Origin of the sequence: Vreelandella gomseomensis (assembly GCF_031451645.1) — a bacterium.
Taxonomy (GTDB): Bacteria; Pseudomonadota; Gammaproteobacteria; order Pseudomonadales; family Halomonadaceae; genus Vreelandella; species Vreelandella gomseomensis.
Genome location: NZ_JARWAI010000015.1, coordinates 1 through 54556, shown reverse-complemented (window position 1 = coordinate 54556; position 54556 = coordinate 1). Strand labels below are relative to the sequence as shown.

General features: G+C 60.8%; 60 protein-coding genes and 2 pseudogenes (1 of these 62 cut by a window edge). 26 read left to right on the top strand and 36 right to left on the bottom strand.

The genetic code is table 11. The features are described 5' to 3' along the window. Both QC815_RS16640 and tal read right to left on the bottom strand, forming a co-directional pair. On the bottom strand, positions 1-419 hold the 5' portion of the coding sequence (locus QC815_RS16640; RefSeq protein WP_310541109.1) for a fructosamine kinase family protein. 424 nt of this gene lie to the left of the window's left edge; the window shows 419 of its 843 coding nt (coding positions 1-419); its start codon is at positions 417-419; the stop codon falls past the left edge of the window. Between the two features lie 62 nt (positions 420-481). Next, complete coding sequence (tal, locus tag QC815_RS16635) at positions 482-1435, bottom strand: transaldolase (RefSeq protein WP_310541107.1); 954 nt, start codon at positions 1433-1435, stop codon at positions 482-484. A gap of 371 nt (positions 1436-1806) precedes the next feature. Between tal and QC815_RS16630 the strand changes: the two genes are divergently transcribed. Continuing rightward, a complete protein-coding gene (locus QC815_RS16630; protein WP_230446310.1) occupies positions 1807-2118 on the top strand; it encodes a YqfO family protein in 312 nt (103 codons plus the stop codon). Here the strand turns inward: QC815_RS16630 and QC815_RS16625 are convergent. Further along, positions 2115-2672, bottom strand: coding sequence for an NUDIX hydrolase (locus QC815_RS16625; protein ID WP_230446309.1), 558 nt, complete (start codon positions 2670-2672; stop codon positions 2115-2117). The genes QC815_RS16630 and QC815_RS16625 overlap by 4 nt on opposite strands. Before the next feature lie 53 nt (positions 2673-2725). Between QC815_RS16625 and QC815_RS16620 the strand changes: the two genes are divergently transcribed. Together QC815_RS16620 and QC815_RS16615 are read left to right on the top strand one after the other, a co-directional pair. Continuing rightward, the gene (locus tag QC815_RS16620) at positions 2726-3394 is read left to right on the top strand and encodes a CoA pyrophosphatase (protein WP_310541102.1); all 669 of its coding nucleotides are present in this window, start codon (positions 2726-2728) and stop codon (positions 3392-3394) included. After that, positions 3391-4059 carry a 2OG-Fe(II) oxygenase gene (locus QC815_RS16615; RefSeq protein WP_310541100.1) on the top strand — a complete coding sequence of 223 codons (669 nt, stop codon included), beginning with the start codon at positions 3391-3393 and terminating at the stop codon, positions 4057-4059. Before QC815_RS16620 ends, QC815_RS16615 begins: the two co-directional genes overlap by 4 nt. Positions 4060-4156: 97 nt before the next feature. Here QC815_RS16615 and QC815_RS16610 read toward each other — a convergent pair whose 3' ends face one another. Further along, a complete protein-coding gene (locus tag QC815_RS16610) occupies positions 4157-4579 on the bottom strand; it encodes an OsmC family protein (protein WP_230446306.1) in 423 nt (140 codons plus the stop codon). Positions 4580-4755: 176 nt separating this feature from the next. Here QC815_RS16610 and QC815_RS16605 point away from each other — a divergent pair, with 176 nt between their 5' ends. After that, positions 4756-5661, top strand: coding sequence for a DMT family transporter (locus QC815_RS16605; RefSeq protein ID WP_230446305.1), 906 nt, complete (start codon positions 4756-4758; stop codon positions 5659-5661). Here the strand turns inward: QC815_RS16605 and QC815_RS16600 are convergent. From QC815_RS16600 to QC815_RS16575, 6 genes are all read right to left on the bottom strand, one after another. Further along, on the bottom strand, positions 5615-6463 hold the full coding sequence (locus tag QC815_RS16600; protein ID WP_310541097.1) for an MOSC domain-containing protein: 849 nt from the start codon (positions 6461-6463) through the stop codon (positions 5615-5617). The genes QC815_RS16605 and QC815_RS16600 overlap by 47 nt on opposite strands. Before the next feature lie 68 nt (positions 6464-6531). Next, on the bottom strand, positions 6532-7527 hold the full coding sequence (locus QC815_RS16595; RefSeq protein WP_230446303.1) for a substrate-binding domain-containing protein: 996 nt from the start codon (positions 7525-7527) through the stop codon (positions 6532-6534). Positions 7528-7597: 70 nt separating this feature from the next. Further along, entirely contained in the window at positions 7598-8125 is a 528-nt protein-coding gene (locus tag QC815_RS16590) for a gluconokinase (protein WP_230446302.1), read from the bottom strand. 10 nt (positions 8126-8135) lie between these two features. After that, positions 8136-9416: a TRAP transporter large permease gene (locus QC815_RS16585; RefSeq protein WP_230446301.1), complete on the bottom strand. Its 1281-nt coding sequence runs from the start codon at positions 9414-9416 to the stop codon at positions 8136-8138. 3 nt (positions 9417-9419) lie between these two features. Continuing rightward, the gene (locus QC815_RS16580; protein WP_230446300.1) at positions 9420-10001 is read right to left on the bottom strand and encodes a TRAP transporter small permease; all 582 of its coding nucleotides are present in this window, start codon (positions 9999-10001) and stop codon (positions 9420-9422) included. Between the two features lie 69 nt (positions 10002-10070). Further along, positions 10071-11144 carry a TRAP transporter substrate-binding protein gene (locus QC815_RS16575; protein ID WP_230446299.1) on the bottom strand — a complete coding sequence of 358 codons (1074 nt, stop codon included), beginning with the start codon at positions 11142-11144 and terminating at the stop codon, positions 10071-10073. Positions 11145-11399: 255 nt separating this feature from the next. Here QC815_RS16575 and QC815_RS16570 point away from each other — a divergent pair, with 255 nt between their 5' ends. The 4 genes from QC815_RS16570 to QC815_RS16555 all read left to right on the top strand — a co-directional run bounded on the left by QC815_RS16570 (position 11400) and on the right by QC815_RS16555 (position 13703). Beyond that, positions 11400-11849 (top strand): MarR family winged helix-turn-helix transcriptional regulator, encoded by a 450-nt coding sequence (locus QC815_RS16570; RefSeq protein WP_230446298.1) that lies wholly within the window; start codon positions 11400-11402, stop codon positions 11847-11849. 137 nt (positions 11850-11986) lie between these two features. Next, positions 11987-12412, top strand: coding sequence for an organic hydroperoxide resistance protein (locus tag QC815_RS16565; protein ID WP_230446297.1), 426 nt, complete (start codon positions 11987-11989; stop codon positions 12410-12412). A gap of 85 nt (positions 12413-12497) precedes the next feature. After that, positions 12498-13358 carry a glutathione-dependent disulfide-bond oxidoreductase gene (yghU, locus tag QC815_RS16560; protein ID WP_230446296.1) on the top strand — a complete coding sequence of 287 codons (861 nt, stop codon included), beginning with the start codon at positions 12498-12500 and terminating at the stop codon, positions 13356-13358. Positions 13359-13457: 99 nt separating this feature from the next. Continuing rightward, the gene (locus QC815_RS16555; RefSeq protein ID WP_085918868.1) at positions 13458-13703 is read left to right on the top strand and encodes a DUF2798 domain-containing protein; all 246 of its coding nucleotides are present in this window, start codon (positions 13458-13460) and stop codon (positions 13701-13703) included. A 66-nt stretch (positions 13704-13769) separates the two neighbouring features. Here the strand turns inward: QC815_RS16555 and QC815_RS16550 are convergent, their stop codons facing one another. The 9 genes from QC815_RS16550 to QC815_RS16510 all read right to left on the bottom strand — a co-directional run bounded on the left by QC815_RS16550 (position 13770) and on the right by QC815_RS16510 (position 23893). Next, positions 13770-15878 carry a TonB-dependent siderophore receptor gene (locus tag QC815_RS16550; protein ID WP_310541089.1) on the bottom strand — a complete coding sequence of 703 codons (2109 nt, stop codon included), beginning with the start codon at positions 15876-15878 and terminating at the stop codon, positions 13770-13772. A gap of 195 nt (positions 15879-16073) precedes the next feature. Continuing rightward, positions 16074-16391 (bottom strand): DUF6693 family protein, encoded by a 318-nt coding sequence (locus QC815_RS16545; RefSeq protein ID WP_230446294.1) that lies wholly within the window; start codon positions 16389-16391, stop codon positions 16074-16076. Between the two features lie 93 nt (positions 16392-16484). Then, the gene (locus QC815_RS16540) at positions 16485-16808 is read right to left on the bottom strand and encodes a hypothetical protein (RefSeq protein ID WP_310541086.1); all 324 of its coding nucleotides are present in this window, start codon (positions 16806-16808) and stop codon (positions 16485-16487) included. A 59-nt stretch (positions 16809-16867) separates the two neighbouring features. Then, positions 16868-17857, bottom strand: a complete 990-nt coding sequence (locus QC815_RS16535) for a lipid A deacylase LpxR family protein (RefSeq protein ID WP_310541084.1) — start codon at positions 17855-17857, stop codon at positions 16868-16870. A gap of 216 nt (positions 17858-18073) precedes the next feature. Continuing rightward, positions 18074-18613 carry a YaeQ family protein gene (locus tag QC815_RS16530; RefSeq protein ID WP_310541082.1) on the bottom strand — a complete coding sequence of 180 codons (540 nt, stop codon included), beginning with the start codon at positions 18611-18613 and terminating at the stop codon, positions 18074-18076. Between the two features lie 216 nt (positions 18614-18829). Beyond that, entirely contained in the window at positions 18830-19603 is a 774-nt protein-coding gene (locus tag QC815_RS16525) for an enoyl-CoA hydratase-related protein (RefSeq protein ID WP_310541080.1), read from the bottom strand. Positions 19604-19775: 172 nt separating this feature from the next. Then, complete coding sequence (locus QC815_RS16520; RefSeq protein ID WP_310541078.1) at positions 19776-21563, bottom strand: acyl-CoA dehydrogenase; 1788 nt, start codon at positions 21561-21563, stop codon at positions 19776-19778. Positions 21564-21678: 115 nt separating this feature from the next. Further along, entirely contained in the window at positions 21679-23052 is a 1374-nt protein-coding gene (locus tag QC815_RS16515) for an MFS transporter (protein WP_230446288.1), read from the bottom strand. Positions 23053-23191: 139 nt separating this feature from the next. After that, complete coding sequence (locus QC815_RS16510) at positions 23192-23893, bottom strand: class I SAM-dependent methyltransferase (RefSeq protein ID WP_310541076.1); 702 nt, start codon at positions 23891-23893, stop codon at positions 23192-23194. On the opposite strand from QC815_RS16510, the gene QC815_RS16505 reads away from it, so the two are divergent. From QC815_RS16505 to QC815_RS16495, 3 genes are all read left to right on the top strand, one after another. Continuing rightward, positions 23892-24275, top strand: a complete 384-nt coding sequence (locus tag QC815_RS16505) for a VOC family protein (RefSeq protein ID WP_230446286.1) — start codon at positions 23892-23894, stop codon at positions 24273-24275. The genes QC815_RS16510 and QC815_RS16505 overlap by 2 nt on opposite strands. 105 nt (positions 24276-24380) lie before the next feature. After that, positions 24381-24764 (top strand): DUF4870 family protein, encoded by a 384-nt coding sequence (locus QC815_RS16500; protein WP_230446285.1) that lies wholly within the window; start codon positions 24381-24383, stop codon positions 24762-24764. 3 nt (positions 24765-24767) lie between these two features. After that, positions 24768-25712, top strand: coding sequence for a lysophospholipid acyltransferase family protein (locus tag QC815_RS16495; protein WP_230446284.1), 945 nt, complete (start codon positions 24768-24770; stop codon positions 25710-25712). Between the two features lie 57 nt (positions 25713-25769). Here QC815_RS16495 and QC815_RS16490 read toward each other — a convergent pair whose 3' ends face one another. Continuing rightward, on the bottom strand, positions 25770-27413 hold the full coding sequence (locus QC815_RS16490; protein ID WP_310541072.1) for a sulfatase-like hydrolase/transferase: 1644 nt from the start codon (positions 27411-27413) through the stop codon (positions 25770-25772). 138 nt (positions 27414-27551) lie between these two features. On the opposite strand from QC815_RS16490, the gene QC815_RS16485 reads away from it, so the two are divergent. From QC815_RS16485 to QC815_RS16470, 4 genes are read left to right on the top strand one after another with little or no spacing between them, the layout of a single operon-like run. Then, the gene (locus tag QC815_RS16485) at positions 27552-29081 is read left to right on the top strand and encodes an OpgD/OpgG family glucan biosynthesis protein (protein ID WP_230446283.1); all 1530 of its coding nucleotides are present in this window, start codon (positions 27552-27554) and stop codon (positions 29079-29081) included. After that, positions 29074-31059 carry a glucans biosynthesis glucosyltransferase MdoH gene (mdoH, locus tag QC815_RS16480; protein ID WP_310541070.1) on the top strand — a complete coding sequence of 662 codons (1986 nt, stop codon included), beginning with the start codon at positions 29074-29076 and terminating at the stop codon, positions 31057-31059. Before QC815_RS16485 ends, mdoH begins: the two co-directional genes overlap by 8 nt. After that, entirely contained in the window at positions 31059-31841 is a 783-nt protein-coding gene (locus QC815_RS16475; RefSeq protein WP_310541068.1) for an FkbM family methyltransferase, read from the top strand. Before mdoH ends, QC815_RS16475 begins: the two co-directional genes overlap by 1 nt. Before the next feature lie 22 nt (positions 31842-31863). Then, on the top strand, positions 31864-32640 hold the full coding sequence (locus tag QC815_RS16470; protein WP_310541066.1) for a creatininase family protein: 777 nt from the start codon (positions 31864-31866) through the stop codon (positions 32638-32640). 3 nt (positions 32641-32643) lie between these two features. On the opposite strand, the gene QC815_RS16465 is transcribed toward QC815_RS16470, so the two are convergent. After that, positions 32644-33747, bottom strand: a complete 1104-nt coding sequence (locus tag QC815_RS16465; RefSeq protein ID WP_230446279.1) for a GTP cyclohydrolase II — start codon at positions 33745-33747, stop codon at positions 32644-32646. Positions 33748-33811: 64 nt separating this feature from the next. Here QC815_RS16465 and QC815_RS16460 point away from each other — a divergent pair, with 64 nt between their 5' ends. Beyond that, positions 33812-34636 (top strand): RibD family protein, encoded by an 825-nt coding sequence (locus tag QC815_RS16460; RefSeq protein ID WP_310541128.1) that lies wholly within the window; start codon positions 33812-33814, stop codon positions 34634-34636. Positions 34637-34687: 51 nt separating this feature from the next. On the opposite strand, the pseudogene QC815_RS16455 reads toward QC815_RS16460, so the two are convergent. The 4 genes and pseudogenes from QC815_RS16455 to QC815_RS16440 all read right to left on the bottom strand — a co-directional run. Next, positions 34688-35566 (bottom strand): annotated as a pseudogene (locus QC815_RS16455) (lysylphosphatidylglycerol synthase transmembrane domain-containing protein); the annotation flags it as partial. A gap of 4 nt (positions 35567-35570) precedes the next feature. Then, a complete protein-coding gene (locus tag QC815_RS16450; RefSeq protein ID WP_310541064.1) occupies positions 35571-37502 on the bottom strand; it encodes a glycosyltransferase in 1932 nt (643 codons plus the stop codon). Next, on the bottom strand, positions 37499-37897 hold the full coding sequence (locus tag QC815_RS16445; RefSeq protein WP_230446277.1) for a 6-pyruvoyl trahydropterin synthase family protein: 399 nt from the start codon (positions 37895-37897) through the stop codon (positions 37499-37501). Before QC815_RS16445 ends, QC815_RS16450 begins: the two co-directional genes overlap by 4 nt. A 14-nt stretch (positions 37898-37911) precedes the next feature. Then, positions 37912-38904, bottom strand: coding sequence for a zinc-dependent alcohol dehydrogenase (locus tag QC815_RS16440; RefSeq protein WP_230446276.1), 993 nt, complete (start codon positions 38902-38904; stop codon positions 37912-37914). 257 nt (positions 38905-39161) lie between these two features. Between QC815_RS16440 and QC815_RS16435 the strand changes: the two genes are divergently transcribed. After that, positions 39162-39887 carry a CDP-alcohol phosphatidyltransferase family protein gene (locus tag QC815_RS16435; protein ID WP_310541062.1) on the top strand — a complete coding sequence of 242 codons (726 nt, stop codon included), beginning with the start codon at positions 39162-39164 and terminating at the stop codon, positions 39885-39887. A 39-nt stretch (positions 39888-39926) separates the two neighbouring features. On the opposite strand, the gene QC815_RS16430 is transcribed toward QC815_RS16435, so the two are convergent. Together QC815_RS16430 and QC815_RS16425 are read right to left on the bottom strand one after the other, a co-directional pair. Further along, positions 39927-40397, bottom strand: coding sequence for a GFA family protein (locus QC815_RS16430; RefSeq protein WP_310541060.1), 471 nt, complete (start codon positions 40395-40397; stop codon positions 39927-39929). Between the two features lie 110 nt (positions 40398-40507). Continuing rightward, entirely contained in the window at positions 40508-40933 is a 426-nt protein-coding gene (locus tag QC815_RS16425; protein ID WP_230446273.1) for an MAPEG family protein, read from the bottom strand. Positions 40934-41030: 97 nt separating this feature from the next. Between QC815_RS16425 and QC815_RS16420 the strand changes: the two genes are divergently transcribed. Further along, entirely contained in the window at positions 41031-41705 is a 675-nt protein-coding gene (locus QC815_RS16420; RefSeq protein WP_310541059.1) for an FAD-binding oxidoreductase, read from the top strand. Between the two features lie 61 nt (positions 41706-41766). Here the strand turns inward: QC815_RS16420 and QC815_RS16415 are convergent, their stop codons facing one another. Continuing rightward, positions 41767-42579 carry a helix-turn-helix transcriptional regulator gene (locus QC815_RS16415; protein WP_310541057.1) on the bottom strand — a complete coding sequence of 271 codons (813 nt, stop codon included), beginning with the start codon at positions 42577-42579 and terminating at the stop codon, positions 41767-41769. A gap of 122 nt (positions 42580-42701) precedes the next feature. Here QC815_RS16415 and QC815_RS16410 point away from each other — a divergent pair, with 122 nt between their 5' ends. The 7 genes from QC815_RS16410 (at position 42702) to QC815_RS16380 (ending at position 50039) form a co-directional block, all read left to right on the top strand. Next, positions 42702-43910, top strand: coding sequence for an MFS transporter (locus QC815_RS16410; protein ID WP_310541055.1), 1209 nt, complete (start codon positions 42702-42704; stop codon positions 43908-43910). 248 nt (positions 43911-44158) lie between these two features. Beyond that, positions 44159-45406, top strand: coding sequence for an AGE family epimerase/isomerase (locus QC815_RS16405; RefSeq protein ID WP_230446269.1), 1248 nt, complete (start codon positions 44159-44161; stop codon positions 45404-45406). 354 nt (positions 45407-45760) lie between these two features. Further along, on the top strand, positions 45761-47014 hold the full coding sequence (locus QC815_RS16400) for a permease (RefSeq protein WP_310541054.1): 1254 nt from the start codon (positions 45761-45763) through the stop codon (positions 47012-47014). A gap of 143 nt (positions 47015-47157) precedes the next feature. Next, entirely contained in the window at positions 47158-47979 is an 822-nt protein-coding gene (locus tag QC815_RS16395) for an aldo/keto reductase (RefSeq protein WP_310541052.1), read from the top strand. Positions 47980-48016: 37 nt separating this feature from the next. After that, positions 48017-48427, top strand: coding sequence for a hypothetical protein (locus tag QC815_RS16390; RefSeq protein ID WP_310541050.1), 411 nt, complete (start codon positions 48017-48019; stop codon positions 48425-48427). Further along, positions 48424-49371 carry an aldo/keto reductase gene (locus QC815_RS16385; RefSeq protein WP_310541049.1) on the top strand — a complete coding sequence of 316 codons (948 nt, stop codon included), beginning with the start codon at positions 48424-48426 and terminating at the stop codon, positions 49369-49371. The genes QC815_RS16390 and QC815_RS16385 overlap by 4 nt, the downstream gene beginning before the upstream one ends. Next, positions 49368-50039 carry an MFS transporter permease gene (locus QC815_RS16380; RefSeq protein ID WP_310541047.1) on the top strand — a complete coding sequence of 224 codons (672 nt, stop codon included), beginning with the start codon at positions 49368-49370 and terminating at the stop codon, positions 50037-50039. Before QC815_RS16385 ends, QC815_RS16380 begins: the two co-directional genes overlap by 4 nt. A gap of 87 nt (positions 50040-50126) precedes the next feature. On the opposite strand, the gene QC815_RS16375 is transcribed toward QC815_RS16380, so the two are convergent. From QC815_RS16375 to QC815_RS16365, 3 genes are all read right to left on the bottom strand, one after another. Beyond that, positions 50127-50552 carry a GNAT family N-acetyltransferase gene (locus tag QC815_RS16375; RefSeq protein ID WP_310541045.1) on the bottom strand — a complete coding sequence of 142 codons (426 nt, stop codon included), beginning with the start codon at positions 50550-50552 and terminating at the stop codon, positions 50127-50129. Between the two features lie 49 nt (positions 50553-50601). Next, entirely contained in the window at positions 50602-50940 is a 339-nt protein-coding gene (locus QC815_RS16370; RefSeq protein WP_310541043.1) for a low molecular weight protein tyrosine phosphatase family protein, read from the bottom strand. A gap of 245 nt (positions 50941-51185) precedes the next feature. Next, the gene (locus QC815_RS16365; protein WP_310541041.1) at positions 51186-51791 is read right to left on the bottom strand and encodes a porin family protein; all 606 of its coding nucleotides are present in this window, start codon (positions 51789-51791) and stop codon (positions 51186-51188) included. A 254-nt stretch (positions 51792-52045) separates the two neighbouring features. Between QC815_RS16365 and QC815_RS16360 the strand changes: the two genes are divergently transcribed. Next, positions 52046-52177 (top strand): type II toxin-antitoxin system YoeB family toxin, encoded by a 132-nt coding sequence (locus QC815_RS16360; RefSeq protein WP_310541039.1) that lies wholly within the window; start codon positions 52046-52048, stop codon positions 52175-52177. 48 nt (positions 52178-52225) lie between these two features. On the opposite strand, the gene QC815_RS16355 is transcribed toward QC815_RS16360, so the two are convergent. From QC815_RS16355 to QC815_RS16335, 5 genes and pseudogenes are all read right to left on the bottom strand, one after another. Next, a complete protein-coding gene (locus tag QC815_RS16355) occupies positions 52226-52606 on the bottom strand; it encodes an Ltp family lipoprotein (RefSeq protein WP_310541037.1) in 381 nt (126 codons plus the stop codon). A gap of 43 nt (positions 52607-52649) precedes the next feature. Further along, complete coding sequence (locus QC815_RS16350; RefSeq protein ID WP_310541035.1) at positions 52650-53270, bottom strand: LysE family translocator; 621 nt, start codon at positions 53268-53270, stop codon at positions 52650-52652. 121 nt (positions 53271-53391) lie between these two features. Continuing rightward, positions 53392-53694 (bottom strand): type II toxin-antitoxin system RelE/ParE family toxin, encoded by a 303-nt coding sequence (locus QC815_RS16345; protein ID WP_310541033.1) that lies wholly within the window; start codon positions 53692-53694, stop codon positions 53392-53394. After that, positions 53682-53939, bottom strand: a complete 258-nt coding sequence (locus QC815_RS16340; RefSeq protein ID WP_230446257.1) for a type II toxin-antitoxin system Phd/YefM family antitoxin — start codon at positions 53937-53939, stop codon at positions 53682-53684. Before QC815_RS16340 ends, QC815_RS16345 begins: the two co-directional genes overlap by 13 nt. 129 nt (positions 53940-54068) lie before the next feature. Beyond that, positions 54069-54556, bottom strand: a pseudogene (locus QC815_RS16335) (hypothetical protein); the annotation flags it as partial.

The window sequence follows — 54556 nt, the reverse complement described above, 5'->3', positions numbered from 1 at the left end:
CGCTCGCGCTGGAAGGCACGCCCATCGCCAAGCGGCGCATTGGGCTGAGGGGTTCGGCCACAGGCGTTGTCCCAGTGCCAGCCATGCTGCTCGGCCACACTCGAATGCAGCTCTTTCAGGCCTTCGCCCAGTGCGGCATCATCGCGCTTGCCGGACGTATCCAGCGCTTCCATCACCAGCCAGCCGTCCGCCAGCCCCAGGACCTGAGGCACCACCAATCGGGTGCACGCCCCTCTTAGCGCCCGCAAGGCTTCGGCTTCGCCGCGCAGCTGATCTGCCTCATCGTGCTTGACGACGACGCTTCCCTGGTCGGTATCCAGTTGGTAAACGGCGGCGATATCGCCGCCACTCAACGGCTGCAACCCACCCTTGGGGGTTAAACCGGACGATTCGAGTAACGCGGTTAGGGCTGACTCCATCAACCTGCTCCTGAGCGCTGAATGTCAATCCATTGTGCCTGGCGGTTATGGCCTGCGTCGACTCATCCCAGGCGCTGATCAATCAGCGTTTCAAGCTCGAGCTGGTCGTCGTGGAAACGACGAATCCCTTCCGCCAGCTTGTCGTTGGCCATGGGATCCTGATTATGGCCCCAGCGGAAGTCGGCTTCGCTGAGCGCGGGAAACGGCTTACCGTTGCCGCCTGGCGATGCAATCTGTGGGGCCACCTCGCCGTCTGCCGATGCCAGCTCTTCGAGAAGGGCCGGGGAAATCGTCAGCCGCGGGCAGCCTGCCAACGCCAGCACCTGGCCGGTGGTGCGGAAACTGGCGCCCATCACGACGGTCTCGTAGCCGCCCTGATTAGCGCGTTCACAAACACCACGCACGAACAGAACACCCGGGTCGTTTTCTGGTGTGTAGTCATTGCCGGTGGCGTTCTTGTACCAGTCGGTCACGCGCCCCACGAAGGGCGAGATAAGAAACACGCCCGCATCAAAACAGGCTTGCGCCTGGGCATCGCTGAACAGCAGCGTCAGGTTGCACTGAATGCCTTCGCGCTCGAGCACCTCGGCGGCGCGAATGCCCTCCCAGGTGGACGCCAGCTTGATCAGCACGCGATCGCGGCCAACGCCTCGGGCTTCATAAAGCTCGATCAACTCGTGGGCCTTGGCGATGCTCGCCTGGGTGTCAAACGACAGCCGGGCCGCCACTTCGGTGGACACACGCCCCGGCACCACGGCGGCAATTTCGCTGCCTACCGCCACCGCCAACCGGTCAACGGCGTGGGGCACCTGCTGCTCGCGCGCTCCGCCGGCGGCTTTCACCTGGCTCAGTTCTTCGTCGATCATCGCCTGATAGCCCGGCAGGCTGAACGCCTTGAGCAATAGCGACGGATTGGTGGTGGCGTCCTGCGGCTGGTAGCGGCGAATCGCTTCCAGGTCACCGGTATCGGCCACCACCAGTGAGTGTTGTTTTAACTGCTGTAATTGATCAGCCATACATAAATCTCCTTATTGACCGCGTACCTGTCTTTTAATCAGTGTGGCCGTGGCGCTGGTGAAGCGCACTGCAATAACGCGAATACGCCATCTGGTAAGCGGCCACCCGCGCGGGGTCGGGATCCGCCTGGGATTGGGCATCCAAGGTTACCAGTCGTTCACATAGCGCTTCCAGCGTAACGCCTGAGTCCCGCTGGTCGCACCACGCTGCCTGCAGAGCGGCACCCAGCGCCGCAGCATTGGTGATTTCCGGGCAGGTCAGAGGTTAAATCGTCATCATACAAAGTCAGCGGGACGACCAGAAGTCGCCTATTCGCTACTATGACGGTATATCAACCATACACCAAGGTGATACCAGGAGGCGTTAACCCATGTATAAGCTGGCATTTTTCGTTCCCACCGAGGACGCGGAAAGCGTCAAGGAAGCCGTATTCGAGACCGGCGCGGGGCGCATTGGCGACTACGAGGCCTGCTGCTTCCAGACCCGAGGTACTGGCCAGTTTCGCCCGCGTCAGGGCGCCGACCCGCACATCGGTGAGGTCGGCGAGCTTGCCTACGTAGAGGAGTTGAAAGTCGAGCTGGTGTGCGAGGACGACCGTATCCAGGCCGCCATCGCCGCGTTGAAGCTGGCCCACCCTTACGAGGAGGTGGCCTACGATGTGTGGGCGCTGGCGGATCTTTAAGCGCTACCGGCATAGCGCTCACGGTCTTCCGGGTTGATCGCGCTGATGTGCAGCGGATACTCGTGGCGTACGCGGTCGGCGTAGAAGTGGCGTAGGGTTTGCTCGATGGTGGGAAACGCAAGCTCGTCCCAGGGAATTTCATGCTCTTCGAACAGCGCCACCTCCAGACTTTCCGGCCCGGCGTTGAAGCCGCCGGTCAGCTCGGCGCGAAAAATCATATAGACTTGATTGATATGCGGTAGGTCAATCAACGTGTAGAGATTGGCCAGCGCCACCTCCGCGCAGGCTTCTTCACGGGTTTCGCGAGTGGCGGCCTGTTCGGTGGTTTCGGCATTTTCCATGTAGCCCGCCGGCAGGGTCCAGTAGCCCTTGCGCGGCGAAATGGCCCGCTTGCAGAGCAGTACCCTGGTACCGCTGACAGGTAACGTGCCCGCCACGATGCGCGGGTTTTGATAATGGATGGTGCCGCAGGCATCGCACAGGTAGCGCGGGCGGTCATCGCCTTCAGGAACGGCAAAACGGACGGTATTGCCACACTGGCTGCAAAAGTTCATTGCGATTTCTCTACGGCTGCTGGGTAAAAGGAAACAATGCTTAAGGATGCTCCATGTTAGAGACACTTCGCAAACGCCTGCAATACCTCTCGCCTCAACGGCTAGACCACGTTGTCATGCCCGAGGCTGGCGTGTTGTTGCCCATTGTCGAGCGTCCCACCCCCACGCTGCTGTTTACCCGGCGCGCCCGCCACCTCAGCACCCACAGCGGCCAAGTCGCTTTTCCGGGCGGTAAGCGCGAAGCCCATGATCGCGACCTTTACGCCACGGCGCTGCGCGAAGCCCAGGAAGAAATCGCTCTCGACCCCGGGCGCGTCAGCCCGCTGGGGCGGCTGTCCGACGTCATTTCGCTGCATGGCATCCGCGTGACGCCCTGGGTGGGCATTATCCCGCCCGACCTTCCTCTGGTAGCCGACCCCGGCGAACTGGATGCTATTTTCGAGGTGCCCCTGAACCATTTTCTTGACGACCGGCGAACCCATACCGACGTCATCACGGTGGACGGCGTGGCCCATTACGTGCCGAGCTATCAGGTCGACGGCCACGTCATCTGGGGCTTGTCGGCCATGATGCTCGTTGAACTGCTGGCGGAAGGCTTCGGCATGCCGATCGACCTTTACCAGCGCCCGCCCGGTGCGCTGCGCCACTACCCGGCGCGCCACACCCGCAAGTCGTCTGCCGCTTCGTCCCCTCATTCAACACCCTCGAGACCCAACGAATGACCCCAAGCGTTAATTTATCGTCTTCCGTACTATCCACCGCGACCCAGGTGGCGCTGGTCGATGCGCTGGTCGAACAAGGCTGGTACGTCGGTCGAGGCGTCATTGACCAGGATCTGTGCCACGCGCTTCACCGCGAGCTGCTACACATGGCCGACCACAATGCCCTCGATGAGGCGGGCATCGGTCGCGGCCAGCAACATCACCTACGCAAGGACATCCGTGGCGATGCCATCCACTGGCTCGACCGCAAAAGTGAAGCCCAGCGGCGCTATTTGATGGCCATGGAAGACTTGCAGCAGGCCCTCAACCAATCGCTGTTCCTGGGCCTGTTCGAATATGAGGCCCATTTTGCCCATTACCCGCCCGGGGCCTTCTATCAGCGTCACGTCGATAGCTTTCGTGGCCGCGCCAACCGCGTGATCTCCACTGTAGGGTATCTCAACCCTGACTGGCCCGCCGACGGCGGCGGCGAGATGGTGCTGTACCAGCCCGACGACCCCAGCCGGGAAGTGGCCCGCGTGGTGCCCGAGGCCGGCACCTTCGCGTGTTTCCTGTCGGAAACCATTCCCCACGAAGTGCTGCCCACCCACCAGCCCCGCGCCAGTATCGCCGGCTGGTTCCGGCGCAATGCGTCGCTTGGCGGCGTACTGGATCCGTCCCGCTAACCAGGCGATGCGTCCCGTTCACGGCCATAAAAAAGTCCGCCTGGGCGGCGGACTTTTGCACACTCAATGACAACTCGCATTGTCAGGGAAAGCGGGCTCAGTGCTTGAGCGTTGCGCTCATGGTGATCTCGGCGTTGAGGACTTTGGAGACCGGGCAGTTGGCCTTGGCCGTCTCGGCGGCTTCCTTGAAGGTCGCGTCGTCGGCGCCGTCGATGTCGGCCTCGACGTCAAGGTGAATGGCCGAGATATCGAATCCGGCGTCGCTTTGGGAGAGCGTTACCTTGGCGGTGGTGTTGATCGACGTTGCGGTCAGGTCTTTTTCACCCAGCACCATCGACAGGGCCATCGAGAAACAGCTGGCGTGGGCGGCGCCGATCAGCTCTTCCGGGTTGGTGCCTTTTTCGTCCTCGAAGCGTTTCTTGAACGAATAGCTTGCATCCAGCACGCCACTTTCCGTGGCCACCTTGCCACGACCGTCCTTGAGTCCACCTTCCCAACGTGCGCTTGCTTTACGATCCATGAATAGCTCCTTCGGCGTCAAATGTCAGGTTGTTGATGGAGCCGCTCTCTTGTCTGCGGCTGCCTCACCAGCGTAGCTTATTTTTGACGCCCTGCCGACAACGTCAGGTTCCATTGGCGTGAAGACGGTCGTAAGCTAGTCAGCCTTATGTCACCTCTTTCGTGCAAGGACTCGCCATGTCGTCGGCAGACGCGCTCAGATTGATGCTACTTTCCTCTCTATGGGGCCTGTCCTTTATTTTCATGCGCGTCGCGGTGCCCGAATTCGGCCCGATTCCGCTTATTCTGGTGCGCATGGGCGTGGGCGCACTGCTGCTGATTCCGTTCCTGCTCAGCCTTCACTACCTGCGCTTGATCTGGCAGCACAAAGGCCCGCTGCTGCTGCTGGGTGTTATCAACCACGTGCTGCCGTTCTCGCTGCTGGCCCTGGCCACGACCCGCCTGGAAGCGGGGTTCACCTCACTGATCAACGCCACTACGCCGATTTTCACCGCCCTGCTCGGAACGCTGTTCTTCGCCACCCCGATCATTCGCCAGCAATACCTGGGGCTGGCGCTGGCACTACTGGGGGTTTATGTGCTGTCGGCGGATCGGCTCGACTTCGCGGTCGGCGGAGACGGCTGGTTTATTCTTGCCGTGCTGGGCGCCACGTTCTGCTATGGAATTGCCGGCAATTACTCCAAGACCCGCTTGAGCCACCTGCCCAGCCGGGTGCTGGCCGCCGGCAGCAGCGCCATGTCGGCCCTGGTATTGCTGGTGCCGGGACTTTTGTGGTGGCCAAGCGACCCCATCTCACCGCTGGCGTGGGGCAATGCCCTGGCGCTGGCCACGCTCAGCACGACCCTGGCTTTCCTGCTGTACTTTGGCCTGCTCGCCAGCGCAGGCGCCACCGCCACCTCGACGGTGACGTTCCTGGTGCCGGTCAGCGCGCTGCTTTGGGGCTATCTGCTGCTCGACGAAACGCTCAGCCTGCAGGTAATCACCGGCATGCTGATCACGCTCCTGGGCACGGCCATTGCTACCCGCCTGCTCCGCCTCAGGCGTCGCGCTCGCGTGCCTCAAGCGCCGCCCCCACCCGGATAACCGCCCCGTCACCCTTGAGCAGCGTCGCGTTCTGACCAAAATGCGCGCCTTTCAAGGCCGGCTGGGTATTCAGCGCCAGCAGGGTCTTGAGGGGCTCGGCCGGTTCCTGAATGACCGCTGTCTGCTGATCGATGGTGGTGATCTTGCAGCGCTGGCAAGGTTTGCGCAGGGCAAACTGAAACGTCCCCGTTGCGTCGGCAAGGGTGGCCCAGCGGTCTTCGGCCCACGGGGTGTCGCTGTCGATCACCACGTTGGGCCGAAAACGACTCATGGGTACCGGGTCATGGCCCCCGGCCACCAATGCATCGTTCAGGGCCGCAAGCGACCCGGTGGTGGTCAGCAAAAACGGATACCCATCGGCAAAATAGGTGTGGGCGGCGCCCCCGGCCAGAAAGTCCTCCTCGACGCTGCGCTGAAAGTCGGTGGCGAAGCGCACCAGGCTGAGCCCGCTGGCCGATGTGCCAAGCGACGCTTCCAGCCAGCGCGAAACCTCATCGCTTTCAGGCAGCGCCTTGCAGTGGTCATCCCAGACGCTCACCAGGCGAAGATTACCCTCGGGCTCGGCCAGCGGTACGGCAAGCGGTTCGACGTCGGGATGCGAAAGCACCAGGGCATCGCCGCTGAGCGCTACGCCCACGGTCGCCAGCGCCGGTATCTGGCGCTGGGTGACAAACCGTTGGCGGGCGTCGACCAGCATCCAGCGGCGATCCCAGGCCAGTCCATGCTCGTGCAGCTGGGTTTGTTCCAGGGCAATACCCTGCAGCGACTTGACCGGATAAACGTTGAGCTCTGAGATGTTCACAAGCGCGCCTCGATGCAAAGAAACAGACACTGTAGCCAGTTGCCCGGCAATGCGCCAGACGCTAGGGCCTAGAGCGTTTTGCCCGTTTCTATGGCATAGCCCAAGTCGATCACCCTGCGCTCGTCCGGCTGGCCGCCGATGCGCCCCAGCAGCGCCTCGGCGGCAGCCTTGCCAATCGCCTGGCGAGGGGTGATCACGCTGGCCAGGCGCGGGGTCATGGTCTGGCCGACGTCGTGGCCGTGAAAGCCGGCAATGGCCATCTGCTCGGGCACCGTAACCCCGCGCCGCAGGCATTCAAAATAGGCGCCCACCGCGACGTCATCATTGGTGCAGAAGACGCCATCGGCGCCGGGATAGTCCGCCATGATCTGCCCAAGCAGCGCCGCACCCACACTAAACGACGAACGCTGGGTGCTGTACAGCGTCACCGGCGTCAGCCCATGAACCTCCATGGCCTCGCGGTAGCCCTGTTCGCGCTGACGGGTACGCTCGTCCAGGCGCACGGCCAGGTAGATGACCTGCCGCCGTCCGCGGCGAATCATCTCGCTGACCATATCAAAGGCCGCGCTGACGTTGTCATAGCCTACCGCCTGCTGCAGCGGTGCCTGGCGGGTATCCATGATTTCGACGATCGGAATGCCGGCGGTTTCCAGCATTCGCACGCTGCGCGCGGTGTGATTACGGTCGGAAAGAATCACGCCGTCCACGTTGTAAGACAGCAGTGACGCCAGGCTGCGCTCTTCAAGCTCGGGGCTATAGCCATAGTGGGATAGCATCAGGTGATAGCCGGCCGGCTCGGTCAACGCCTCAATGCCCAGGATGACGTCGGCAAATACTTGGTTGGTGAGCGACGGCACCAGCACGCCGATAGAGTGGCTGGTGGCCCGGGAGAGCAGATCCGGCGCTCGATTGGGAATGTAACCGACCTGCTCGGCGGTCGAAAAGATACGTTCGCGCAGGCCTTCAGAGACCGCGCCGGGATCGCGCAGACAGCGGCTTACCGTCATTTTGGTAGCACCAACGCGGTCAGCAATGTCTTGTAGCGTAGGGCGTTTTTTCTTCAAACGAGAGCCTTCTACAACCTGTTTACAGGGCCCTAGCCTAACGAAGCCCTGGCCCCGGCGCGATACCCGCCTAGCGGGATAGACTGGCCGAGGTGGGCAGCGTGGCCAGGAAGTCGCGCACAATCTGACTGGGTGTTAACGCAATCGACAGGCTGACCGCCTCCAGGGGGCCAGGCGGCTCCAGGTCGGCCAACTGGCTTGCCAGCATGCCGTCCCCCTTGAAAAAATGATCCGCCCGCTCGCTCAGCCGCTCACGCAGCAGTTCACGGCTGCCCTCCAGATACAGAATACGCAGCCCCGGATCGCCCGCTCGCAGCCGGTCACGGTAGCGTTTTTTCAGCCCCGAGCAGGCAATCACCACCGAGCGATCCTGACGATAATAGTCGGCAAACAGATCGGCAAGCGTGTCGAGCCATTCGCGGCGATCGTCGTCGTTGAGCGGCTGTCCGCTGGCCATCTTGGCCACGTTGGCAGGCGAGTGATGATCGTCGCCGTCAATAAAGGGCGCGCCTAGCGCGGCCGCCAGCTGCTTACCGATATGCGATTTTCCCGCGCCCGACACGCCCATGACGAGAATGCGTTGTGAAACCTTTTCCACGCTATGCCCCTTAGTTGCCGCGCACAGCGGTAAGATCAGGTAGCCAGGTCACGACGCCCGGGAAGGCGATCAGGATCACCAGCACCACCAGCAGTGCCGCGTAGTAGGGCAACATGGCACGCACCAGCGACTCCATCGATACCTTGCCGACACCACAGCCTACGTAAAGGCAGGTGCCCACCGGCGGCGTGAGCAGCCCCACGCCCAGGATGAAGGCCATCAGCACCCCGAAGTAGACCGGATCCACCCCTACCGAGGTGACGATGGGCGCCAGCATCGGCGCCATGATGACCATGGCCGGCGTCAGATCCATCACAAACCCCACCAGCAGCAACAGAACTGCCACGATCAGCAGCAGCAGGAAGGGATCCTGAGTAATCGACTGCACCTGGGTGACTAGGGTCTGCGGCACCATATTGATGGTCAGGAACCAGGCAATGACAGTAGCAAAAGCCAGCAGCATCATCACCATGCCAGTGAGCCGAGCGGTGCGCACCAGCATACCGCCCAACGCCTTGATGCTGAACTCCCGGTAGACCAGCAGCGAGATCGCCAGGGCGTAGAGCAGTGCCGCAACGGCCGCCTCGGTGGCGGTAAAGATGCCGCCAATGATGCCGCCGATCACGATGAACGGCAGCACTAGCGCCAGCCAGGCGTCCTTGAAGGCTTTCCACAGCACATCCCAACGGAATTTGCGCACCCCGCCACCCTGCTTGCTGGCGAGAATAAAGGTCGTCACCATCAGCGCAAAGCCGATCATCATGCCCGGTACGATACCGGCAATGAACAGACGGCTGATCGAGGTTTCGGTCACTATACCGTAGAGAATCAGCGGAATAGATGGCGGAATGATAATCCCGATGACCGACGACACGGTATTGATCGCCGTGGCATTGGCGGCGCTGTAGCCCTGCTGTTTCATCGAGGGGATCATCATGGCGCCGGTGGCCGCCGTGTCGGCGACCGCCGAGCCGCTGATGCCGCCAAAAAACATCGAGCCGGTGATCGCCACTTGCCCCAGGCCGCCGCGCATGAAGCCCACCAGCGCTCCGGCCAGCTCCATCAACCGCCGCGCGATGCCGCCCTGGCTCATCACTTCACCCACCAGAATGAAGAACGGGATGGCCAGCAGCGGGAAGCTGTTCACCCCGCGGATAGACTGTTCGATCATGATCGACAGCGGAATGTCCGAGAGTACCGCCATGACCAGCGCCGCTACGCCCAGACCAAAGGCAATGGGCAGACCCAGCGCAATGGATACCAATAAAATACCCAGAAAAATCCATAACATGATCTAGCTCCCCTGCCCTGGCGTAAGGATAATGCAAAGACTGACCCACATGCGCCACAGCGACACCACGGCAATGAACAGCACACACAGCACCAGCGAAAGACTGATCAGGCTCAACGGCACGTTCAGGATCGCCGACCGACCGCTGGAGCTGGCGATCACCTGATATCCCCCCACCAGCATGACGCCCATCAGCGCGGTAATGATCAGGTGCTGAATGAAATACAGTACGTGGGCAACGCGCACCGGCAGGCGGCGCACCAGCGCGTCCACCGCGATATGTTCATAGCGTGCAAAGGCGGCGGCAGCGCCGATAAAGACCAGCCAGATAAACAGCATGCGGGCCAGCTCGTCCGCCCAGGGCACCGAATGATTGAATGCCGCACGGCCAATCACGTTGCTCGAGACCGCCACGATCAGTGCCACCAGCAGCGCCGCGATGAGATATTCCATTCCCAGGGTGATCCAGCGAAATACGGCCGGCCCCTGGCGGGTGTCGGTATCAAGCTCCAGCTGTTTACGATTGGGATCATCCAGGTACACCGAAGGATCTTCAATCACGGGGTCGGTATGCGAGGTCGTCATGGTCACTCCGAGGATACTGACAACTCGGGCAGGCCCATGGGCCTGCCCGATCACTGGCTGAAGGAAAGGTTATTCGGTGCTGTCGTCGACAATCGCCTGGATGTCTTCGATCAGGTCTTCACCAATCCGCGGCGCCCACTTTTCGTATACCGGCTGAACCGCTTCCTGGAAGGCCGCCAGCTGTTCGTCATTCAGGCGGGTGATTTGCATGCCGCGCTCTTCAAGCTGCTCGCGTGACCATTCGTCGTACTCGGCCGACAGCTGGATTTCATACTCGGCTGACTGACGCGCCGCTTCCATCACCACCTCCTGGTACTCAGGCGCCATGCTGTCCCAGGTACGCTCGGAAAGCATCATGATGAACGGCGTGTAAACGTGGCGTGTCTCGGTGCCGTAATCCTGCACTTCGTGGAAGTTGGATGTCAGGATGGTGCTCCAGGGGTTTTCCTGGCCGTCGACAACACCTTGCTCCATCGCCGAGAAAAGCTCGCCAAACGCCATCGGTGTGGGGTTGGCGCCCAGGGTTTCCCAGATATCCAGGTGAACCGGGTTTTCCATGGTGCGCACGCTCAAACCGCGCACATCAAGACCGGCAACGTCTTCCGGCGTTTCGACCGGACGTGCACTGTTGGACAGCTGGCGGTAGCCGTTCTCGGAAAAGGCCAGCGGCTTCAGGCCGGAGTCTTCAAAGCCTTCCAGCAGTTCAAGCGCCACATCGCTTTGCAGGACCTCAATGGCGGCTTCCCGGCTAGGTAGCAAAAAAGGCAGGTCAAAAACGGCAAGTTCTTCGACGTAGCTGGTGGCGGCCGAACTCGAGGGATAGGTCATATCCAGCGTGCCGGTCTGCAGCATTTCGAGCATTTGTACGTCATCGCCCAGCTGGCTGTTGGGGAAAACGTTGACGGTGATACGCCCATCGGTGCGCTGCTCGAGAATCTTGCCGAAATACTGGCTGGAAATATACTGCGGTGAATTCTCCGACAGGCCGATGCCCATGCGCAGGGTGTGGGAGCCGTGGTCGCCGACCACTTCCCCATCGATTTCCGGCGGGTCGGACAGCTCCGGGCTCTGGGCGTGGGCCATGCCCATCGTCAGGGTGGTCGCGCCAACCAGGGTAAGCGTGTTGCGCCAAATTGCAGTCATGACGTGTCTCCAAGCGAGTCGTTGTTGTTGATCATGCAAGTAGATAGCGACGTCAGCCATCGCTACCGAGAAACGCTGCCCCGGCAACAGCGACTGAGGTCTTTTTGTTACCGGTAACATTCGATAGGTGAAGGCTAGCCACCCGCCTCTATGCTGTCAAAGCCAATCAGACAAATTACGACCAAGGTATAGAGTGCTAGCCAGCCCACGGCCGATCACGCTACATTAGAATGACGCATTTCGTTTGGAGCCTTCATGGCCGACGCCCCGACCTGTAGCGAGCTGGAGCTCGACAACCAGCTTTGCTTCGCGCTTTATTCCACTTCCTTGATGATGACCAAGGTGTATAAACCGCTGCTCAAGGAGCTGGGCCTGACCTATCCCCAATACCTGGCCATGCTGGTGTTGTGGCAGGAAGACGGCATTACCGTCAGCACCCTGAGCAAGCGGTTACTCACTGATCCTGGATCGGTCACCCCCCTTCTGAAACGGCTGGAAGCCGACCAACTGCTGAGCAGGCAACGCAGCCGCCAGGATGAACGCGTCGTGGAGCTATTTCTTACCGACCGAGGCCGTGCCATGCGCGAACAGGCACGTCACATCCCCAGCTGCGTGGTGAATACCAGCGAGCAGTCCATCGAAGCGCTGACCCAGTTGAAAGACGACCTTGTCGAACTGCGCGACAAGCTGCAGCAGAACCAATAGCCCGGTTGAGGCAAGAAAGACAATATTTGGCCTTTTAACTTGCGCGCAAACAAAAGCTGTACTAAGTTAATAATGAAACCACGCAACGTACATGGTGGGTATATCTTTTCCATCGTGTTATTCAGGGAGTATTGACGATGTCGATCGAACAAATTGCTTACCGTGCCCATGCCACGGCCACCGGTGGCCGTGAGGGCCATGCCAAGTCATCAGACGGCGCGCTGGACGTCAAACTGAGCACCCCCAAGGAGCTCGGCGGCCCGGGCGGTGACGGCACCAACCCTGAGCAGCTGTTCGCTGCGGGTTATTCCGCATGCTTCCTGGGCGCCCTCAAGCATGTCGCCGGTCAGGAAAAAGTGAAGCTTCCGGACGACACCCAGATCGACGGACACGTCGGCATTGGTGCCATTCCCACCGGCTTCGGTATCGAAGTCGAGCTGAAAATCAGCTTGCCGGGGCTTGAGAAGGACGTCGCGCAAATGCTGGTCGATAAAGCCCACGTGGTATGCCCCTACTCCAACGCCACGCGCGACAATATCGACGTCACCCTGACGCTGGTATAAGGTCAATAGTCGGCGAACCATCAGCCACCGCTTGTGCATCAAGCGGTGGTTTTGCATTGTTTGCATTGATTGACAGGAGGGCAAGATGAGCGACAACACCTACACCCCACCACGCGTCTGGAAATGGGAACCTGGCAACGGCGGCAAATTTGCCAACATCAACCGCCCTGTAGCGGGCGCGACTCATGACAAACCGCTACCGGTCGGTAAGCACCCGTTGCAGCTTTATTCGCTGGCCACGCCCAACGGGGTGAAGGTCACCGTGATGCTCGAAGAGCTGCTCGAAAAAGGCATCAGCGGCGCTGAGTACGATGCCCACCTGATCCAGATTGGCGAGGGCGACCAGTTCAGCAGCGGTTTTGTCGAGGTGAACCCCAATTCCAAGATTCCCGCCCTGATGGATCACAGCACTACGCCTCCCCAGCGGGTGTTCGAGTCCGGCGCGATTCTGCTCTACCTGTCCGAAAAGTTTGGCGCTTTCCTGCCCAGCGACCCGGCAGCACGCACCGAATGCCTGTCATGGCTGTTTTGGCAGATGGGCAGCGCGCCCATGCTGGGCGGCGGGTTTGGCCACTTTTACGCCTATGCCCCAGAGAGCTACCAGTACCCGATTGACCGCTACACCATGGAAGTAAAGCGTCAGTTGGATGTACTCGACCGCCACCTGGCGGAAAACCGCTTCATGGCCGGCGATGAGTACACCATTGCCGACATGGCGATCCATCCCTGGTACGGCGCTCTGGTCAAGAACCGGGTCTACGAAGCGGCCGAGTTCCTGGAAGCGCACACCTACCAGAACGTCATCCGCTGGACCGAAGAGATCGACGAGCGCCCGGCCGTCAAGCGTGGCCGCATGGTCAACCGCACCTGGGGCGAACCCCATGAGCAGCTGCATGAACGCCATGATGCCAGCGACTTTGAATATCGCACCCAAGACAAGCAATAATGACGCTTGCGCATTTGCATGAGCGTTATCCCAGGCGGCCCATCACGGGCCGTTTTGCGTCATGCTGTGTATAAGCTTCGCCGTATGAAGAGGGACATCATGATTGATCCTAAGTATAGCCAGTTGCTGTTTACCTTCTTGATGGCGCTGTTCATGTCAGGCGTTATGTCCCTGGTGATTACGCTCTACAATATCGGCCTTGTCGACGGCATTGTGATGATTTGGCTGGAAGCCTGGCTGTTTGCTTTCGTCGTGGCCTTTCCGGTCATCAATCTGGTGTTGCCCATTGTGCGCCGACTCGTCACCCTGCTGGTGAAGCGGCCGCCCGAGCGGGACAAAGCCTGAATCACACCAAGCCAAAAGGGGCGTCATTCGACGCCCCTTTTTAGCTTTTCAGCCTCGTTCAAATCCTTAGAATTGGTAGCGGACGTTGGCTGTCACATTACGCCGTTCGCCGTAGCCACAGTCCCCGCCTTCGTAACGGCACCAGGAAATGAACTCCTCGTCGGTCAGATTCTTGGCGTCCAGGCTGATATCCCACTGCCCGACAGTGTAGCCGATCATGGCGTCATACAGTGTCTCGGAGGGCACCACCGGCGAGCCACCAAAGCCCACATTGTCACCGATGTAGCGCACCCCGGCCGCCAACCGCCAGTGGTTGCCCACGTACAGCTTGTTCCACCACGAGGCTTGTTTTTCGGCCACGGCGGAAAGCCGCTCACCGCTGCTATCGTCGTTGGCGTTCATGTAGGTATAGCCCAGTTGGGTTTCAAAGTCCTGCCAGCGTTTGTTGATCTGCAACTCCCAGCCGTCGATCACCGCGCCGGTTTGCTCAACGCCCCCCGGGGTCACCCCATCGCTGACCCGGTTTTCCTGGGTGATATCAAAATACGCGGCGCTGATAGCCAGCGACTTGTCCGGTGACAGGTACTTGACCCCCGCTTCTTCCTGTTCGCCCCGCGTAGGCTCAAGCGCACTGGGGTTTGCGGTGCCGTCGGTGCCCAGGTTCATGGTGAAGGCTTCGGAATAGCTGACGTAGGGAGACACCCCATTAGCAAACCGGTACATCAGCCCCAGGCGTCCCGTCGTCGCTTCCTGGTCGCTGACCGAATCAGATCCGGACACCGCCAGTTGGCGGTTTTCCGCCCAATCATGGCGTAGCCCCGCCGACACCACCACCGGGCCGACTTCGATGTGATCCGCCAGGTAAATCCCTACCTGCTCGATTTCATTATCGGGACGATCTGAAGGGTTCAGCGAGTCCAGCTGTAAATCGCCGTACTGAGGGTTATAAATATCGATGTTACCGCCGCCGCCAGGAACCGAGTCATAGTGATCCTGCTCCCAGCGGGCGTCCTGACGGTCGATACCGGCGATAAGGTTATGCTGGGTATTTCCAAGCTCAAAATTGCCTTCCAGACGCGCATCCACATTGAATATTTGCGTAGCGGCATCGGCAGTAAAGATCGTCCGTGAGACCTCTCCATTGGCGTCGGGCACGCTTGGGATATCCACCCAGTGCTCGCGGGTTTCCGTGCTGGAGTCGGTATAGCGCGCCGTGGCGGAAAACGCCCAGTCCCGGTTCAACTGATGGTCGAAAAACAACGTGGTCTCGGTTTTTTCGCGATCATAACGATCCCAGCCCGGTTCACCGACAAACCGCTCCGAGCCAATAAAGCCTTGGGATCCCGGCTCCAGCGTCCCCGCCTGGGGCAGGAACTGGGCCGATACCTGGCCTTTATTCTCCTGGCGATTGACCAGCAGGGTAATTGCCGTGTCGTCGCTGGGTCGCCAGGTCAGCGAAGGCGCCACCACATAACCGTCATCCTCGACGTGATCCACCTGGGTATCGCTGTCGCGCTGCAGGGCCACCAGGCGATAGAGCAGCGTGCCGTCCTCGTTCGCCGCCCCGGTAACATCCACGGCCAGCTGTTTGCGGTTATGCGAGCCGTACTGCGCCCAGACCTCGCCCTGGCGTTCCTCTTCGGGCAGCTTGGATACCCCGTTGATAATACCCCCCAGATCCGCCTGCCCGTAGAGCATCGAAGACGGCCCTTTCAGCACCTCCAGACTCTCCAGTGCATAGGGATTGGTGCGCACTGAATTGTAGGAGCCGTAAAGCTGGCGCAGGCCGTCCAGGTAGCGACCGGCTTCGATACCGCGTACCGAGGCACCGTCGATGCGCGTGTCAAAACCGTAATTGCCGGCGTATACCCCGGGGGTATAGCGCAGCGCATCCTGAATCGTATGGCTGCCGGTATCCTGCATGAACTGCTCGTCCGCCACCGACATGGAGAACGGCTGCTCGTTCAGCGGTGCGTCCAGCTTGCCTACGCTTGGCTGTTTTTCCGCTTCGATATAGCCCATGGCATCCGCTGCGGTGCCCAACACCTGCATGGCCTCCAGCTCGACGTTGCTGAGCGAGCCAGCTTGCTGGGCTGCGGCAAACGTAGGCGCGATAAGCGATGCAAGCGCCACCGAACTGGTGAGCTTGCGCATATGAAAGATAGAGTGATGCATATTATGATGATCCCGGAGCTAATGTTAATAACAATGATAGTAATTTTTATTTGCGAGCAATATAAAGCGTTAGGAATCGTCTGTCAAAACACCGGGCTGCCAGGCGAGGAAAATGCGGGAAGGGAGTAAACGCCGACGGGCACATGCAGCCTGCCGGCAATAAGTGATTAACGTGGTTGGATGGTGCTGCGGGTGCTAAACGACGCGGGCATTGTTCAGCGCGTAATTCCACACGCGATAAAAGTAGAACAGATAGCCCAGCCCGAAGGTGATCAACGAAATCAGCATCCACAGGATAATGTGCCCGATGTTGCTGAACAGGTTGATATCGCACACCATTTTACGTTCGACGCCGCTGCTGGGGTCAACCACCGAGGTTCGGTTGATCACGAAGCGGGCAAACGAATAGGGAAAGAAGAAAAGCGCGATACCGAAGGTAATCACGCTCAGCACCACCCAGATAAGCAGGTGGCCCACAATGTCGAGAATCGATAGATCTGCCTTGATATTCACCGCAAGCCCTTCATCAGCATGGAAAGCGGCGCAGCGTACCAGCAGCAGGCCCTGGCGTGAATCGCTGCAGGACGAAGTGGGGGCCGAGCAGGCTTACTGGCGACTCGCCCACCACTGCGCATACGTGCTGTTATCGGGCGCCAGTCCCCCTTCGTCGGGCGCATCATCATCCCACCATACCGGGCCGCGCTCGCCCAGCGCTTCCTTGGCAACCTGCACCGCGTCACGCGCCTGGCGCAGCGCGTCGGGGTCGTCTTGCTGTTGCGCCGTTCTTACCGCGCGGCGCGCTTTCATCAGCGCCTTGATGTGGGTGCGTTTTTCATCCTCGCTCAAGCACGGATCGGTACACCGCCACAGGCGATTTTTGGCCACAAAATAGCGGCCATCGGGCGTGCGGGGGTATGCTTTCCTGGCCATTGACGCCCTCCTCGGCTATCCGTCGCGTGGTCACGCCAACAGCCTAGCGCGTTATGCGATCAAAAACGTTTCGACAGCGTCAACGCACCGAATTTATCCGGCTTTTCCTGGCCGTCGAATTCACGTGAGCGCGCCACGGCGGCATAGGTGACCTGCCAATCCTCCCAGGCCAGCGCCAATCCACCTGACACGTCCCCGACCCACTCCTTGCGATCCACCGAGTGGCTATTTCTGAAGGAATTGCCATCCAGGGTCAGGTTTTGCGCCATGTAATAGCCTTCGACGCTGGCAAACAGATACCACTGCCAGCCCTTGTGGCCGGTGAGATGATGGCGGTTGCCAGGGGTGGGCGTCAGGGTGGGAACGCCCGATGCCTCGTCGCCCCAGCGAACACTGTAACCGGCACTGGCGTAGGTATAGAGATTGCCCAAAGCACCGCTAACGCTGGGGCCGTGGGCAAACTGCTTGCCGCCCAGCGGCGCGCTGTGCCACCACTGACGCCGCACAGCAGCATTCAGCACCGCTTCATCGCCCAGCTGATTATCCCAGCCGCTGGGGCGCTCGCTATCGGTAACACGGTGCACTTCGCGCTGAATGCTGTCGGCAAGCGACGACGGCCCGATCAGGCCGATATCCAGGTGCAGATTAGTCGCCTGTCGCCAGTTGCCCACCGGCACGTCTTCGTAAAGCGACAAACCGCCGTAAACGAGACCCGCGTAGGGGCGATCATCCTCGATCAATTCGCTCCGCTGGATATTATTCGGCGTGTAAATCTGGTGTACCAGTCGATACGCCACCCTGTCAGCCTGGCCAATGAGACTGTCGGGGAGCGCCGTCGCCAGGCGTTGCGTCCAGCTATCCGAGGCGGGCTCGAAAGACCAGTTGATTTCAAAGCCGCTGGTGAAATGGCCATCGTCACTGCTGGCCAGGCTATCGTTTTCAAATTTTGCCGAAAGGATGCTGTCATCGGCGTGCCCCATGGCGGGCAGCAGGCCTAACGCCACCGCGAACGGAAGAAGCGAGAGGCGCAAGGGGGTCGTTCCATTCATTGCTCGTTCCTTGAGTGTAGAGCAGGGGGAAAAAGGGAAGCAGCTTAATTCAATGCATTACCTACAAACATTTTTGATTGTATGTAATTTATATAAAAGATAGCAGGCATACTTCTTTTTTTCCAGATAAATACCCAGCGACTCAATCAAAAAGGATGACCGAAAGGCCATCCTGTTGCTTGCCCGGATCACCAGATTGCGGCCGCGAGCGTGCGGCTAACGATCCCGCAGCAGCCACTGTGGTGTGATCTCGTGCTGGCCATTTTCATCGGTGATAAACAGCGACCCCTCGCTGATCATGACCGCCCAGTTAATCGCCCGGGGAAGGTCCTTGGCGATGGTTGCAAGTGCCGCCTGGGGCAACCCCGCTACGTGGACATTGTTAAGCGACGCAAGATTGGACAGCACCTTGCTCTCCCAAAGATCCACCCGGCCGTAGGCGAGTAACGACACGCGCGCTGCCCGGCGCGAACACCAGGTAATACGCTCGGCATCGGGCAGACCGACTTCGATCCAGTGCAGCACACGCCCATCCAGGCTCTTTTCCCACAGCGCGGGCTCATCGACATCGGAAAGCCCGCGCCCAAAGCCAAGCGCCTCGCTGTACCAGAGTACGTAGGCAAGCAGCCGCGCGGTCATGCGCTCTTCGGTTTCGGAGGGGTGACGCGCCACGGTAAAGCGCAGCGTTTCGTACACCCCCCGATCCAGGTCGGTCAGGTTGATATCGACTTTGTAAGGCGTTGCGCTAAGAGCCATTGAAGTGTCCAAACGAAAATTTGCGCCAGTGTACCTGATGCGGGGCGTGCTGGGTTACGACCGCCGATAATCGGCTTTAAGGGTGCCGTTCTTTAGCGTTTCGGCCTCGTGCATCGGCTCGCGCCACGTTTTTTCAAGCGCGGCTTGGTACCATGCCTCCACAGGGGGTGACGCAAGCGCCACCCCCTAAATAAGTAACACTGGAAGGAATAAACCCTAGAAGTTGGGTTTACGCTTTTCGACAAAGGCCGCCATGCCCTCTTTCTGCTCACTACCGGCAAAGCAGAAGGCGAACAGGCTGGTTTCCAGCGCCAGGGCGCTGTCCAGGTCCTGATCCATGCCGTCGTGAACCGCCTGTTTGGCACCGCGCACTGCCTGCGGGCCGTTGCCTTTGAGCTGCTTGGTGAGCTCCTCGACGTAGTTTTCCAGGTCCGCCTGCGGCATTACCCGGTTGACCAGACCGATGCGCAGCGCTTCCTGGGCATCAATCTTGCGCCCGGTGGTCACCATGTCGATCGCCATCGCAGGGCCGACCCGACGCGGCAGGCGCTGGGTGCCGCCAAAGCCGGGAATCACGCCCAGCAGCACTTCCGGCTGACCGAACAGGGCGTTGTCGCTGGCTACCGCCCAGTCGCAGGCCAGCGCCAGTTCGCAGCCGCCGCCAAGGCAAAACCCGTTCACCAGCGCGACCACCGGCACGGGTAACGTCTCCAGGCGTTTAATGGTGCGCAGCGCCTGGCTGGCAAAGGCACGCGCTTCTTCAGGGGTCTTGTCGCGCATTTCGGTGATATCCGCACCGGCGACGAAGGATTTCTCGCCGGCACCGATGATCAACACGGCGCGCAAATGGGGATCGGCTTCAAGCTCGACCAGTTGAGTTTCAAGGGCGGTAAGAACATCGCTGTTCAGCGCATTCAAGGCGTCTGGGCGATTGATGGTCAGTCGCACCACTCCATCGTTGTCGCCTTTTTCGATCACTGCTTCGCTCATGGCGGGCTCCTTGTTGTTGTGGGCAGACGTTGCGTTATCGTCAAGGGATGACCACCCAACCCTAGCGAACGCTTGGTTGGGTGGCAATGACTTCTTTATAAAGGCCTCGCAATGGGCTGGAAATAACGCCGCCGCCTCAGTGGGCGGCGGCGAAAGGCTGAAAGAGATCGCGTCAATGAACCTCGAAATCGCCCAGGCACTGCATGCCTGCCTCGATCACCGCGCGCTGGGCACGGCCGACCGGCAGCCACTGGGTGATGGCAAATTCGGCGCTGCGCAGCTTGCCAATGTAGAAAGGATCTTTAGAGCCGTTTTGCCTTGCCGCTTGGGCACACAGCGCCGCCTGGCCCATCTGCCACGCGCATAGCACGTGGCCCGCCAGATTGAGAAACGGCGTGGCATAGGCCTGGACAGCGTCGGGGCCACGCTCGGGGTCTTTCCCCTGCTCTAGCACGATCGCCTGCGCCACTTTCAGATCCTCGAGGCCCGCGGCCAGGCCAGCGCCCAGCGCGGCCAGGGCGGGGTCGGCATTGAGCTGCTCGACGGTGGCGGCCACCTCGTCCAGCAGCGCGGTCAGCGCCTCACCGTTGTCACGCTGCAGCTTGCGGCCTGCCAGATCCAGCGCCTGAATGCCGTTGGTGCCTTCGTAGATAGGCGCAATGCGCGCGTCGCGCAGCAGCTGCGCCGCGCCGGTTTCTTCGACGTAGCCCATCCCGCCGTGAACCTGAATACCCGTGGAGGCAATGTCCACCGCCTGGTCGGTAGAGAAGCTCTTGATGACCGGGATCAGGATATCGGCGCGCGCCTGGGCGGCCTGGCGCTCGTCGCCACTCTCGGCATGGCGGGCGGTATCCAGCTCGGCGGCACAGTAAAGCGCCAGCGCGCGCAGCGCATCGGTACGCGAGCGCATGGAAAGCAGCATGCGGCGCACATCGAAGTGATCGCTGATAACGCAGTCACTGCCGCCGCGGGCCTTCGGCGCGCGCCCCTGAGTACGATCGTGGGCATAGGCAAACGCATGCTGGCAGGCGCGCTCGGCAACGCCGATCCCCTGAATACCGACTTTATGCCGTGCCTCGTTCATCATGGTGAACATGTGGTTCAAACCACGCCCCTCTTCGCCGACCAGGTAGCCGACCGCGCCGCCCTTTTCGCCAAAGCTCAAGGTGCAGGTGGGCGAGCCGTGAATCCCCAGCTTGTGTTCGATGGAGGCGCAAGTGACATCGTTGCGCTCACCCAGGGAGCCGTCGTCGTTGACCAGGCACTTGGGCACCAGGAACAGCGAAATCCCCTTGTTGCCTTCCGGCGCATCCGGCTTGCGCGCCAGCACCAGATGAATGATGTTTTCAGCGGCGTCGTGCTCACCCCAGGTGATGTAGATTTTCTGGCCGCTGATCAGGTAATGATCACCGTTCGGCACCGCCTTGGTGCGAACTTTTGACAGATCCGAGCCGGCCTGGGGCTCGGTGAGGTTCATGGTGCCCGTCCAACTGCCCTCGACCAGCTTGGGCAGATAGGTCGCCTTTTGGGCATCGCTGCCGTGGTGAGCCAAGGCCTCGATGGCGCCGGCGGTCAGCATGGGGCAAAGCCCCAGCGCCATGTTGGCGCCGTGGAGCATTTCCTGAACGGCGCTGGCCACCACTTCGGGCAGGTTCTGGCCGCCCAGCGCCTCGGAGACGCCAATGCCGTTCCAGCCGCCTTCCACATACGCCTGATAGGCCGCCGCAAAGCCTTCCGGGGTCGTCACGCGGCCATCCGCGTGGCGCTTGGCGCCCTGCTGATCGCCGATCTTGTTCAGCGGCCCCCAGACGTCACCGGCCAGCTTGGCGGCCTCTTCGAGCACCGCCTCGACCAGGTCGGGAGTGGCGTCTTCAAAGCCCGGCAGGCGTAACGAGCGATGCGACAGCATCTCTTCAAGCACAAAGCGCAGGTCGCGTACCGGCGCGGCGTAAACATTCATAGCGAACCTCGGGCTGAAAAATTAAACAACTGTTTGAAAATATAACCCGATACTAGTAACACTCGCCAGCCTACACCATTAGCCCAAGGTCTCACGTCTGGGCATACTGCCACCATTAACCTCGCGGACTAGCCTGTTCCACGTCATCGTAGTAGACAATGTGGCTTTCATCTTCGGCGGGCGGGCCGACCATGGGCTCGGCCACCTCGACGTCGGGCACCGCTTCAGACAGGTCTTCCAGGTGCTCGTGCTCCAGGGCCCCCTGCATCAGCTCTTCGGTGACCACCAGTTCGGCACCCGCCGCGCTCATCGGCGTCGTGGCGGTAAACGGCGCCACCGGCAACGGCGCAGGGCGGACACGACGCCGCCAGACGAAGAACAACGCAAAGAAAAGACTCAACGAGCCGAACGCCCAGAACAGGCCCGCATCGCCCACCGCCGTCATCACCGGTGAAATCAACAGCGGACTGATCGTCGCCCCGATCGAGTTGATCAGCAGCAAGCCCTGGCTCATGCGCACCAGCGCACCGGCGGGGGCGCGGTCGGCGGCGTGGCTGACCGCCACCGGGTACAGCGCAAAGACCCCGCCGCCCAACAGGAAGAGCAGTGCTGCCAGCAGCGGCGTGGACAGTGGCAGCCACAGCATGGCCGCCGAAATCAGCACGCAGAAGCCGCTGATTGCGATCAAGACGATCTGCCGGTCGTGGCGATCCGACCAGCGGCCAATGGGATACTGCAGCAGCATGGCGCCCAATATCACCACCGCCATCATCTGCCCCACCTGACTGACCGTCATGCCAATCCGCTGCAGATAAAGCGGCAGCAGGGTATACGCTGCGGCAACCACCATGCCCGATCCCAGACTGCCCATTACGCCGGTAGGGGTCAGCGTGATCAGGCGCAGCGGATGCAACGGCTCAGCCTGCTCCATGATTGGAGAAACACGGGGAATCATCGCCATGGGCAGTACCGAGAGCGACGCCAGCAGACCAATCACCATGAAGGGCGCGGTGGTTCCCATGGCGTCGGTCACGCCCAGCAGTAACTGACCCAGTACCCCGGCGGCATACAGCGAGATCATGTAAAGCGCCAGCAGACGGCCGCGGACTTTCTGGTCGCCGGAGGTAAGCAGCCAGCTTTCAATGACCAGATACACGCCCACGGTGGCCCAGCCGCCAATCAAGCGCAGCGCAAACCATGCCCAGGGGTCGAAGAACAGGCCCTGGAGCAGTACGGTGACGGCCACCAGCGACGCAAAGCTGCCGTAGGCGCGAATATGGCCGATGCGCAGCAACAGGCGGTCATTGACCATGGCGCCCAGCGCCAGGCCAATAAAGTAGGCCGAGGAGACAATCCCGATCACCGTGGCCGACTCCCCCGCAGCGTCCAGACGTACGGAAATCAGGGTGGCCAGAAAACCGTTGCCGATCCCCAGAATGAACAGCCCTAACAGGGGCGCGAGCGCCATGGCTAGCAGTTGCCGCGACATGCAAACCTCACCTTACCGACAGGAGTCAATACGTTGCCAAGAGTGGCCAAAAGCCCCGTTATTTCACCTGGCTCACCCTGTCAGGCCGAAATAACGGCGCGCAATTATTGCCCTAAAGCGAGCAAAGTCAATGCTTTTTTCACGTGCCGGTCGCCGGCGGCAGCGGTTTTTGCAAAATAACCACGTCGGCGCCAGGAAATTCCACTGTAAAATGGTGCTCAGCCGCCCACCAGCGAAACGTCGCTTCGCTGAAAAAACTCACGTGGGTGAGGTCGGCAATATAGTGCCAGCCGGCAAAGGCATCGGCCGAGGTGACCCGCTTGGTCATTAACCCGAGGTAGCCGCCCGGGACGAGCTGCGCCGCCAACCGGGCAAAAACCGCGCCCGGCGTCGCCAGGTGCTCGACGACCTCGGTGGCGGTGATAAAGTCGTAGGTCTGGGTCAGCACCGCCGGGTCGGGCGCATAGAAAGGGTCGTAGATCGACATCGGGTAGCCCTGCTCTGCGAACATCACCGACAGCGCAGGACCAGGGCCGGCGCCGAAATCAAGTCCGCGCGCACCCGGCGTAAGCCTGGCCGTCAACGGCGAGAATAAACGCCCTAGAAAGCGCCGGTATCCCGTATCATGCGGCGAGTTCTGGTGTTTATCATACTCCGCCTTTTCGGCGGCAGCGCTTAAATGCTGCCCGCGAGGCACAAAGACCAGCGCGCACGTGGCACACTGGTAGTAATCGCGACGACGATCACGATGGTATCGCGCGGCATCGCCCGCATCGCATAGCGGACAGCGCTGCGTCGTCGTATCATTTGGCTCACTGTTTTGTATTAAGGAAAGTGGCATGCTCTCAGGTCTGGACCATCTCGTTGTGACCGTGACCGACATGGGTCGCGCGGTGGATTTTTACTCACGTGTTCTGGGGCTTGAAGTACGTTACCGCGACGCCCAGCGCGTCGATTTACTGCTGGGCGACATGGCGTTGCGCCTGCACCAGACCGATACCGATATCGCGCCGATTTCCGCAACGCCCACCCCCGGTAGTCTAGACCTCTGCCTGCGCTGCCAGCTACCGCTGGATGAATTCATCCAGCACCTCGACGCGCTGGCCATCGAGATCGAGCTGGGCCCGGTGGCCCGTCAGGGCGCCAACGGTCCGATAGAGTCGCTGTATCTGCGCGACCCGGACGGCAACCTGCTAGAGGTTTGCCGCCCGGCACCGCGCTAGTGCCAAGTCAACGGGTGCAAGGTATCATGGGCGGCGTCCAGCCACCTTGTCGGGCTGGGCATTCATCACGTCAATAGTTGAACCGCTTTAACGTAAGGACATGTTATGCAAGATAATGATTCGAACTCCGGTGGCGACGTCATCATGGAAGCGCAGCCCCATCAGCCCGATACCACCATGGCAATGGTCATTTACGCGCTCTACCTGGCCAGCTTTGTTCTCGGTCTTACATCGGTCATCGGTGTCGTGATCGCCTACGTTTACAAAGGCAAAGGCCCTGTGTGGCTTGACGAACACTACCGCTATCAAATTCGCACTTTCTGGATAGGGGTGGTTTACGGCATCATCTGCCTGCTCCTGACACCGATCCTGATCGGCTTTCTGCTGATGCTCGTGTTAGCCGTATGGCTCATCATCCGCTGCGTTAAAGGCTTTAAAGGCCTCCAGGAAAAACGCGCGCCCTCGAACGTGACGACCTGGTTAATCTAATCCATGCCGAAACGCCGGTCACTCTTAAAACGCCTCAAGCGACGTTTCCCGCAGGCCCCGGCCATTGCCTGGCTGTGGCGGCGGCTTGCCGACTGGCCGCTGGCTCGGCTGTGGCGCTGCGCCAACTGGCTAGGGCCGCAGGTCTATCGACTGAGCCGTCGCGAGCGCCAGGTGACCAACGCCAACCTCAACGTCGCCTACCCCACGTTCAGCGTCGGCGAGGGCAAGGCGCTGGCTCACGATAGCCTGCGCCACTCAGCCGCTACCATGCTGGAACTGGGCCATGCGTGGATGGCCGACCCGGAGCGCGTGGCCAGCGGCATCCTGGCGGTGCACGGCCGCGAGAAACTGGATAACGCCCGCGCCGAGGGGCGCGGCGTGATCGTGCTGGCCCCCCACTTCGGTAACTGGGAGGTGCTGAACTTCTGGCTGTCGAGCCATTTTCCGTTCACCGCCATGTACGAGCCGCCCAAGATGGCGGCGCTGGATCCCATTATCCGGCATGGCCGCGAGCGGATGGGTGCCGCGCTGGTGCCTACCAATCCCCGGGGCGTCGCCGCGCTGCTCAAGGCGCTCAAACGCAGCGAAGCCATCGGCATCCTGCCGGATCAGGAACCCAGCTGGGGAAGCGGTGCGTTCGCGCCGTTTTTCGGCCGCGACGCCTATACGGCGACACTACTACCCAAGCTGGTGGCCCGCACCCAGGCACGGGTCGTTACCGGGGTAGCCCTGCGGGTTCCCGGCAAGGGGTTCGAGATTCACTTTCTCGACGCCGACGCGCGGGTCTACCATGACGATGACATTCAGTCGGCTACCGGTGTCAACGCCAGCGTGGAAGCCGCCATCGCCCTCGACCCGGCGCAGTACCAGTGGGAATACAAGCGCTACGGCAAAACTCCCGAAGAACAGCAGAAGCTGCCCAACTACCGCGATTATCGGCTCTACTAACACGGCTCAACATACCTCATCGCTGTCGCGCTGCATGATCCAGAATCACCAGCTAGGTCATGGTGTCGCCTTGGCGCTGTTCTCTTCAGAGGCAAAATCGGCGTGTAGCCAGCGCCGAAGCTGACGCAGCTCCGCTACAGGCGCGTCGCTCTCGGGCGTGGGCCACATGCCGTCTACGAAGCCTCTGGCCCGAAAAGGGGCCAGCAGCTCGGGGTCGCCGCTGATGATGTGCACCGGCACCGCGCCGCTGGCGTCGTCGCCGGTGATCAATGGCGCTGGCTGATGATCGCCGAGCACGATCAGCAGCGTGTTGTCATCGGCCACGCGCTCCGCCCAGCGCCCTACCGTCTTGATCGAATAGTCCACCGACCAGGCGTAGTGGTCTCGGATTCGCTCGAGGTCCTGCCAGAGCACTTCCGGCGGATCACCGGCGTCTTCCCAGGGCGCAAACACCGCGCCGTCGCCGACCCTCGACCAGTCTTCCAACACCGGCAGGATAGGCGTCCAGGGCGCATGGCTCGAGATCAGCGCCAACTGGGCAAACACCGGCGATTCATCCAGCAGCTGGCGCTGCGTATAGTCCAGGGTGTATTGATCCGGCATCGTCACCCAGTTCAGCGGCGGCCCGGCGTAGGGCATGTCGCTTGCCACGACCAGCTCGTCAAAACCGTAGGCCGCGCCTTCCGGCCAGGGCTGGGTGATGGCGGGCATCACCGCCATGGTATGCTGGCCGGTGGCGCGGAAATCATCCACCAGCGTGGTCGCCTCGCTGTCCAGCAGCAGCTGATACCACAGCTGATTGTCAATGGTATAGCCACTCAACGCCGTGGCATGGGCAAGCCACGATTGGCCGCCGCGGATCGGCGAAGTGAGCAGCCCCGACACGACGCCAAGATCACGCTGCGCCAGGCGCTGCTCGATCTCGTCGAGCGTCGGCGCTACCGCCGGACGGTAACGCTCATCCTCCAGCACCGTCACGCCGTAGGACTCGATAAACGTCATCAGTACTCGGCGCTCGGCCAGACCGTCGAGCGGACGCTGGGCAATGGGCGACGCCTCGAGCGTTCGCGTGAAGGCCTGCTTGGCCTGGTGGGTGGTCACCAATTGGGCCCACTGAACGCGGGTGGCGTCTACCGCAGGCAGTGCCGTCCGCTCGGTGAGGGGCTTGCCGCCAAGCGTCAGCAGCGCGCCCAGACCCGCCACCAGCAGCATCGCCAGGGCCGACGCTCTCCCCTTGCCGGTCAGCGGGTAGCCCTCACCCGATAGCAGCAGCCGGATCACCCCCAGCGCCAGCAGCACAAGCAGCAGCGCCCCCGCCGACATGGCGCAAATGGCCCAGGCTTGGCCTACATTACCTACGAGCAAGTCGTAAACGGAGCCCAGCAACGGCGTATCGAGATACAGATTTAGCGGACGACCAAAGGCGGTGTAGGTGGCAGCGTCGCCAAGGTTGACCAAGGTGGTCAGGATGAGCCAGCTTGCCAGTGCAACGCCAAGCCCCAGGCGGCATTTCCCTCGAGGCAGCAGCAGCATCAAGGGCACAACCAGCCAGGCTTCCCAGGCAATCAGGTGTGTCTGGATATCGCCGTGGCGCCACCATAGCGGTGCCACCAACCCCAGGTTAAGCGCTAACGCCCCTATCCATAATCGCCGCATCGCAGGCTTGCCATCCATTGCCAACTGAAAAAAACGGGCACCCATCGTCGCCTTGCGCGCGACTAGGCTGGTAAACGCACCCAACATGTACTTTACTATCTAAATGTATAACTATTGTTTAAAAATTGCACGAAGTAGTAGACGATAGACCACTGACGGGCAACTGACTGCAAGGACATCACGATGCAACACAGCGCGAAAGGAACCCTGCTCGTCTTGATGGGCTCGCTGGTCACCCTGCCAGCGGTAGCCGACCAGCACAATCACTACGACAGCGTAATCGACAGCGCCCGAACGCTTGCCGAGGCGCCCTATCAGGCCGCCGATGACGACCTTCCCGAGGTGCTTCGCGACATCGATTACGACACCTACCGCCAGATTCGCTTTGACCCGGAAAACGCCTATTGGCGCGACGAAAGCCCTTTCAACCTGCAGCTTTTCCACAGCGGGTTCCTGTTCCAGACGCCGGTTCGCCTCAACGTCATCGAGGACGACCAGGCGGCCCCGCTGCGCTTTTCAAGCGACGACTTTTCCTACGATGACGATGCGCGAGCGCTGCTCGACGAAGACCTTTCCGGCAGCGGACATGCGGGCTTTCGTCTGCATTATCCGCTCAATAACGACGACTACGCCGACGAGTTTGCGGTGTTTCTCGGCGCCAGCTATTTCCGGCTTGTCGGCGAAGGGCAAGTATACGGCCTGTCGACCCGAGGGCTTGCCATCGATACCGCCTCGGCACAGGGCGAAGAGTTTCCGGCCTTCCGCGAGTTCTGGCTTTACAAGCCCGACGCGGACGCCGAGCAGGTAACGCTGCTCGCGCTGATGGACAGCCCCTCGCTGAGCGGGGCCTATCGCTTTGTCATCACGCCCGGTCACGACACCCGGGTAGAGGTCGAGGCCGAGCTGTTTGCCCGCGATGATATCGACAAGCTGGGCGTAGCCCCCCTGACCAGCATGTTCACCTTCGGCGAGGCGAGTCGCGAACGTCCGGATGATTTTCGCCCCCAGGTGCACGACTCCGACGGCCTGCTGATCCACACCGGCGCCGACGAATGGATCTGGCGACCCCTCGGCAATCCAACCCAGGTGCGTACCTCGGCGTTTATGGATGACGCGCCCCAGGGATTCGGCCTGATGCAGCGCGAGCGCGATTTCGATCGCTACCTGGACACCGAAGCGCAGTACCACCGTCGCCCCAGCCAGTGGGTCAAGCCCGTGGAAAGCTGGGGCAAGGGCCACGTTGAGCTGGTGGAAATTCCCGCTCCCGACGAGACCCACGACAACATCGTCGCCTACTGGGTGGCCGAAGAGCCGCTCGAGGCCGGCCAGTCGCGCCGCTTGCACTACCTGACGCACACGCTCGGTGAACAGCCATCAGAACATGACCGGGGCCGGGTGGTGCGCACACGCCAGGGCCGCGCGGCGGTACCCGGGCAGGCAGACGCGCCGGACGATGATGCGCGCCAGTTCATTGTTGATTTCCAGGGCGGCGCGCTTGAGGCTATCGCCGCCGACGAGCCCGTCGAACTGGCGATCAGCGCCCAGCAGGGCGAGATTAAGTTACCGCAGGTCACGGCGCTGCCCAATGGCGGCTGGCGCGCCAGTTTCCGGCTGCCGACAGGCGATCAGCCCCGCGATATTCGCTTACGGCTGACCCTTGAGGGTGACCCCGTCAGCGAGACCTGGAACTACGTGTGGTACCCCGATGACTGACGCAAGCCCCTTGACCCCCTCGATCCCCTGGCTGAAAACGCGCCGCGCGGTGCTGGCCATCGCGGTGCTGGCCTCGAGCGCGGCGGGCTGCCTGGCCATGTATCGCGTCACCGCCAGTCTGGGCATTGGCTGGCAGGTGGCCATGCTGGTGCTGTTTGCGCTGACCTTTACCTGGATCGCGCTGGCGTTCTGGGGCGCCCTGTGCGGCTTTGCGATTTGCGCGCTGAACCTTGACCCCCTGAGCCTGCGGCGACTCAACCGCGACATACCCAATGCCCGCCTGCTGGTCAGCCGCACGGCACTGGTCATGCCGATTTACGCCGAACCGCCCATCCCCACCTTCGCCGGGCTCGAAGCCACCTGCCGTTCGCTGCTGGCCCACGCCCTTGACGACGACGCCCAGGAAGCGGCGAATCCGCTGAGCGCGCATTTCGACGTCTTTATCCTCAGCGATACCCAGGACGCCGACCAGGCCGAGGTCGAGGAGGCCCACGTAGCGGCCATGCAGCAGCGCTTTGCCGGTCAACTGGCGATCCACTATCGGCGCCGGCCCAACAACAGCGGGCGCAAAGCGGGCAACATTGCTGAATTCTGCCGTCGCTGGGGCCGCCACTATGACTTCATGGTCGTGCTCGATGCCGACAGCCTGATGAGCGGCGCAACGCTTCTGCGCATGGTTCAACGCATGCAGCGTCAGCCCGGTATCGGGTTGATCCAGACGGTGCCCATCCCGGTCGGCCAGAAAAGCCTGTTCGGCCGCTTTACCCAGTTTGCCTCCGCGCTGTATAGCCCCATGCTGGCGGCCGGCCAGAGCTTCTGGCAGGGCGACGCGGCCAACTACTGGGGGCATAACGCCATCATTCGCACCCGCGCCTTCATGGAGCACGCGGGGTTGCCCACGCTACCCGGCAAGCCCCCGCTGGGCGGCGAGTTGCTCAGCCACGATTTCGTCGAGGCGGCCCTGCTCAAGCGCGGCGGCTGGCAGGTATTGCTGGACACCACGGTCACCACCGCAGTCTCACGTCACGACCCCTATATCAGCGCCTCGCACAACAGCTTTGAAGCCATGCCGAGCAACCTGCTCGACTTTGCCAAACGCGACCGGCGCTGGCTGCAGGGCAACCTTCAGCATCTACGCCTGATGGGCGGCGCCGGTCTGCACCCGCTCAGCCGCATGCACTTCTTCTACGGGGCCTTTGCCTTTTTATCGTCGCTGGTGTGGCTTGGACTGCTGCTCTGTACCAGCGTGCTGGTGACATACCATGTGCTGGGTGACGTCACCCACCAGACGCTCCCCCAGCCGCTTTCGCTCGGGCTGTTGTCGATTACCCTGGGCATGCTCTTGGCCCCCAAACTGCTTGGCCTGCTGCTGGCGTTTTCCCAGACGCCCCACGCCTTTGGCGGGCGGCTACGCCTGGTGATAAGCACGCTGCTTGAAATGCTGTTTGCCGCCCTGATCGCCCCGCTGATGATGGCCTGGCACAGTCTGTTCATCATCAATGTCCTGCTGGGCCGCTCCATCGAATGGCAGACCCAGCCCCGCGGCGAGCGTTCGCTGAGCTGGCGCGAGACCTGGCAGCATACCGGCTGGATGACGCTCAGCGGGCTGCTCTGGGCGGGTGCCATGATGGCCTTCTCACCGACGGCGTTTGGCTGGCTGACGCCGGCGTGGCTGGGTCTGGTGGGTGCCGCCCCGCTGGTCAAATATTCCAGCAGCGGCACCTGGGGCGGCGTGGTCTGCCATCGCCTTGGGCTCCTCAACACGCCCAGCCGCGCCTTGAAGCCGCCGCTACTGGATGACTTCGAACGTCTGGTGGCCCATAGTGCCCCCTACCCGCTTGATCCCGACACGCGGCAGCCATTCCCGCTTGCCAGGCTGCCCGCCGAGCGGATCGGCGAGATGCCGTGCCAATCGTTCAGGCACTTTGATCGGCTGGCGATCGTCTCACCGGCGGTCAACCTCAAGGAGCCTTATTGATGCAGCATTGGACGCCACAACGGCTGCGCCATGCGGGCGGGCTTGCCCGCTCGCTGTTTATCTACTGGCGGCCAGGCCGCCAGCGGGGGCTGATTCAGCTTTACCAGCCGTTCATCGTATCCGGCAAACCCGCGTTTGATATCGGCGCCCATCTCGGCGACCGTAGCGCCGCCTTTCACGCGCTCGGCGCGCAGGTGGTCGCCCTCGAGCCCCAGCCGGTGCTCGCCAAGTGGTTCAAGCGCATGGTGACGGCCGCCGATATAACGCTGCTGCCACTGGCCGCCGGGCCACAGGCCGGGGTCGCCGAGATTGCCATCAGCACCGGCAACCCCACGCTCTCCACCCTGGCGAGCGAATGGCGCGAGCAGATCGGTCAACGCAATGCCGGATTTCGCGAGGTGCGCTGGGAGCAACGCCTGAGCGTGCCCGTTACCACCCTGGATCAGTTGATCAGCGACTACGGCGAGCCCAGCTTCATCAAAATCGATGTGGAAGGTTTTGAAGCCGAGGTGCTGGCCGGGCTAAGCTGCCCCGTGCCGGCGCTGTCGGTGGAGTTCGTGGCGGGGGCGCTGGAGGTCAGCCATGAATGCATTCGCCAGCTAAGCCGTCTCGGCGATTATCGCTACAATGCCGTGGCGGGCGAGCAGCGCAAATTTCGCTGGCGCGAGTGGCAGCCCGCCCAGGCCATGACCCAGTGGCTGAACGAAGGCGCCGATGGGCTGCCGTCCGGCGATCTTTACGCCTGCCGTTCCGACCACCCGCTCGTCTCGACGACACGTTAATCCCCAACAGGTACGCCCCTTCATGATTCACCACTGGCAGACGCTGACCGCCCCGCAAATCACCGAGGTCGCCAAGCGCGACCCAGTGGCCGTGCTGGTGCTTGGCGCAATTGAACAGCACGGCACCCATTTGCCGTTGGCTACCGACCTGATCATTGGCGAAGGGCTGCAGACGGCCATGCTGTCAGCGCTGGACCGAAGCCTCGACGTCGTCTGCCTGCCGCCGATGGCCGTGGGCGCCAGCGACGAGCACGCAAACTTCCCCGGCACGCTCAGCCTGCCCGCGCCGGTGGCCATCGCCACCCTGGAAGCCTACGGCGATAGCCTGGCTCGCGCGGGGATTCGTCGCTGGGTGTTGATCAACAGCCACGGCGGTAACAAGGCGGTGATGGATCTGGCCGCGCTGACGCTGCGCCGCCGTCATGGCATGCGGGTGGTCAAAGCCACTTATACCCGCCTGCCGCCGCTGGAAGGTGCGATGGACGCCGAGGAACTGCGCAAGGGGCTGCACGGCGGCGCGCTGGAAACCGCCATGATGCGCCATCTCGCCCCCGAACTCGTTCAGCTGGACGACTACCAGGCACCGTCGACGATCGCGCCCCATGGCGATGCGCTGGTAGGACCGGAAGGCGCCGCCGCGTTCGCCTGGCTGGCGGAGGATTTAAGCGCACAGGGCGTAGCAGGCGATGCCCGCCAGGCAACGGCGGACATCGGCGAGCGCCTGGTGGCTCACTATGCCGGACAGCTCGCCCGCGTCGTGGCCGAAACCGCCCGGCTGCCCGGCCTTGAAGCAACTTAGCGCCTAGCGCTGGCTGCTCAACACGTCCTCGAGTAAATGCCCGGCCCGCGTGGCCTTGGCATTGAGGTAGCGATGGTTGTGGTCGTTCAAGCGCCCGTAAAGCGCCTGACGGGCCACGACCTCGATGCCGCCTTCGCGTAGCGCCTGCATCTTCAACGGGTTATTGGTCAGCAGCTGCACGCGGGAGATTTCCAGCGCGTGGAGCATGTCCACCGCCACCGCATAATCGCGCTCGTCGTCCCCAAAGCCCAGCACCTGGTCGGCATCCACCGTATCCAGACCGCCATCCTGCAGGGTGTAGGCGCGCAGCTTGTTGGCCAGGCCGATGCCCCGCCCCTCCTGGGCAAGATAGAGCAGCACGCCGCCGCCCATGGCCTCGATATCGGCGACGGCATTGCGCAGCTGTTCGCCGCAGTCGCAGCGCAGGCTCCCAAACAGGTCGCCGGTCAAACACGCCGAGTGCATTCGCAGCGGCACAGCATCGGTGTGCGCCTCGGGACGACCGATGACCACGGCGACGTGCTCGCGCAGGCCATCCGGTTCGCGGAACAGCACAAAGCGGCTGTCGGCGGCGTCTTCCAGCGGGATGTGCGCCTCGCTGACGCGCTTGAGCATGCCCGGCGCACCCGCCAGGCAGGCTTCGGCTTCTACGGCGTCCACCGCGAGCAGTTCGCCTTTCGCCAGCCGCTGGGCAATCGCCTCGGCGGCGCTATCGCTCACCTCGGCGATCAACGCGGCAGGGATCAGCAATGCCCGGCGCATCAGTGCCACCGCCCCCCGCTCACCCATGCCCGCTGGCTGCAGGCCGCTGAGCATGGCCGGTGCCTCATCCTGGCCCTGTTCGGCCACGGCCAGCGCGTGCAGCGCCCGCTCGTCCATGTGGGCGGCCAGCGGCAGGCAGGCGGCATCGGCGGTTATCGACACGCCCATTGCATCCAGCCGGTGGCGGGTCAGCACCAGCGACGGTCGTGACCCTGATAACGCCGTCAGGTCGCTGACCGAATCGCCGCCTTCCAGCGCTTGAACCAACAGCTGCTGGTCTCCCGCCTGGATGACCACGGGAAGCCCCCGTCTAATATCAAAAATGGCGCGTTCAATGTGATACATAGAAGCCTCCTGGCTGACTGGCGTAACGGGCGAGGGACGCTTGCGCTGGGGCGCCGTGCATCGCATGATGCAGCGGTTGATTCAGCGCGGAGGCGTCATGCCCGACTCCAAGGAACGTACGAATATCATTCAAGACGATGTCTGGCGGCGCCTGCTGGCAGGCCACGCCAGTGATGGTGAACGGTTGGTCGAGGACGCCGGCGAGCCTGTGCGTTGCCTCGCCCCCCTGGCGACCACGCCTGGCTGGGTGATCGCGCAGCTGGGGCAGAGCCTTGACGGCCGGATTGCGACGCAAAGAGGCCATTCCCATTACATCAACGGCCGGGAAAGCCTGGTGCACCTTCACCGGCTGCGGGCGCTGGCCGACGCGGTGGTGATCGGCGCGGGGACGGCCGATGCCGATGACCCGCAATTGACCGTCCGCCACGTCAGCGGCCGCCACCCGACGCGGGTAGTGCTCGACCCTCGCGGCCGGGTGCCCATGGATCGCAAGCTGTTTCAGGACGCCGCCGCCCCCACGCTGCATGTGGTGGGGCCGGATACCGCCCGAGCCGCCGCTACGGGGTCGGTGGAGTGCTGCGTGCTGCCGCTGGATCACCATGGCCGGTTTGTACCCAGCGACGTGATCGCCCTGCTCCAGGCGCGCCAGCTGCTGCGTATTCTGGTGGAAGGCGGCGGCATTACCGTCTCCCAGTTTATAGAGGCGGGCGTGGTCGACCGGCTGCACCTGCTGGTCGCCCCGCTGCTCATCGGCTCCGGACGCCCCGGCCTGCAGATGACCCCGATCGAGACGCTGGACAGTGCGCTGCGCCCGGCCCTGCGCACCTTCCGCTGCGGAGACGACACGCTGTTCGATGTCGTGTTGCGCCCGGCCGCTTTCCGGGGGTAGCGCCGAATGACGCCGCGTAATGGCTACCCACAGCCCCGGCAAGCTGGCCAGCAGCACCACCACGCCGTAGGCCAGCGACACCGCTACCCCCTGAGCGGCGGGTAAGCCCACCCACATCCAGATACCGGCGGCGGCGCCTTCGCGCACGCCCCAACCGGCCACCGAAAACGGCACCAGCATGGCAAGCAGCACCACCGGGGCAAGCGCCAACAGGCTGAGCGCCGGCAGTTCCACGCCGATCGCCCGCGCCGCGCAGACCATCACCACACCGTAGCTCGCCACGATGGCAAGCGACGACAACAGCTGAAGGGGCCACACCCCAGCGCTCAACAGCCCGCGCTGGATATCCTGGCTGACGGCCAGGTACCAGGCGGGCAGCCTCAACGGGCCCCGGCGACGCGCAAGCGTCAGTGCCACCGTCATCACCCCCACCGCCAGCGCGACCGCCCCGCCGATGGCCAGCCATGCCGTCCAGCCCAGCGCCGCGTGCCATAGCGGCGAAAGCAGCAGCGCCATCAGGGTAAACAGCGCCAGCGCCACCTGCCCCGAGACGCGCTCGATGATTACCGCGCGCCACGCGCGACCGGTTGACGCCGACTGGCGGGCATGACGATGGGCCCGCCCGGCGTCACCCAGCACGCCACCCGGCAACAGCTGATTGACCAGCAGGGCAAGATAATACTCGCGCAGCGCATAGCTGAAGCGCATCGGCACCTGGATCAGCCGGGCGGTGAGCTGCCAGCGCCAGGCGCTCAGCATGACCTGAAACACGCTGATCAATAGCGCCACCAGCACCCAGCCCGGCGATAGCCGCTGAACCTGGGCCATGATCGCCTGGGGGTCGACCCACAGCGCGACGGCGCCCAGCAGCCCGCTGCTGACCGCCACCCGACGCAGCCAGGGGGCGCGCCACCACGCAGCAATCGCCATAGCGCTACCCTGCTTCCCGAGGGAGTGCCAGCAGGTCACGATGCCCCACCCGGATACCCAGTTCACCGCTGGCAACGGCCTGACGACGCTGGATCTGCCAGTCGTCGATCCGCCCGGCGGCATCGGGGGCATGTTCGCGGGCCGCCGCCGCCCAGCCGTCGATCAACGACGCCATCAACGGTTGATGGTCGGGCTCGCCGGCGGCTAGCTGCCAGGGGGTCTCGGCCTCCTCGACACGATAGCCGACCGCACTGAACGCTGCCGCCAGCGCGGCGTGGGCGCGACCGCCCAGGGCATCGCCCAGGCCCTTGTCGCGCTGTTGATGGGCACGAAACAGTTCCAGTACCCAGGCATCCTCTGGATCCTCCACCGGCTGATGCTGACGATCGATAAACCGCCATTCGCCGGTGACGCTGAGCGCCATCAGCAGTCCCTGACGATGCGCCACACAGTGCGCGACCAGCGCGTCGATCCAGGCCTGGGATACCAGATCCAGCAGCGCCGAGGCGGTAACCAGGTGCGCACTGGCCAGGGCAGGCAGATCGAAGCGCGCAAGCGATGCGGCCAGGGTATCGGCCACGATGGTATGCCCCCTGGCGTCACGCAGGGTCATCACCCGGGCACGCGCTTCCTTGAGCAGCGCGGCGTCATGATCAACCAGGGTCCAGGCCTGAGGGCCGGGCAAGCGTGACGCCAGATAGTTGACATTACTGCCGCGTCCGCAGCCCAGGTCTACCAGCCGATAGGCGTCGGCACGCGTCGACAGCCACTCGCCGGCCAGGCTCGCCAGACGCTGGGAGCGCGAAGCGCGGTCCACCGCTTCACGCAGCGAAAGCCACGAGGCTGCAAACTGGCTGCCCGCCGCCAGCGTCGCGGGGCGATCGGTCAGCGCACGGGCAAAGGCTTTTCCGGCCGCGTGCCAGTCGTTGAGGGTTTGCCGAGCCTTGAGGGCGCCTTCGCGCAATGCCGTGCGTAAATCGGCATCAGCGCAGAAGCGCGCCAGGGCCTCCTGAAGCTGGCCCATGTCACCGGGCTCCACGCTCAGTCCGGCACCCTTGGGCAAGGTATCGCGCAGCGCCCCGCCGGTGGTGGTAATCACCGGCAGGCCATGGGCCAGCGCTTCGGTGACCACCATGCCGTAGCCTTCGTACCAGGAAGGCAGCACCAGGGCGTGGGCGCGCTGATAGGCGGTTTCGAGGGTGTCGCTGTCGCACTCGCCGTGCAGGGTGACGCTGTCTTCGAGGTCGTGGTATTCGATCAGATATTGCACGCGGAGCGTGAACGCCGCGTCCCGCGCGCCGCCATAGCAATCGCAGCGCCAGCCACCGGCTTCAAGGCCGGCAAGCGCCTCCACCAGCACGTCCTGGCCCTTGCGCGGCGTCAGGGTGGCCACACATAACAGCCGCAGTGGCTCCCCCGCCTGCGGCGCGGGGCTCACCGGCGCCTTGGCAACGCCGGGTTCGATGACGCTGATCCGGCCGCCGAGCGGAATGGCATAGTCGTCGGCCAGCACTGACAGGCGCCGGGCGGTGAACCGGCTGGTGACAATGATGCGCGGCAGCGCCGCCAGGGCGTGCAGCTCGCTGCGATGAAGCCGCTGCTGGTCGGCTGCACCCAGGCCCAGCTCGTCACCCAGCGGGTGATGCAGCAGTCCCGTGAGGGCAAGACGCTCGCGATGCCCGGCCACCACATCGGGCAAGGCACCCATGGCCAAGCCGTCGATGACCACCGCCGCCCCGTCGGGCTGGGCGGCCAGCGCGTTTTCCAGCGCCTGGCGCGCGGTGGCGTCGGCATCCGGGAAGGCGCCATCCAGTCCGACCACCTCGATGTCCCAGCCCTGCGCGCGCAGCGCGGTGACGATCTGGGCATCGTACAGATAGCCGCCGGTGCGCTGGGCTGGATCACCGGCAACGATCAAGCTGAGACGCTGGTTCATAGCGCGCCTTCAAAGCTTGCCCAGGCCACGTGCGACTCGTGCAGCTTGACCTCCATGTGGGTCAGCCCGCGGGCGGTCGTGCCCATTTCGCCGGCGTTGATGGCGGCGGCAAGCTGGTCGAAGATCACCTTGGCCATGAATTCGGTGGTGGTATTCTTGCCCTCCAGCTCGCTCACTTCGTCCAGGTTTTGGAAGTTGTAGCCCGCCAGCACGGCCTTGAGAGTTTCCCCGGCCAGGCCGATGTCGATCACCAGTCCGTCGCTGTCCAGCTCCGGGCGCTGGAAGATCACGTCCACCACATAGGTGGCACCGTGGGTGCGCTGGGCCGGGCCGAACACCTCACCCTTGAAGCTGTGGGCAATCATAAAGTGGTCACGAACGCATAAACGGTACATAGACACTCCTGTCATTAATGGGATGAAGCGGCATAGCGTAGCCGATGACACAGCGCGGTGCTGCCCGGTGAAAACAGCTCCGGGGCCAGTTCGGGCAGGCTTGCGAAGTCGCTCTCGCCGCTGATCAGTGCGTCCAGACGCTCATCGGCCAGCAGGCTCAGGGCCACGCCGAGCCGTCGCGCGTAGTCCCAGCGTGGACGCAGCCTCGGGGGCAGCTGGCCGACCTGGCTGGCGCGCAGGGTCAGCCGCTGAGAATGAAACGCGCCGCCCAGCGGCAGCGCCACCTCGCCTTCGCCAAACCAGCTCATTTCGATAATACGGCCCTCGTTACCCGCAAGGCCAAGCGCCTGGCGCAGGCCTTCCGGATGACCGCTGGCGTGAATCACACAGTCCTGATCGTCATTTGCCTGCGCAGGCGAGCAGAAAGCAACGCCCAGCTGGTTCGCCAGCGCTTCACGGTCAGGGTTGATATCCACCAGCTGGACTTCGACGCCGGGAATCCGGCTGCATAGGTAGGCCACCAGCGCACCCACCACGCCGGCGCCGATCACGCTGATGCGCTCGCCGATTACTGGCTCGGCATCCCAGACGCCGTTGATGGCGGTTTCCATGTTGGCGGCCAGCACCGCCCGGGCCGCCGGGACGTCCTCGGGGAGCGGCACTACTGCGGTAGCTGGCACCACGAAGAAATCCTGGTGGGGATACAGGCAAAACACGCGGCGGTTGTGCAGGTGGCTTGGCCCCTGCACGACGTCGCCGACGCTGGCATAACCGTATTTGACCGGCGTGGGGAAATCCCCCGCCTGGAAAGGTGCCCGCATGCGGATAAATTCGCTTTCGGGCACGCGGGCATTGAAGACCAGCGACTCGGTGCCGCGGCTTATCCCGCTGTAAAGCGTACGCACCAGCACTTCGCCTTCGCCAGGCGCGGGCACTGTTTCCTGCTTTAGCTCACCGTGGCCGGGTTGGGTCACCCAGAACGCGGTAGCCTGCTCAAAACCACTCATCAGCACTCCTTCCTTGTGCTACCTGCCCCTCTCCTGAGGCCTGCCGCTTTATCAATACGGCATCCGGTCAAAAAACCACCACCGGGCTGGCATCGAATTGTATTCACTGGCATGGCCTTTTTAGCGTAGCGTTAAAGGGGCGATTGTTCGAAGGGACGCCACTAGACAACCCTACCTTCTTCTACAAGAATGGTACATATAAAAATATTTGCATCGAATTATTTTATTGATGCGATGCGTTATTGGCAGGAGCCATCATGCAATCCAGTCGCGACACGCCTTTCTCCTCCCTCGGCAAACGCGGGCTAACCGCTCTGGAACTGGCGCTGGGCGGCGTGGTGTTAAGCCTGCTGGGCGGGCTTTTGCCCGCGCTGCTACCCGGCTCGCTTAACTGGGGGCTCGCCATTCTTTGCTACGCCACCACCAGTGCGGTAGTGATGACTTACTGGCCGTATGGCCCGCTGGGCTGGGCCAACCGGGTAACGCTTGCCCGTGCGGTACTGGTGGCGCTGGTGGCGGGCGCGCTCGCAAACGAGGCGTTTAGCGTGGCCATGTGGACATGGCTGATAGTGGCCGTCGTTTCCTTGATGCTGGACGGCATCGATGGCTGGGTGGCCAGACGCACCTGCAGCTATTCTCCGTTCGGCGCGCGTTTTGACATGGAGCTGGACGCCCTGCTGATTCTTCTGCTCAGCGTGGGCTTGATGCTCAGCGAGTCGCTGGGCGGGTGGGTGCTGCTGATGGGCGGGATGCGCTACCTGTTCATTGCCGCCGGGTGGGGCGTTGCATGGCTATCGGCGCCGCTGTTTGACAGCCTTCGCCGCAAGGCGGTGTGCGTCTGGCAGGTGGTCGCGCTGCTGCTGGCGCTGACGCCGCTGACCGATCACCTGACCGCCAGCCTGCTCGCCCTCAGCGCGCTGATAACGCTTACCTACTCGTTCAGCGTTGATGTGTGGTGGTTGTACAAACAACGGCGCCGTTGAGCCGCCATGGCGCCGCTTTAAACGGCTTATCAGTAGCCGCTAATACTCCAGCCCCTGGCGCTGATGCCATTCGGCGAGGCTTTCATCGGGGTAAGCTTCAAAGCATTTATCCTTTCCCTGGGCGTTGACCTCCACCCAGGGCGCGCGGCTGCCCAGCATCATGTGCGTACGCCAGGGCGGCGTCGGCAGCTCGGTGTCGATGGCCGAGGCAAAGGGGTGCACCAGCTCGGGCCAGTCCGGGTCGTAAAGCCAGAGACACGAGGCGCAATGCTTGCAGAAATGCCGTTCAGCGGTGCTTGGCTCGCCGTCGATAACCGCCCGGTAGACCGACACGTGCTCGTCACCTGTTACGTTAAGGGTCTTGCTCTCTCCACTCAGGTTGATCGCGTAGCCGCCGCCTCCTGCCGTCTTGCGGCAGATAGCGCAGTAGCAGCGATTGAAAGGATAAGGATGGTGTGACCTCACGCTGAACGTGACCGACCGACAATGACATGACCCTTTCAGCAGCATAGTGCCTCCTTGTGCGACGGAAACCGGCATCGGTAACTCTACACATCGCATGGCGTTGGATTAGCGTCCTCCTAATGACTATAGTAAATCGCTGGCACCTGCCGCGTTTTTTATGGGGAAAGCCCCGCCAGAATCAGGACGCACATCGCCAGCATGCACAGCACACCAATGGCGTACCCCACCGTTCGCCAGGGCTGCAGCGCGGCCAAGTAGCAGATAGTGTGCATATAGCGGGCGGCGGTGAAAATCATGAACAGCCAGGCCGCCAGGCCAGGTGCTGCGCCCACCCATACGTAGGCCACGCCCAAGCCCAGAAAGATGGGGATATTTTCAACGTCATTCGACCAGGCCCAGGCTGCGCGCTTCACCTGCGGCAGCTCCTCCTGCGCGGCCTGCTTGCCGACGAAGGCGGCATCTTCCGGGGCCTTGAAAGTCATCTTGCCTATGCGGTGATACCCTTGATACGCCGCAATGGCGAGCATTTTAAAGAACAGCAGCACTGCCGCCATCGCGTACCAATACACGGCGTCATCCATGGTGTCTCCTTGCGTTTAATATCGGGCTTTGCAACTAGACGCTCCCACGGCCAGCATGAAGTACTTCAACCTAACGATGAGAGACATAAGGCGAAGTATGGACCATACACTCGAAATTCAGGAAATCCGCAATCTCACTCATGATGTCAAACAGATACGGCTTGCCAAGCCTGAGGGATACACCTTTACGCCTGGCCAGGCGACCGAGGTCGCCATCAATCGTGAAGGGTGGACCGACGAGAAACGGCCGTTCACGTTCTCTTCGCTAGCTTCTGATCCGTGGCTGGAGTTCGTCATCAAGATCTATCCGGACCACGAGGGCGTTACCCAGCAGATCGGCCAGCTCAAGGAGGGGGACTCGCTGATCGTTGGCGAGCCCTGGGGCACCATCGAATACAAGGACGAAGGTGTGTTCCTGGCAGGCGGTGCGGGCGTAACGCCGTTTATCGCCATTCTGCGCGACCTGCACCGCAAGGGCGAGATCGGCAAAAATCAACTGATCTTCTCCAACAAGTCAGAACGCGACATCATTCTCAAGGAAGAATTCGAGACGATGCTGGGAGACCAGTTCATCAACGTCATCACCGACGAAAAGCCGTCCGGCGACCATATCTTCACCGATGGCGTCATCGACAAGGCCTTCCTGACATCGCATATCAAGGACATGAGCCAGGCTTTCTACGTGTGCGGCCCTGACCCGTTCAACGAGAGCATCATGGCAGCCTTGAAAGAGCTGGGCGCCAACCCGGACGCATTGATCTTTGAAAAGTAAGGTGTTTTGCGCCCTGATATGAGCGCCAGGTTGCCAAGGGCCGCCTGGGGCTCTCGGGCGACTACCGAGCGAGAGCCTCACCAAGCTGCTTCTGAGTCAAGGCATCTCCCATGAACACCGTCATTATCCTGCTGGGGTCTTCTGTCGGTTGAAAGAAACGAACGGTAAACCGCAGTTCCCCTAGCGTCGGGTCAATGAAGCGCTTGGATGCCGGCGAAAGATCCCCCACACGCTGGCGCGGCCACCAAGCGGCAAATGCCTCGCTCGATCGCGTCAGCTCATCCACGAGCTGCCGAAAACGCGGATCCCGCGCCTGCTGACGCCCATAGAAAGTACGGAATGTCGCCAAGCACTGCTTAGCATGCGACTCCCAGTCCACCAGACGCTCTCGAAACCCTTCGTCACGAAAGATCATGCGCATGACGTTTCCACCAGCCTCGTTCCCATGCAACTCGGGTAGCGCTAATTCAGCCGCCGCATTCATTGCCTCGATCTCCCAAGGGCCTGACACACAGTGAGCCGGGTTAGGTAATAACGCCTCTAGTACATCAACCTGCGACGCTCTTTCATCGCTTGGCATTACCGCCTCCATGGGCCGCTGCACACCAGCAAGCGAGAAAAGATGCCCGGTCTCAGCCTCGGAGAGCTGCAGCGCCAAGCTCAGGCATTCCAGAACACGACGAGACACGCCGACACTCCTGCCTTGCTCCAGGCGTGTATACCAGTCGGGACTAATATCGGCGAGCTCTGCCACCTCCTCGCGCCGCAACCCCGCTACTCGGCGACGCGGGCTGACTGCAAACCCCATGGCTTCGGCATCAAGACGCGCACGACACGCCTTCATGAAGTCGCCTAACTCCTTATGATCGATCATGTCCACTCCATCACGTAAAGGTGGCAGTCCTAATCCCAGGATAACGCATCACTGGCTGCCCCCTTCACAGGCAGCATAGAGTCGTTCAGGCATCAAAACGATATAGCCATGGGAGACTCGATATGACGTTATCACCAGCGACGCCCGCCCCAGATTCACTACGCAGTTACGGTGTCACGATACTGCTGATGGTGGCAGCCATTCTGGTGGTCGGACAACTGTATGCCTACCTTCCACTCACCAACCCGATCGCCGAACGACTGGGCCTCTCGGCCAGCGAGGCGGGATTGGCCACGACACTGTTCGCACTTTGTCAGGCCATCGGCTTTCTGGTCTTCGGTTATCTCAACCAGTATTGGAGAAGCCGCACCCTCTTTGCCGCGGGTATCGCGGGCTTGGCAGCGGCCAGCCTGTTAACCGCCCTTGCGCTAACATTGGGTTTCGGCTGGGGATTCATGGCTGGTCGCGCTTTGCAAGGGATGACGGCGGCCGCCTTCCCGCCATTCGCTATCACGATGCTCATCGAGGCAACCAGTGAACGTCACCGGCCAACGGCTATCGGCCTGCTTAGCGCTGCCCTGTTGATGTCGGCTCCGCTCGGTCAGCTCATGGCCAGCATGACGGCAGACACCTGGTCGGTTGCGGTAGTTTTTCTCGGCGTCAGCGTCCTATTGGTTCCGATCGCCCTTTGTCTATGGCAGCTACCTTTCGGCACAGCCAAAACACCTCAGTCGACGCCGGAGAGTTCGAGCATCAAGCGCTTGCTACACTGGCGAGCCCTTGGGCGTTTTTATGTGGCCGTTTTCGTACTGCTGATGGGCGTGGTCTTCTACTATGCCGTGATCTCATCGGGCGAGTCAGTGACGAACCTTCAATGGTTCCGACTGCTAGGCTCCCCCGCCGTGTTGATGACGCTGGTATCCGGCGCTCTGCTATCCCGTGTGGCGACTAACTTCGTGCAGACCGCAGGTCTGATCCTGGCAGCCAGCGGTGCCCTATTATCCGGATTCGTCGCACAAGGCAGCGGTTTGTATATAGGCCACTGGCTGACCCTCGGGGGTATCGCACTTGCCACGCCCGCCTTTCTGCACTTTCTCGGCGAACAACCTATGGTCTATAGGCAGCGAGCCATCACGCTCTACACTTTTATCCTCTTCTGTGGTGCCAGCCTCGGTGCTCCTCTCGCTCAGGCCAGCATCACTTGGGGAAAAAGTACTGCCCTGTCATGTATGGCGGGCATCTATGTTATCGCAGCGCTGCTGTTGGCATCTTACCGACACTGGCCAGCCAACTTCGAGCCCAACAAAAGCATCGATAATCAGGCAACATAATGATGCTATGACGCCCATGCCGGGACTAGAAACTTGTGATCCAGCGGTGTCCTAGTGTTTTTTCCAAGTTCATCGATTTTGAGCCCCCCTCGTAATCTTCAAGCGATCACCTGCCTTGTGATGATATAGATCAAGGGCTAGGTTGGGTGCAGGAGCCTGCCGCCTTGCCTTCGCGTATCACATGAAAGTGCATATAAGACGATCCACCCTCACAGTGGCAACATCGTCAATGGCTAAGGAAATGAATGATGACCCACAACACGAATCAAAAGCCCAAGCGCTGGCTCGATAGCGCCGCCCACCGCCACTGGCTGACCCGCGAAGGGCTGGCGTTGTTCGACTTCCATCGCCAGGCGCGCCTGGCCTCCGGCGGTTTCGCAGCACTCGATGGTGACGGGTGCATTCCCCACGGCGCCAGCGCCGACACCATGCTCACCGGGCGTATGGCCCACAGTTGTGCGTTAGCAGCGCTACAGGGCGTGCCGGGCGCTGCCGCTCTGTCCGAACATGCGATTCGTGCGTTGGCAGGTAAACTCCACGACGAGCAATACGGCGGCTGGTTCGGCGTCGATCCCGCCATGAGTCACGATCACAGCAAGCAGTGCTACATCCATCAGTTCGTTACCCTCGGCGCCGCCACCGCAACCCATGCCGAGATTCCCGGCGCGGCGGCGCTGCTCGAAGAGGCCGTTGGGGTGATCAACACGCGCTTCTGGTCGGAGGATGAGCAAGCTTTCGTCGAGAGTTTCAGCCAGGACTGGAGCGAGCTGAGCGACTACCGCGGCGGTAACAGCAACATGCACGGCGTAGAGCTGTGCTTGGCGCTGGCCGACGTGCGCGACGAACAGCTGTGGCTTGATCGGGCGCTAGCCATCGTCGAACGGCTGATTCACCGCCACGCGGCTCTCCGGGATTACCGCATCCTCGAGCATTTTCATGGCGACTGGTCGGAATGGCCAGAGCACAATGCCGACCGCCCCGACGATGGTTTCTACCCCTATGGCGCTACACCAGGGCACGGCTTCGAGTGGTCGCGGCTGATGCTGCACTTGGAAGCGTCGCTGGAATCCCGCGGCTGCACGGCTCCTTCATGGCTTTTCACCGACGCAGCAGCCCTGTTCGACGCTAGCCTGCGCGACGGCTGGCGCACCGACGGCGCACCGGGGCTGGTGTATACCGTGGACTGGGAGGGTCGCCCAAACTCACTGCGACGCCGCCACTGGACTCACGCTGAGGCGCTGGCCGCCGCAGCTGCGTTCCTGCGGTGCACCGACGAGGCTCACTACGAACGCTGGTATCAGCAACTTTGGGATGTCATCGACACCATTTTTATCGATCGCAAACGCGGCGGCTGGTACCAGGAGCTCGACAGTAAGTTGCAGATCGACGCTGCCGAAGGCGACGTCAAGCCCGATCTTTATCACGCCTATCAGGCGACGCTACTGCCACGGCTGCCCTTGGCGCCCAACTTGGCGTTGACCGTCCAGCGGTTATAAATAGCTCCACGCTCAACCGGGGTGGCCGCCCCCTCGGGTTGGATGCCAGGGCAGTCGTCGCCGGGCCTGGCATGGGCCCGGCTTTTTCAGTTTATTCCCGTCATACCGGTGGTGGATTACGCTCAGCAAACTGGCCGTTCCAATACCGGTGTTAGTTTTCAATATAACGCGGAAAGCCCTCTCAGTTTATGTCGCACAGCTGGCGGTAAAACGACAACGTTATTAACCCGGTGGTGACTGAGGATGGGGTGATCCCGCCTCTGCAGCAACCATGATGATAGATGGCCACCTTTGTTGATTCCGCTAAACCTTGCTAGCTTTTACTAGGTCTGTGTCTAATCAACCGGAGCCAATATGGATTTTTTCAGCCTGTGGCATCAGGCTGCACTTATCAGTACTGGTTATTTCTGGATGGCCCTTTGGGCATTCGTACTGGGTTATATCATCAGCAGCCTGATACAAGTGCTGATAACGAAGGAACGTATGCAGAAAGCCATGGGCAAAACCGGCCCGCGCAGCATGGCGCTGGGCACCTTCTTCGGTTTTATCTCCAGTTCTTGCAGCTTTGCCGCGCTGGCCACCACACGTAGCCTGTTCCAAAAGGGGGCTGGCTTAGCGCCCTCGGTTGCGTTTCTGCTCGCCTCCACCAACTTGGTGATTGAGCTGGGTATCGTCATCTCGATTTTCCTGGCGTGGCAGTTCGTCGTGGCTGAGTATATCGGCGGTATCCTGCTGATCCTTTTTGCCTGGCTTTTCATTCGCATCACCAATCCCAAAAAGCTGATTAAACAAGCCAGGGAGCGGCTGCATAATGGAGATGAAGAACATCAGCATGGCGACCAGCAGGCGAGCTGGCAGTCAAAACTGACCAGCCGTGAGGGCTGGCAACAGATCGGCATGACCTATGTCATGGAATGGCAGATGGTATGGAAGGATGTCTTAATCGGCTTTACCGTGGCGGGCGTGATTGCCGCCTTCGTGCCTGAAAGCTTCTTCCATGGGCTTTTTCCTGGCGCTGGTCAGACAGAAGGTGATCTGGGCTTTTTATCCCTGCTCGCTCAAACGTTGATCGGCCCTTTTGCGGCCTTTTTCACCTTTATCGGTTCCATGGGGAATATTCCCTTGGCGGCAGTGCTTTTCGGTAACGGCGTCAGCTTTGCGGGCGTCATGGCCTTTATTTTTTCGGATTTGGTGGTACTGCCGGTTCTGAGGATCAATGCGCAATATTATGGCTGGAAGATGTCGCTGTATATTCTAGCGTTACTGCTTTGTGGGCTGGTGTTTGTTTCCCTGATCATGCATTACGGCTTCGCGGCGTTCGGCCTGCTGCCGGATGCCACTACCGTACAAACGGCAACGGAACGTGACCATTTCAAGGTGAATTACGGTTTCATTCTCAACCTGATATTCCTGGCCATATCCGCGGTGCTGGTGTTTTTCTGGTACCGGGCCAAACACGCTGATTCGGGCCATGGACATGAGCATGGCCATGAGCATCATCATGACCATGGCGGCGCAGGGGCAGGCACCTGGGTTCTACGTAGCCTTGTCGTTATTGCGATGCTATGGCTGACCGGCGGCCTCCTTGTGGCGCCACTGATGGCATGAGCGACTATTTTTGACTGACAATTGCTTTGACTGACTTACGTACTGGGCTCGGTCGGTATCAGCGGCTCATTTATATTGCCTCGATGGTGGTCGATTCAGCTTGATGAGCACGCGTAGGAACAGCTTCACAACCGGGAGGAGATATGCAAACGATCGAACTAGGCGGCGTAAGCGTACCCCGTATCGGCCAGGGCACCTGGCATATGGGCGAAGATGCAGGGCAGCGGCAGGCGGAGGTCAGGGCACTGCGGGAAGGTCTCGATCTGGGCATGACCCTGATCGATACCGCCGAGATGTATGCGGAAGGCGGTGCTGAAGAAATCGTTGGAGAAGCCATCCGTAACCGGCGCGATGAGGTGTATCTGGTCAGCAAGGTTTACCCGCACAACGCCAACATCCAGGGGGTTCAAGCCGCCTGCGAGCGCAGCCTGCGCCGATTGGGCACTGACACTATCGATCTCTACCTGCTGCACTGGCGTGGCCAGTACCCGCTGAGCGAAACAGTGGCAGCGTTTGAGCGGCTGCGCGAGCAGGGCAAGATCCTGCGCTGGGGCGTGTCCAACTTCGACACTGACGACTTGGCAGAGCTCGACGCGCCCGCTTGCGCTACCAATCAGGTGCTCTACAACCCCGACGCACGCGGCATTGAAGTCGACCTGCTGCCCTGGCAAGTACAGCAAAACATGCCACTCATGGCCTACTGCCCCATCGGCCAGGGCGGCGCGCTACTGCATGACGCCACCCTGCAACGCATCGCCGACAAGCACAGCGCCACCCCCGCGCAAGTCGCCCTCGCCTGGTCACTGCGCCATCCCGGGGTGATCGCTATTCCCAAAGCCGTTAACCAGGATCACCTCAAACAGAACGCCAAGGCAGATACCGTCAGACTCGACGACGATGACCTGGCTCAGATTGACGCTGCCTTTCCTCCGCCAACGCGCAAGCAGTCCTTGCAGATGGTGTAAGGCCAGGCCGTCAACGGCCCTGCACTGGAGCGATGCCATGTCACTGCCCGCCCCACCCAATGCCTGGATCCGCTTCCTCGCCCATTTGTTATTTATCCTCGCGGCGTGGACGCTGTTCATCAAATACCTGTTCCCCGTTGGCTATGCGCTGGCATACGGCGAGCCCTGGGCGCGGTATATCTACTGGGATCTATGGCCACTGGCGCACGTTTGGCTAGGCTGGGCGCTGCTCAAACAGCCCCGCTATACGCGTGCATTGGCGGTGGGCATGTCCGTCATTGAAATCCTCATCATCTGTACCCTGTTCGTGCGCTTTCTCAATGACCCCGAGTGGTCGATCTGGCGCACCAACTGGTTTGTGAACAAGGTATTTGTGCTGACCTGCTTTGTGCTGGTGTTGGCGGCCACGCTGCCGACCCCCAAAAAATGGAAGGAGCGAGCGCTATGAGCTATCTCATCAAGCATCGCATCACGCGCCGAGAAAGCCTTACGCTTATCGGCGCCACGCTGGCCGCGACGATGTTGCCAAGCGTGCCGCTGCTTGCCAACACGGGTGGGATGCGTCAGAAGGCGTTTGCAGGTACTGATAAAACGCTGCCCGTGATCGGCATGGGCACCTGGCGCACCTTCAACGTTGGCAGTGATCCGACGTTGCTCGATGCGCGCACCGAGGTGGTTAAGGCCTTTTTCGAGCATGGCGGCGGCCTGATCGACTCTTCGCCCATGTACGGCTCGGCGCCGGATGTGATGGGCTATGCCCTGCAACAACTTGGCACGCCCGAGAGCCTGTTTGCCGCCGAGAAAGTCTGGAGCCCTGCCGGTGGCTCCGCCCGCGAGCAGGTGGCGGAGCTTAAAGACCGCTGGACGGTGAATCACTTCGATCTGGTGCAGGTACACAACCTGACCGACTGGCGCGAGCACCTTGCCGCGCTGCAGGAGATGAAAGCCGAAGGCGTTATCGGCTATGTCGGCATTACCACCTCCCACGGCCGCCGCCACGACGAGGTCGAGCAGATCATGTCGTCAGAGGATATCGACTTTGTTCAGCTCACCTACAACATCACCCACCGCGAGGCCGAAAACCGACTACTGCCCCTGGCGGAAGAACGCGGCATCGGCGTGATCGCCAACCGGCCGTACGATGGCGGCAGCCTGATCAAGGACCTCAAGCGTCGTGACGTGGCATTGCCCGGATGGGCCACCGAGGAATGCGGCTGCAACACCTGGGCGGACTTCCTGCTGAAATTCATCGTCAGCAACCCGGCGATCACCTGCGCAATACCCGCCACCACCCAGGTCGAACATATGCGCGAGAACATGCGCGCCGGCCACTCTCCTATGCCCTCGGCCGATGCCCGGCAGCGGATGGCTGACTATATCGAGTCGCTATGAACGCGTGGACAAGCTACCGGCTACAGGACTTTATTCCCTTCACGGCGGAGGTGTACTTCCGCCTGCTGGAGCGCATGGGCGAAACCTTCTGGCCGCTGCACCTGCTGACCCTCGCCCTGGGCGCCGCCACCCTGGTGCTGGCGCTGCAACATCGCCTGCGACTCGCCTGCCTGCTACCCGCCCCACTCTGGGCCTTTGTCGCCGTGGCGTTTTTCTTTCAGCGCTATGCAGCGCTCAACTGGGCGGGGGGCTATGTGGGCAACGCCTTCATCGCCCAGGCCGTGTTGCTGGCAATGTTGGCGCTAACAGGATGGGGTATAGACAAAGCCTCGAGCCGCATAAGCCCGCCAGTCGTTATGGGCATCGCCATCACCCTCTTCGGCCTGATCATCATGCCGCTGACGGCACCGCTGAGCGGCGGTTCCTGGTACCAGGCGGAAGTGTTCGGCATCCACGCCGACCCCACGGCAGTGACCACGCTGGGCCTGGTGCTCATCATGCTCCGGGGTGTCGCCCTCTGGATCGCCGCCATCATCCCAACGCTCTGGCTGGTCGTTTCAGGTCTGACCCTCCAGGTGCTGGATTCGACGGGCGCCGTCGTGCTGTTCGCCGTTTTGGCGATTGCGCTGGTTGGGCTGGTCTGGAAAAGTATCTGGGGGAAACGATAATCTCGCCGCAACTTTGCCGTTGGCGCATAGGCACTGCACAGCGCACTAGGCTAGCGGGTTTGTCCGATATTTAAGCGGCATTTAGTGCTAAGGCTTTTTTAAGAGAACAGCCTGGGTCTTATCCTTACTGTAGCCCAGAGACTCATAGAAGAGGTGGGACTGTTTCCGAAGTGCATTGGCGCGCACTCGGATAACACTGACCTCACCAGACAGCCATTTTTCCGCTTCGAGAACCAGGCCCTTGCCAAGGCCCTGGCCTCTGGCGTCTTCGCTGACCACCAGGCTAACGATCTCGCCCTTGACGCCCTCCGCCAGGCGCACATCGATAATCGCAGACACACAGCCGAGAACGTTGCCAGCCACTTGCGCAACAAACACCTCCCCGCCCTGCTCGCGTACCAACCTTATATTGCTGGATAGCGTTTCTTCAGAGTGATCATAGCCAAGCTGATCCATCAGCAGAACCAATGCTTGGGCGTCTTGGTGGGTATACTTTCTATAAATTGTCTTCATGTATCTTTAGTGCCAAGGTAATTGTCGCCGCGCTTAGCCGAGTCTCCGGCTATATTTTGCCAGAAGATAACCGCACATACGCTGGCACCCTTTCCTTGAGCAAGGTGATGAGTTCCGGCTGCATGAACTCATAGTGATCGGGAATATCCAGGCAGACCAACGGCTTCTCTTTCAACACGTCTTTATACGTCCTGGCGACTTCATCCTGGTGGTGCTTTTCCATCACCAGGATGATATTGGCCCACTCAATCAAGTCTCGGGACACAGGCGTTTGGGCATGTACCCCTGTGCCAGCGCCGATTGCCTGGATACCGGGATAAGCTGAAAATACACTTTCCGCCGTTGGACTGCGTAGCCTGTTTTCGCTGCAGATGAATAGAAGGTTCATAAGCGCTCCCTCGTTTACTGTATGTGCCAACGACAATTTGCCAGATACGTTGGCATTCATAACAGCACGATCAGTAAAAGTTGCATCGTAATGCGGCCGATAATGGTTATGAACCTGAGCTAGCTCAGCGCTTTAACGCGCTGGCAGCGTACCGCCTGGAAGTATAGGAGGGTTGCGTGAGATAAAACGACAGCGCCGGGGCAAGCCCCGGCGCTGATATCGTACATGGCAAAACAGATTGACGGTTAGAAACGGAAACCGGCTGACGCGGTAAAGGTGTCGACCTTGTAGTCGCTGTCAAAGTCGTAGCGCTCGTATTCGGCACGCACCAGGAAGGGATCGAAGTTGAACTGCGCGCCGACACCGTAGACCGGATCGGTACCGTCCTGATCTTCAAGATCAACGCTAGCACCGCCAAGGTTACCGTCGACGTCGGTTTCCCACTTGGCCACACCGGCCTTGGCGAAGGCGGTAAACCAGGAAGTGACGGGCAATTGACCGACCAGACTCGCCCCGTAGGCGTTGGATTCCAAATCGGTATTGGCGCCGCTGTTACCCTCTAGGCGCGTACGACCCAGATCGGCATAGAAGATTTCGGTGGCGAAGTAGGGATTGATTTCGTAGCCGACGAAACCCTTGAAGACGTTGTCTTCGTCATCATCCAGATCAAAGTCTTCGGCGCCATTGGAGATGAAATTATCGACATCGTCGTCGTCGTTTTCCAACGAGCTGAAACCGGTACCGATGCCCAGATAGAGCCCATCAGCATTCGGTGCGGCAAATGCCGACGGTGCCGCGGCGAGCAGAGCGGTAGAGGCAAACGAGGCGGTAAGTAGGGTTCTGAGTTTCACGGGTATTCTCCTTGTGACGACTTGCTATGAAAGATTCTATGAATCGTCATGGTGTGGAAAGGCGATCCTGCCTTGGTCCACGATCCACATAATGTGACAGTCGTTTGATTCACACGTATCTAACATAGAAAAAACACTGTTCGATAACAAAGAAGATTCGGTTACGACAGGTAAGTTTTTGTTGGAAAAACCGCCTCTACCGGGAAGATAGAGGCGGTTCAGTCATCGACTCGGCGCGGAAACGGTTCGTCAATATGGCGAGCCTTGCCGGTTATGGGTCACGGCGAATCAACCAAGAGAAACGAATGGTATACAACGTCACGGATGACGTTTTGCACATTGCCCGCCTCAGGTATTACTACTGGCTTAACGTAGCATTTGTCTGAGCCTCAGCACTTCTGATTCTCTAGCGCCTTGTACAGATTTACCACTGATTACTCGCAAGCACTCGTTTGCCGTGCCCCGAAGGTAGCCTGGCTCTCGGTGTACCCATCGCCTGCGCTGGATGAAAGCTGGTCAATCAGGCCGTTGCAAGAGAAACCCATCAAATTGAGATACTGCTTAGCAGACCTCACTGCTTGCTTATTCCAGTCAACGTCAAGACTATCCACGGCTACGGTAGCGTCGGCAACCTCATAACCATCGCCAACGTCAGATGAGAGCTGCTGAATAAGCCCGCTACGGGAGAAGCCCTGCATGCTGAGATACAGATTCGCCGACCTTACGGCATTGTTCTGAGGCCCCGTAAGGCTTTCTGCCCATGTCGGCATGGCGACGAACAACGCCAGAATCATCGCTAATTTCAAGATTTTCATTGTCATTTCTCCATGGTAAATCCGCGCAGTCCATATCTTGAGTTTACTCACGACGCGCCAGCAAGAGCCCAACGCCAGCACTTCCAAGCAATCCGGCACAAAGTCTATTGAACAGGCGGCGCATCGAGGGGCGAGAGAACCAATGACGCAGCGCTTTGCCAAAAAAGGCATACCCGGCTATTGCGACCCAATCAAGCGTCAAAAAAAGCCCACCTAACATCAAGAACTGGAGTCCTACAGAGCCTGCAGGATCGACAAACTGAGGCAGGAAAGCTGTAAAAATCAAAATTGCCTTGGGGTTTCCAGCCGCCAGGAAAAACTCTTGCCTCGCCAGCTGAAACAGGCTTTTGCCACCCTGGGCTTCGTCCCCAGCGTCAGTTGGGTCTGCCGTCCAAAGCTGAAAGGCCAGCCAAATTAGGTAGAGCCCTCCAACTATCTTTATTACAAAAAATAATTTTTCGGACGTATACAGCACTGTTGCCAGCCCTGTCGCGGCAAGCGTGATCATGCCCACAAATGCGACCAGCCGACCAATGCCTGCATAACAGGCAGCCTTGATGCCATAGCGCTTGGCGTTCGCCATCGAAAGAAGGTTATTGGGGCCAGGCGCCATGTTCAAAGCAAAACATGCGGGTATGAATAACAGGATGGTCATCAAGGTCACAACGGATTCTCCTTTAACGCCTGAGTATACCCTGAACATATACTTCCATGATCAATTGGGCACAAGCCAATGGCTTTGACGTAGCGAAGCGGAGACGAAGGCATCCGAGTGACGCGCCTGGTTAGCTTTTCCCAAGCATGTACGCACGAAGCTGCCGCTCCTCTCGCATGACATAGAGGACGAGAACTCGCTTTCCATCCTCACGATAAAAAATGCGACACGGTGGAATCACTACTTCCCTGTATACCGAATTAGTCAGCTCCGGGGGAATCCGCCCGTATTGGGGAAAATCTTCCAGACGCTCGATTTTATCGAAAACTTCCGCGACCAAATGGCTTGCGGCAGCAGGATTATCCAGAGCAATGTACTCAGCAATGGCATCCAGTTCCTGGAGGGCGGGCTCCGTCCAAGTTACCTCAGCCATTTACTCATTTTCTCCCTGGCCTCACTTTGGCTGTACGTTCTTCCCTCAAGTACAGCACGCTCTCCCCGTGAGAGCCCCTCAAGCAGCTCAAGTCGGCGCTGCATGAACTCGTAATCCTGCACATCGACAAGGTATGCGGATGGCTGACCATGCTCCGTGATCAGTATCGGCTCTTTAGACAAGTGCAGATCTGCCAGAATCTTTGTGGCTTGGCGCTTGAGGTTCGTAACAAGCTCAACTTTCATGGCCTCACCCTGAATTAGACTAATAGTGACACTATAGTATCACTTTTCAGGTGAGGCAATCACAGCTAACGCTTTGCTCACCGGAAAATTGGGAGCGTAGCGAGTAATTTTTCCGCGTGCAGCAGCTTGTTAAGCGGATTCTTCATCTTTAGCAAAAGACAACATATAGCTAATCGGTTTCGATAATACTTTATGTAATTTGATAGCCTTAGATGAAAAAGCATCTAACTTATCTAACAGCTTAGCCAGCCTATCTAATATTTCAGGTGACTTCTCTGCTAACGGCTTTAGTTGCTCTTTATTTACCATTACAGAACCTAGAGTTGCTTGTAATGCTTCTTTTACACCTTTAGCACCTTTGATTCGATAATTTGCTAGCGCATGTCGAATTCTTTCGATTTCTTCCAGTAGCAATAATCTAGATACATCATCTATATTGGAGTTCTTAAGCTCTTCGAATAGAAACTCAACCATCTCAGATATTTCTAAAATTTCCTCTTCTGACACCTTTTCTTCTTCATAAAACCGCTCGGCCGCAAATTCTGAGTGCAACACCTGACCAAACCGGTAGGGTGTTGTATCCATGTCATATTCTGAACTCTGCACTGAAGAACGTG

What these genes read in the sequence shown, in the direction of transcription:
- tal (WP_310541107.1), bottom strand. Translation starts at nt 1,435, where the DNA reads ATGGCTGATCAATTACAGCAGTTAAAACAACACTCACTGGTGGTGGCC.
- QC815_RS16630 (WP_230446310.1), top strand. Translation starts at nt 1,807, where the DNA reads ATGTATAAGCTGGCATTTTTCGTTCCCACCGAGGACGCGGAAAGCGTC.
- QC815_RS16625 (WP_230446309.1), bottom strand. Translation starts at nt 2,672, where the DNA reads ATGAACTTTTGCAGCCAGTGTGGCAATACCGTCCGTTTTGCCGTTCCT.
- QC815_RS16620 (WP_310541102.1), top strand. Translation starts at nt 2,726, where the DNA reads ATGTTAGAGACACTTCGCAAACGCCTGCAATACCTCTCGCCTCAACGG.
- QC815_RS16615 (WP_310541100.1), top strand. Translation starts at nt 3,391, where the DNA reads ATGACCCCAAGCGTTAATTTATCGTCTTCCGTACTATCCACCGCGACC.
- QC815_RS16610 (WP_230446306.1), bottom strand. Translation starts at nt 4,579, where the DNA reads ATGGATCGTAAAGCAAGCGCACGTTGGGAAGGTGGACTCAAGGACGGT.
- QC815_RS16605 (WP_230446305.1), top strand. Translation starts at nt 4,756, where the DNA reads ATGTCGTCGGCAGACGCGCTCAGATTGATGCTACTTTCCTCTCTATGG.
- QC815_RS16585 (WP_230446301.1), bottom strand. Translation starts at nt 9,416, where the DNA reads ATGTTATGGATTTTTCTGGGTATTTTATTGGTATCCATTGCGCTGGGT.
- QC815_RS16580 (WP_230446300.1), bottom strand. Translation starts at nt 10,001, where the DNA reads ATGACGACCTCGCATACCGACCCCGTGATTGAAGATCCTTCGGTGTAC.
- QC815_RS16575 (WP_230446299.1), bottom strand. Translation starts at nt 11,144, where the DNA reads ATGACTGCAATTTGGCGCAACACGCTTACCCTGGTTGGCGCGACCACC.
- QC815_RS16570 (WP_230446298.1), top strand. Translation starts at nt 11,400, where the DNA reads ATGGCCGACGCCCCGACCTGTAGCGAGCTGGAGCTCGACAACCAGCTT.
- QC815_RS16565 (WP_230446297.1), top strand. Translation starts at nt 11,987, where the DNA reads ATGTCGATCGAACAAATTGCTTACCGTGCCCATGCCACGGCCACCGGT.
- yghU (WP_230446296.1), top strand. Translation starts at nt 12,498, where the DNA reads ATGAGCGACAACACCTACACCCCACCACGCGTCTGGAAATGGGAACCT.
- QC815_RS16555 (WP_085918868.1), top strand. Translation starts at nt 13,458, where the DNA reads ATGATTGATCCTAAGTATAGCCAGTTGCTGTTTACCTTCTTGATGGCG.
- QC815_RS16550 (WP_310541089.1), bottom strand. Translation starts at nt 15,878, where the DNA reads ATGCATCACTCTATCTTTCATATGCGCAAGCTCACCAGTTCGGTGGCG.
- QC815_RS16540 (WP_310541086.1), bottom strand. Translation starts at nt 16,808, where the DNA reads ATGGCCAGGAAAGCATACCCCCGCACGCCCGATGGCCGCTATTTTGTG.
- QC815_RS16535 (WP_310541084.1), bottom strand. Translation starts at nt 17,857, where the DNA reads ATGAATGGAACGACCCCCTTGCGCCTCTCGCTTCTTCCGTTCGCGGTG.
- QC815_RS16530 (WP_310541082.1), bottom strand. Translation starts at nt 18,613, where the DNA reads ATGGCTCTTAGCGCAACGCCTTACAAAGTCGATATCAACCTGACCGAC.
- QC815_RS16525 (WP_310541080.1), bottom strand. Translation starts at nt 19,603, where the DNA reads ATGAGCGAAGCAGTGATCGAAAAAGGCGACAACGATGGAGTGGTGCGA.
- QC815_RS16520 (WP_310541078.1), bottom strand. Translation starts at nt 21,563, where the DNA reads ATGAATGTTTACGCCGCGCCGGTACGCGACCTGCGCTTTGTGCTTGAA.
- QC815_RS16515 (WP_230446288.1), bottom strand. Translation starts at nt 23,052, where the DNA reads ATGTCGCGGCAACTGCTAGCCATGGCGCTCGCGCCCCTGTTAGGGCTG.
- QC815_RS16505 (WP_230446286.1), top strand. Translation starts at nt 23,892, where the DNA reads ATGCTCTCAGGTCTGGACCATCTCGTTGTGACCGTGACCGACATGGGT.
- QC815_RS16510 (WP_310541076.1), bottom strand. Translation starts at nt 23,893, where the DNA reads ATGCCACTTTCCTTAATACAAAACAGTGAGCCAAATGATACGACGACG.
- QC815_RS16500 (WP_230446285.1), top strand. Translation starts at nt 24,381, where the DNA reads ATGCAAGATAATGATTCGAACTCCGGTGGCGACGTCATCATGGAAGCG.
- QC815_RS16495 (WP_230446284.1), top strand. Translation starts at nt 24,768, where the DNA reads ATGCCGAAACGCCGGTCACTCTTAAAACGCCTCAAGCGACGTTTCCCG.
- QC815_RS16490 (WP_310541072.1), bottom strand. Translation starts at nt 27,413, where the DNA reads ATGGGTGCCCGTTTTTTTCAGTTGGCAATGGATGGCAAGCCTGCGATG.
- QC815_RS16485 (WP_230446283.1), top strand. Translation starts at nt 27,552, where the DNA reads ATGCAACACAGCGCGAAAGGAACCCTGCTCGTCTTGATGGGCTCGCTG.
- mdoH (WP_310541070.1), top strand. Translation starts at nt 29,074, where the DNA reads ATGACTGACGCAAGCCCCTTGACCCCCTCGATCCCCTGGCTGAAAACG.
- QC815_RS16475 (WP_310541068.1), top strand. Translation starts at nt 31,059, where the DNA reads ATGCAGCATTGGACGCCACAACGGCTGCGCCATGCGGGCGGGCTTGCC.
- QC815_RS16470 (WP_310541066.1), top strand. Translation starts at nt 31,864, where the DNA reads ATGATTCACCACTGGCAGACGCTGACCGCCCCGCAAATCACCGAGGTC.
- QC815_RS16465 (WP_230446279.1), bottom strand. Translation starts at nt 33,747, where the DNA reads ATGTATCACATTGAACGCGCCATTTTTGATATTAGACGGGGGCTTCCC.
- QC815_RS16460 (WP_310541128.1), top strand. Translation starts at nt 33,812, where the DNA reads ATGATGCAGCGGTTGATTCAGCGCGGAGGCGTCATGCCCGACTCCAAG.
- QC815_RS16450 (WP_310541064.1), bottom strand. Translation starts at nt 37,502, where the DNA reads ATGAACCAGCGTCTCAGCTTGATCGTTGCCGGTGATCCAGCCCAGCGC.
- QC815_RS16445 (WP_230446277.1), bottom strand. Translation starts at nt 37,897, where the DNA reads ATGTACCGTTTATGCGTTCGTGACCACTTTATGATTGCCCACAGCTTC.
- QC815_RS16440 (WP_230446276.1), bottom strand. Translation starts at nt 38,904, where the DNA reads ATGAGTGGTTTTGAGCAGGCTACCGCGTTCTGGGTGACCCAACCCGGC.
- QC815_RS16435 (WP_310541062.1), top strand. Translation starts at nt 39,162, where the DNA reads ATGCAATCCAGTCGCGACACGCCTTTCTCCTCCCTCGGCAAACGCGGG.
- QC815_RS16430 (WP_310541060.1), bottom strand. Translation starts at nt 40,397, where the DNA reads ATGCTGCTGAAAGGGTCATGTCATTGTCGGTCGGTCACGTTCAGCGTG.
- QC815_RS16425 (WP_230446273.1), bottom strand. Translation starts at nt 40,933, where the DNA reads ATGGATGACGCCGTGTATTGGTACGCGATGGCGGCAGTGCTGCTGTTC.
- QC815_RS16420 (WP_310541059.1), top strand. Translation starts at nt 41,031, where the DNA reads ATGGACCATACACTCGAAATTCAGGAAATCCGCAATCTCACTCATGAT.
- QC815_RS16415 (WP_310541057.1), bottom strand. Translation starts at nt 42,579, where the DNA reads ATGATCGATCATAAGGAGTTAGGCGACTTCATGAAGGCGTGTCGTGCG.
- QC815_RS16410 (WP_310541055.1), top strand. Translation starts at nt 42,702, where the DNA reads ATGACGTTATCACCAGCGACGCCCGCCCCAGATTCACTACGCAGTTAC.
- QC815_RS16405 (WP_230446269.1), top strand. Translation starts at nt 44,159, where the DNA reads ATGACCCACAACACGAATCAAAAGCCCAAGCGCTGGCTCGATAGCGCC.
- QC815_RS16400 (WP_310541054.1), top strand. Translation starts at nt 45,761, where the DNA reads ATGGATTTTTTCAGCCTGTGGCATCAGGCTGCACTTATCAGTACTGGT.
- QC815_RS16395 (WP_310541052.1), top strand. Translation starts at nt 47,158, where the DNA reads ATGCAAACGATCGAACTAGGCGGCGTAAGCGTACCCCGTATCGGCCAG.
- QC815_RS16390 (WP_310541050.1), top strand. Translation starts at nt 48,017, where the DNA reads ATGTCACTGCCCGCCCCACCCAATGCCTGGATCCGCTTCCTCGCCCAT.
- QC815_RS16385 (WP_310541049.1), top strand. Translation starts at nt 48,424, where the DNA reads ATGAGCTATCTCATCAAGCATCGCATCACGCGCCGAGAAAGCCTTACG.
- QC815_RS16380 (WP_310541047.1), top strand. Translation starts at nt 49,368, where the DNA reads ATGAACGCGTGGACAAGCTACCGGCTACAGGACTTTATTCCCTTCACG.
- QC815_RS16375 (WP_310541045.1), bottom strand. Translation starts at nt 50,552, where the DNA reads ATGAAGACAATTTATAGAAAGTATACCCACCAAGACGCCCAAGCATTG.
- QC815_RS16370 (WP_310541043.1), bottom strand. Translation starts at nt 50,940, where the DNA reads ATGAACCTTCTATTCATCTGCAGCGAAAACAGGCTACGCAGTCCAACG.
- QC815_RS16360 (WP_310541039.1), top strand. Translation starts at nt 52,046, where the DNA reads ATGGCGAGCCTTGCCGGTTATGGGTCACGGCGAATCAACCAAGAGAAA.
- QC815_RS16355 (WP_310541037.1), bottom strand. Translation starts at nt 52,606, where the DNA reads ATGAAAATCTTGAAATTAGCGATGATTCTGGCGTTGTTCGTCGCCATG.
- QC815_RS16345 (WP_310541033.1), bottom strand. Translation starts at nt 53,694, where the DNA reads ATGGCTGAGGTAACTTGGACGGAGCCCGCCCTCCAGGAACTGGATGCC.
- QC815_RS16340 (WP_230446257.1), bottom strand. Translation starts at nt 53,939, where the DNA reads ATGAAAGTTGAGCTTGTTACGAACCTCAAGCGCCAAGCCACAAAGATT.